At 69.1% G+C, this 56,705-nt stretch carries 52 protein-coding genes and 1 pseudogene (1 of these 53 running past the window's edge); 27 read left to right on the forward strand and 26 right to left on the reverse strand.

Annotated elements, in window-relative coordinates; genetic code table 11:
- The coding region (locus ACZ66S_RS36145) for an FAD-dependent oxidoreductase (protein WP_469905803.1) at positions 1–432 on the reverse strand (432 nt) is incomplete at its 3' end.
- 611 nt (positions 433–1,043) lie between these two features.
- Here ACZ66S_RS36145 and ACZ66S_RS36150 point away from each other — a divergent pair.
- A complete protein-coding gene (locus ACZ66S_RS36150; RefSeq protein ID WP_469905804.1) occupies positions 1,044–1,655 on the forward strand; it encodes a sigma-70 family RNA polymerase sigma factor in 612 nt (203 codons plus the stop codon).
- A 55-nt stretch (positions 1,656–1,710) separates the two neighbouring features.
- Complete coding sequence (locus ACZ66S_RS36155; protein WP_469905805.1) at positions 1,711–1,995, forward strand: GNAT family N-acetyltransferase; 285 nt, start codon at positions 1,711–1,713, stop codon at positions 1,993–1,995.
- 50 nt (positions 1,996–2,045) lie between these two features.
- Here the strand turns inward: ACZ66S_RS36155 and ACZ66S_RS36160 are convergent, their stop codons facing one another.
- From ACZ66S_RS36160 to ACZ66S_RS36185, 6 genes are all read right to left on the reverse strand, one after another.
- A complete protein-coding gene (locus ACZ66S_RS36160) occupies positions 2,046–2,525 on the reverse strand; it encodes a peroxiredoxin family protein (protein WP_469905806.1) in 480 nt (159 codons plus the stop codon).
- 231 nt (positions 2,526–2,756) lie between these two features.
- Entirely contained in the window at positions 2,757–3,062 is a 306-nt protein-coding gene (locus tag ACZ66S_RS36165) for a DUF427 domain-containing protein (RefSeq protein WP_469905807.1), read from the reverse strand.
- A gap of 209 nt (positions 3,063–3,271) precedes the next feature.
- Entirely contained in the window at positions 3,272–3,679 is a 408-nt protein-coding gene (locus ACZ66S_RS36170; protein ID WP_469905808.1) for a GNAT family N-acetyltransferase, read from the reverse strand.
- A gap of 443 nt (positions 3,680–4,122) precedes the next feature.
- Entirely contained in the window at positions 4,123–4,749 is a 627-nt protein-coding gene (locus tag ACZ66S_RS36175; RefSeq protein ID WP_469905972.1) for a TetR/AcrR family transcriptional regulator, read from the reverse strand.
- Between the two features lie 16 nt (positions 4,750–4,765).
- The gene (locus ACZ66S_RS36180) at positions 4,766–5,218 is read right to left on the reverse strand and encodes an LmrA/YxaF family transcription factor (protein WP_469905809.1); all 453 of its coding nucleotides are present in this window, start codon (positions 5,216–5,218) and stop codon (positions 4,766–4,768) included.
- Positions 5,219–5,269: 51 nt separating this feature from the next.
- The gene (locus ACZ66S_RS36185) at positions 5,270–5,362 is read right to left on the reverse strand and encodes a GHMP family kinase ATP-binding protein (RefSeq protein ID WP_469905810.1); all 93 of its coding nucleotides are present in this window, start codon (positions 5,360–5,362) and stop codon (positions 5,270–5,272) included.
- Between ACZ66S_RS36185 and ACZ66S_RS36190 the strand changes: the two are divergent.
- Positions 5,361–6,036: pseudogene (locus ACZ66S_RS36190) on the forward strand (MDR/zinc-dependent alcohol dehydrogenase-like family protein). The gene ACZ66S_RS36185 and the pseudogene ACZ66S_RS36190 overlap by 2 nt on opposite strands.
- A gap of 251 nt (positions 6,037–6,287) precedes the next feature.
- A complete protein-coding gene (locus tag ACZ66S_RS36195; RefSeq protein WP_469905811.1) occupies positions 6,288–6,683 on the forward strand; it encodes a hypothetical protein in 396 nt (131 codons plus the stop codon).
- A gap of 101 nt (positions 6,684–6,784) precedes the next feature.
- Here ACZ66S_RS36195 and ACZ66S_RS36200 read toward each other — a convergent pair whose 3' ends face one another.
- The 4 genes from ACZ66S_RS36200 to ctaD all read right to left on the reverse strand — a co-directional run bounded on the left by ACZ66S_RS36200 (position 6,785) and on the right by ctaD (position 10,345).
- Positions 6,785–7,081 (reverse strand): DUF6510 family protein, encoded by a 297-nt coding sequence (locus ACZ66S_RS36200; protein ID WP_469905812.1) that lies wholly within the window; start codon positions 7,079–7,081, stop codon positions 6,785–6,787.
- A 10-nt stretch (positions 7,082–7,091) separates the two neighbouring features.
- The gene (locus ACZ66S_RS36205; RefSeq protein ID WP_469905813.1) at positions 7,092–7,838 is read right to left on the reverse strand and encodes a ferredoxin reductase; all 747 of its coding nucleotides are present in this window, start codon (positions 7,836–7,838) and stop codon (positions 7,092–7,094) included.
- Positions 7,839–8,080: 242 nt separating this feature from the next.
- On the reverse strand, positions 8,081–8,533 hold the full coding sequence (locus ACZ66S_RS36210; RefSeq protein ID WP_469905814.1) for a DUF5709 domain-containing protein: 453 nt from the start codon (positions 8,531–8,533) through the stop codon (positions 8,081–8,083).
- Positions 8,534–8,713: 180 nt separating this feature from the next.
- Complete coding sequence (gene ctaD / locus ACZ66S_RS36215) at positions 8,714–10,345, reverse strand: aa3-type cytochrome oxidase subunit I (protein WP_469905973.1); 1,632 nt, start codon at positions 10,343–10,345, stop codon at positions 8,714–8,716.
- Positions 10,346–10,839: 494 nt separating this feature from the next.
- Here ctaD and ACZ66S_RS36220 point away from each other — a divergent pair, with 494 nt between their 5' ends.
- The 3 genes from ACZ66S_RS36220 to nhaA all read left to right on the forward strand — a co-directional run bounded on the left by ACZ66S_RS36220 (position 10,840) and on the right by nhaA (position 13,563).
- Complete coding sequence (locus ACZ66S_RS36220) at positions 10,840–11,052, forward strand: hypothetical protein (RefSeq protein WP_469905815.1); 213 nt, start codon at positions 10,840–10,842, stop codon at positions 11,050–11,052.
- Positions 11,049–11,516: a DNA-3-methyladenine glycosylase family protein gene (locus ACZ66S_RS36225; RefSeq protein ID WP_469905816.1), complete on the forward strand. Its 468-nt coding sequence runs from the start codon at positions 11,049–11,051 to the stop codon at positions 11,514–11,516. The genes ACZ66S_RS36220 and ACZ66S_RS36225 overlap by 4 nt, the downstream gene beginning before the upstream one ends.
- 127 nt (positions 11,517–11,643) lie before the next feature.
- Positions 11,644–13,563, forward strand: coding sequence for a Na+/H+ antiporter NhaA (nhaA, locus tag ACZ66S_RS36230; protein ID WP_469905817.1), 1,920 nt, complete (start codon positions 11,644–11,646; stop codon positions 13,561–13,563).
- Positions 13,564–13,815: 252 nt separating this feature from the next.
- Here the strand turns inward: nhaA and ACZ66S_RS36235 are convergent, their stop codons facing one another.
- The 5 genes from ACZ66S_RS36235 to ACZ66S_RS36255 form a co-directional block, all read right to left on the reverse strand.
- Positions 13,816–15,132 carry a phytase gene (locus ACZ66S_RS36235; RefSeq protein ID WP_469905818.1) on the reverse strand — a complete coding sequence of 439 codons (1,317 nt, stop codon included), beginning with the start codon at positions 15,130–15,132 and terminating at the stop codon, positions 13,816–13,818.
- Between the two features lie 503 nt (positions 15,133–15,635).
- Positions 15,636–16,043 carry a DUF3592 domain-containing protein gene (locus tag ACZ66S_RS36240; RefSeq protein WP_469905819.1) on the reverse strand — a complete coding sequence of 136 codons (408 nt, stop codon included), beginning with the start codon at positions 16,041–16,043 and terminating at the stop codon, positions 15,636–15,638.
- Between the two features lie 327 nt (positions 16,044–16,370).
- Positions 16,371–18,632 carry a protein translocase subunit SecD gene (secD, locus tag ACZ66S_RS36245; RefSeq protein ID WP_469905820.1) on the reverse strand — a complete coding sequence of 754 codons (2,262 nt, stop codon included), beginning with the start codon at positions 18,630–18,632 and terminating at the stop codon, positions 16,371–16,373.
- Positions 18,633–19,149: 517 nt separating this feature from the next.
- Entirely contained in the window at positions 19,150–19,815 is a 666-nt protein-coding gene (locus ACZ66S_RS36250; RefSeq protein ID WP_469905821.1) for a response regulator, read from the reverse strand.
- Positions 19,812–20,765: a HAMP domain-containing sensor histidine kinase gene (locus ACZ66S_RS36255; protein WP_469905822.1), complete on the reverse strand. Its 954-nt coding sequence runs from the start codon at positions 20,763–20,765 to the stop codon at positions 19,812–19,814. The genes ACZ66S_RS36250 and ACZ66S_RS36255 overlap by 4 nt, the downstream gene beginning before the upstream one ends.
- 355 nt (positions 20,766–21,120) lie before the next feature.
- On the opposite strand from ACZ66S_RS36255, the gene ACZ66S_RS36260 reads away from it, so the two are divergent.
- The 4 genes from ACZ66S_RS36260 to ACZ66S_RS36275 are packed head-to-tail and all read left to right on the forward strand — an operon-like array spanning position 21,121 to position 23,311.
- Positions 21,121–21,447, forward strand: a complete 327-nt coding sequence (locus tag ACZ66S_RS36260) for a TraR/DksA family transcriptional regulator (protein WP_469905823.1) — start codon at positions 21,121–21,123, stop codon at positions 21,445–21,447.
- Positions 21,448–21,496: 49 nt separating this feature from the next.
- Positions 21,497–21,850, forward strand: coding sequence for a TraR/DksA family transcriptional regulator (locus ACZ66S_RS36265; RefSeq protein ID WP_469905824.1), 354 nt, complete (start codon positions 21,497–21,499; stop codon positions 21,848–21,850).
- Positions 21,847–22,635 (forward strand): rod shape-determining protein, encoded by a 789-nt coding sequence (locus tag ACZ66S_RS36270; RefSeq protein WP_469905825.1) that lies wholly within the window; start codon positions 21,847–21,849, stop codon positions 22,633–22,635. The genes ACZ66S_RS36265 and ACZ66S_RS36270 overlap by 4 nt, the downstream gene beginning before the upstream one ends.
- A 55-nt stretch (positions 22,636–22,690) precedes the next feature.
- Positions 22,691–23,311, forward strand: coding sequence for an Rv1733c family protein (locus tag ACZ66S_RS36275; protein ID WP_469905826.1), 621 nt, complete (start codon positions 22,691–22,693; stop codon positions 23,309–23,311).
- Between the two features lie 142 nt (positions 23,312–23,453).
- Here the strand turns inward: ACZ66S_RS36275 and ACZ66S_RS36280 are convergent, their stop codons facing one another.
- From ACZ66S_RS36280 to ACZ66S_RS36300, 5 genes are all read right to left on the reverse strand, one after another.
- Complete coding sequence (locus ACZ66S_RS36280) at positions 23,454–24,626, reverse strand: glycoside hydrolase family 64 protein (RefSeq protein WP_469905974.1); 1,173 nt, start codon at positions 24,624–24,626, stop codon at positions 23,454–23,456.
- 541 nt (positions 24,627–25,167) lie between these two features.
- Positions 25,168–26,952, reverse strand: a complete 1,785-nt coding sequence (locus ACZ66S_RS36285) for a ThuA domain-containing protein (RefSeq protein WP_469905827.1) — start codon at positions 26,950–26,952, stop codon at positions 25,168–25,170.
- Positions 26,953–26,969: 17 nt separating this feature from the next.
- The gene (locus tag ACZ66S_RS36290) at positions 26,970–29,831 is read right to left on the reverse strand and encodes a PQQ-dependent sugar dehydrogenase (protein WP_469905828.1); all 2,862 of its coding nucleotides are present in this window, start codon (positions 29,829–29,831) and stop codon (positions 26,970–26,972) included.
- 634 nt (positions 29,832–30,465) lie between these two features.
- Positions 30,466–30,894, reverse strand: coding sequence for a MarR family winged helix-turn-helix transcriptional regulator (locus ACZ66S_RS36295; protein WP_469905829.1), 429 nt, complete (start codon positions 30,892–30,894; stop codon positions 30,466–30,468).
- Entirely contained in the window at positions 30,894–31,310 is a 417-nt protein-coding gene (locus ACZ66S_RS36300; RefSeq protein ID WP_469905830.1) for an SRPBCC family protein, read from the reverse strand. The genes ACZ66S_RS36295 and ACZ66S_RS36300 overlap by 1 nt, the downstream gene beginning before the upstream one ends.
- Before the next feature lie 277 nt (positions 31,311–31,587).
- Here ACZ66S_RS36300 and ACZ66S_RS36305 point away from each other — a divergent pair, with 277 nt between their 5' ends.
- Entirely contained in the window at positions 31,588–31,944 is a 357-nt protein-coding gene (locus ACZ66S_RS36305; RefSeq protein WP_469905831.1) for a hypothetical protein, read from the forward strand.
- Positions 31,945–32,066: 122 nt separating this feature from the next.
- On the opposite strand, the gene ACZ66S_RS36310 is transcribed toward ACZ66S_RS36305, so the two are convergent.
- A complete protein-coding gene (locus ACZ66S_RS36310) occupies positions 32,067–32,948 on the reverse strand; it encodes an SDR family oxidoreductase (RefSeq protein WP_469905832.1) in 882 nt (293 codons plus the stop codon).
- Between the two features lie 89 nt (positions 32,949–33,037).
- Here ACZ66S_RS36310 and ACZ66S_RS36315 point away from each other — a divergent pair, with 89 nt between their 5' ends.
- Positions 33,038–33,616, forward strand: a complete 579-nt coding sequence (locus ACZ66S_RS36315; RefSeq protein WP_469905833.1) for a TetR/AcrR family transcriptional regulator — start codon at positions 33,038–33,040, stop codon at positions 33,614–33,616.
- Between the two features lie 237 nt (positions 33,617–33,853).
- Here the strand turns inward: ACZ66S_RS36315 and ACZ66S_RS36320 are convergent, their stop codons facing one another.
- Positions 33,854–34,762, reverse strand: a complete 909-nt coding sequence (locus tag ACZ66S_RS36320; RefSeq protein ID WP_469905834.1) for a helix-turn-helix transcriptional regulator — start codon at positions 34,760–34,762, stop codon at positions 33,854–33,856.
- Between the two features lie 229 nt (positions 34,763–34,991).
- Between ACZ66S_RS36320 and ACZ66S_RS36325 the strand changes: the two genes are divergently transcribed.
- Positions 34,992–35,771, forward strand: coding sequence for an MBL fold metallo-hydrolase (locus ACZ66S_RS36325; protein WP_469905835.1), 780 nt, complete (start codon positions 34,992–34,994; stop codon positions 35,769–35,771).
- A gap of 661 nt (positions 35,772–36,432) precedes the next feature.
- Here the strand turns inward: ACZ66S_RS36325 and ACZ66S_RS36330 are convergent.
- Both ACZ66S_RS36330 and ACZ66S_RS36335 read right to left on the reverse strand, forming a co-directional pair.
- Positions 36,433–37,584, reverse strand: coding sequence for a LacI family DNA-binding transcriptional regulator (locus ACZ66S_RS36330; RefSeq protein ID WP_469905836.1), 1,152 nt, complete (start codon positions 37,582–37,584; stop codon positions 36,433–36,435).
- Positions 37,585–37,614: 30 nt separating this feature from the next.
- A complete protein-coding gene (locus ACZ66S_RS36335; protein WP_469905837.1) occupies positions 37,615–38,430 on the reverse strand; it encodes a sugar phosphate isomerase/epimerase family protein in 816 nt (271 codons plus the stop codon).
- Between the two features lie 290 nt (positions 38,431–38,720).
- On the opposite strand from ACZ66S_RS36335, the gene ACZ66S_RS36340 reads away from it, so the two are divergent.
- The 11 genes from ACZ66S_RS36340 to ACZ66S_RS36390 all read left to right on the forward strand — a co-directional run bounded on the left by ACZ66S_RS36340 (position 38,721) and on the right by ACZ66S_RS36390 (position 53,196).
- Entirely contained in the window at positions 38,721–40,184 is a 1,464-nt protein-coding gene (locus tag ACZ66S_RS36340) for an ABC transporter substrate-binding protein (protein ID WP_469905838.1), read from the forward strand.
- Between the two features lie 197 nt (positions 40,185–40,381).
- The gene (locus ACZ66S_RS36345; protein ID WP_469905839.1) at positions 40,382–41,260 is read left to right on the forward strand and encodes a carbohydrate ABC transporter permease; all 879 of its coding nucleotides are present in this window, start codon (positions 40,382–40,384) and stop codon (positions 41,258–41,260) included.
- Entirely contained in the window at positions 41,260–42,159 is a 900-nt protein-coding gene (locus ACZ66S_RS36350; RefSeq protein ID WP_469905840.1) for a carbohydrate ABC transporter permease, read from the forward strand. Before ACZ66S_RS36345 ends, ACZ66S_RS36350 begins: the two co-directional genes overlap by 1 nt.
- Positions 42,160–42,163: 4 nt before the next feature.
- Positions 42,164–43,363, forward strand: coding sequence for a hypothetical protein (locus ACZ66S_RS36355; protein WP_469905841.1), 1,200 nt, complete (start codon positions 42,164–42,166; stop codon positions 43,361–43,363).
- Positions 43,360–44,355: a hydroxyacid dehydrogenase gene (locus ACZ66S_RS36360; RefSeq protein ID WP_469905842.1), complete on the forward strand. Its 996-nt coding sequence runs from the start codon at positions 43,360–43,362 to the stop codon at positions 44,353–44,355. The genes ACZ66S_RS36355 and ACZ66S_RS36360 overlap by 4 nt, the downstream gene beginning before the upstream one ends.
- Positions 44,352–45,329 carry a D-2-hydroxyacid dehydrogenase gene (locus ACZ66S_RS36365; protein ID WP_469905843.1) on the forward strand — a complete coding sequence of 326 codons (978 nt, stop codon included), beginning with the start codon at positions 44,352–44,354 and terminating at the stop codon, positions 45,327–45,329. The genes ACZ66S_RS36360 and ACZ66S_RS36365 overlap by 4 nt, the downstream gene beginning before the upstream one ends.
- A complete protein-coding gene (locus ACZ66S_RS36370; protein WP_469905844.1) occupies positions 45,320–46,507 on the forward strand; it encodes a mandelate racemase/muconate lactonizing enzyme family protein in 1,188 nt (395 codons plus the stop codon). The genes ACZ66S_RS36365 and ACZ66S_RS36370 overlap by 10 nt, the downstream gene beginning before the upstream one ends.
- 28 nt (positions 46,508–46,535) lie before the next feature.
- A complete protein-coding gene (locus tag ACZ66S_RS36375; protein WP_469905845.1) occupies positions 46,536–47,342 on the forward strand; it encodes a polysaccharide lyase family 7 protein in 807 nt (268 codons plus the stop codon).
- A gap of 321 nt (positions 47,343–47,663) precedes the next feature.
- Complete coding sequence (locus ACZ66S_RS36380) at positions 47,664–49,622, forward strand: DUF2264 domain-containing protein (protein ID WP_469905846.1); 1,959 nt, start codon at positions 47,664–47,666, stop codon at positions 49,620–49,622.
- A 701-nt stretch (positions 49,623–50,323) separates the two neighbouring features.
- Positions 50,324–50,686 (forward strand): hypothetical protein, encoded by a 363-nt coding sequence (locus ACZ66S_RS36385; RefSeq protein ID WP_469905847.1) that lies wholly within the window; start codon positions 50,324–50,326, stop codon positions 50,684–50,686.
- Between the two features lie 257 nt (positions 50,687–50,943).
- The gene (locus ACZ66S_RS36390) at positions 50,944–53,196 is read left to right on the forward strand and encodes an FUSC family protein (RefSeq protein ID WP_469905848.1); all 2,253 of its coding nucleotides are present in this window, start codon (positions 50,944–50,946) and stop codon (positions 53,194–53,196) included.
- A 38-nt stretch (positions 53,197–53,234) separates the two neighbouring features.
- Here the strand turns inward: ACZ66S_RS36390 and ACZ66S_RS36395 are convergent, their stop codons facing one another.
- Entirely contained in the window at positions 53,235–54,794 is a 1,560-nt protein-coding gene (locus ACZ66S_RS36395; protein WP_469905849.1) for an MFS transporter, read from the reverse strand.
- A 349-nt stretch (positions 54,795–55,143) separates the two neighbouring features.
- Here ACZ66S_RS36395 and ACZ66S_RS36400 point away from each other — a divergent pair, with 349 nt between their 5' ends.
- Both ACZ66S_RS36400 and xynC read left to right on the forward strand, forming a co-directional pair.
- On the forward strand, positions 55,144–55,911 hold the full coding sequence (locus tag ACZ66S_RS36400) for a class I SAM-dependent methyltransferase (protein WP_469905975.1): 768 nt from the start codon (positions 55,144–55,146) through the stop codon (positions 55,909–55,911).
- Between the two features lie 528 nt (positions 55,912–56,439).
- On the forward strand, positions 56,440–56,705 hold the 5' portion of the coding sequence (xynC, locus tag ACZ66S_RS36405) for a glucuronoarabinoxylan endo-1,4-beta-xylanase XynC (RefSeq protein ID WP_469905850.1). The gene runs 1,045 nt beyond the window's last position; 266 of the gene's 1,311 nt are visible here — the first part of the coding sequence; its start codon is at positions 56,440–56,442; the stop codon falls past the right edge of the window.

A 56,705-nucleotide genomic window follows, 5' to 3' on the forward strand; every position in this document is an offset into this window, starting at 1 on the left:
CACGGAGCCGGTCGCGAGCAGGATGTGGCGGCCCTGGATGCGCTGGCCGTTGACATCGACGGAGGTCGGCGACGACAGCCGGCCCTCACCCTCGACATAGGTGATGTCGCGTGCCTTCACCAGGCCGGTCAGACCTCGGCAGAGTCCGGCGACCGTGTCGTCCTTGTAGCGCTGTACGGACGCCATGTCGATGCTTTCGAAGGAGGCCCTGACTCCGAACAACGCCGCGTCGCGGGCCTGGTCGGCGATCTCGCCCGCGTGCAGCAGGGCCTTGGTGGGGATGCACCCGTTGTGCAGGCAGGTGCCCCCCAGCTTGTACTTCTCGACCATTGCCGTGCGCAGGCCGAGTTGGGCACCGCGCAATGCGGCTGCGTACCCCGCGCTGCCGGCACCGAGCACTACGAGATCGAAGCTTTCGGAGGCTTCCGCCATGGGGGCCCCTGCCTTTCACGTTGTCTGTTTGCATGGAGAAGCCCCGCCTACGAGGTTTCACGCCTTGGTGCGACGTCGCGTGCGGCGCAGTCGAATGTGTCGCCGACAGGCAGCGATTCCGCCACGGAGGCGCCGTGACGGCCATGCACGCCGGCAGGGTCATCGCCCTCCTCGGCACAGGACGTCAGCGTCGGGAAAACCTCGTCCGCGCAGCCTTCTCGACGACGCGCAGCCGCGGTGTCTCCCGGAAAGACGCCGTCCGCGACGCACGGCCGGCAGTCGCCGTCGTGCCGTGCCGCTTGTGAGAAGCCCGCAGAGTCGTGGCTCCGTCCCGTCTCGGCCCGAGCGATGCGCGCGCCCCGCACCATCTGGCTTCAAGCAAGACCCATCAGGATCGATTCTGCGTCTACTCGGCGTCGCGGATCGCCACCAGCCCGCGCTGGTGCCACTGCTTGCGCACCACCCTCGGTGACGTCGAACTCCCGGCCAGTAAGAACCGAGCCGAATGGGGCCGCCAACCCAGTAATGCCGCAACAGGCGGCGATCGGCGTCCAACGTGCCCATACGCATCCACGGCTGACGTATCAGCCAGACGCAGAGAGGAGGGGCCAGTGGCGACGCCTCCCCCTCAACGGCTCTCACCTGGGGGTCAGAACGAAAGCTGTACGGAACGCCGCGCTCGGTTCGAGCAGGAGGCACTGGCACACCGGCGATCCCTGCTTGCTGCGGCCCGGAGGATGGCGCGAAACCCGGCCGATGCAGAGGACCTCGTACAGGACGCTTACACGCGGGCGTATGCGTCGTTCGATCAATACCGCCCTGGAACGAATTTCGCCGCGTGGATCCGGAGGATCCTCGTGAACCAGTACATCAACACCTACCGAAAGGAACAGCGCCGCCCGCGCCAGTACCTCGTAGCGGATACCGAGGAACAGCGACTGCCCCACCATGACGTACACGGCCACACGACGTTCGGCTCGGCGGAATCCGCCGCCTTGGCTCACATGCCCAGCCCCGACCTCAAGGCAGCCCTCAGCAGGGTCCCACCGGTCCGCCGGACTGCCGTGTACCTGGCGGACGTCGAGGGGTTCAGTTACCGGGAGATCGCGGACTTCATGGGAACCCCCGTGGGCACGGTCATGTCCCGCATCCACCGGGGCCGGAAGCAACTGCGCAGCCTGCTGCGGCCTCAAAACAAGAGTGGAGGGTCCCAGGCATCGTGACGGTCGCGCGTCCTGGGGACGGGGGAACAGGTGGGTTCGTGTCAAGGGAGATGGCATGGCCGAGGTGTTGTTCGAGGACGGCGCAAAGCGTGTCCGGGTCGTCGACGAACCGGAGAGTCAGCAGTACGCGCTCTACGTGGACGGAGCGCAGGTGGGAGCGCTGTTTCACTGTGTCGTCGAGCAGCGGCGGGTCCTGGGTCACACCGAGGTCGACCAGACCTGTCGTGGCCGGGGGTTGTCCCGGATCCTCATTCAGGTGGCCCTTGACGACTTGCGAGAGAGACAGCAGAAGGCTACGGTCCGTTGTCCTGCATCAAGTGCGAGGCAGTCGGCCTCCTGACCGCGTCCCGCCGCCGTGACTGAACCGGCTGACGCTACGAGCCCGCGCGATCAGCCCATGTGCTCTGTGAGGTAGGAGACCAGGCCGAGGACGTCCTCCGGCACGAGTCGGCCGATCGCCCCGGTGGAGTAAACGGCAGTGATGACGGTGCCATTGGGAGCCAGGACGAAGCCCGTGGACTGCAGGTGCACCGGGTCGTCGTTGAGGAAGGCACCGGTTGCCTTGGCGATTGCGTGGGCGTCCGCGCTGTGGGCCACGGGAAAGGTGAGCCTGTGCTTCTCCACAAGCTCCTTCGTCGTGGCCTCGTCGTCGACGGAGAGCGCGACGACCTTGACCCCCACCTGCGTGAATCGGTCGTTCACACGTTGGAAGGCCCTGAGTTGCGCGGTGCAGTAGGGGCACCACGAACCGCGGTAGAAGAGGACGACACCGAAGCTACCGGCGAGTTCCTCACGGATGTCGAGAGTGCCACCTCCGACAGTACTGACCTTCAGGGCGGGAAATTCCGCACCGGAGTTCAACAGGCCCATGGATTCTCCTTGGGGATCAGGCGTGTCGACGTGACGAAGGTGATGACGTCCACGGTGAGGCAGAGCATGACCTTTGGCTCGAAGCCGCCGGGGCCAGTCAGTCCGGCCTGCTGGGGCGTCGACGATGTACGAGACGAGACAGCCGCCGGCCACCTCTGTACCGACGCTCACCAGGAGGCGACCGACCAGCGGAGTGCCGGCGGAGCACGTGACGACGGCCGGCGAGATGCATCAGTTCTCGATTCTGACCTCGCGCGCGTCGAAGGCGACGTAGCCGCTGAAGTCGCGACCGACACGGGTCACCGCCGACTCCCTGATGTTCGGATAGGACCAGGCCCCGTCCCTGAGCACCGTCTCGCCGGCCACGACGTCGTGATACTGGGCCTTCCCCTTCCAGGGACAGGTGTAGGGGGTCGGACTGTCGCGGAGTGCGTCAGCCGTGACGGAGTCCGGTGGGAAGTAGGTGTTTCCCTCAATACGAACTACCGCTTCGCTCGCAGCCTCCGCCACGACAGTCTCGCCGACCAGTGCCTTCATGACTCTTTCCCCTCGTGATGCCCCATACCGGGGTCACAACCGCCTTCGCAGCCGACCACGTTGGCCCGGAGCCACCAGTGCACAGGTGCTCCGGGTCACGCGGCGCCGGTTTGGGCATCGGCGTGCGTGCAGAGGGTTGGTGTCGAGTGAGGCTCCGCGTCTTACCTGTGGGTTGACACCGCCGGGCAGTCCGCCGGGGCAGAGCAACCTCAGGAGCTGGAGTGGGAGTGATCACGGGTCGGAGCCGTCTGCCCACTGGCCCCGGCCAGCGCCGACTCGGCGGCCGCGCGATCGGAGTAGCCCGGGTGTCGGGGGTCGACCAGATCGGCGTAGGTGGTGGTTCGCGAGAGGTAGTCGACCACGAACGGACAGATCGCGGTGACGGTGCCCTCGCGGGAGCGGATCTCGTCGAAGACTCGCCCCACCATTGTGCCCCCGACTCCTTGGTGGTGATGACTCGACGCCACTTCAGTGTGCCGAAGGGCGTACCGGTTGGGCTTCAGGTGGGTGTAGTAGAGCCAACCGACCAGGTCATGGTCACGGTAGAGCTCAAAGCGGCCTCGATCGATGTTGTCGATCAGTCGCTCGGTCACCGACACCTGCGCCTCGCTGCTCATCGAGCCGCTCCTCTCCTTGCCTTCACTCCTGCTGAGACCCCGTCGCTTCGGACTCTGTGGTCCAATCACAAGGCGTGTCAGCCGATACAACAACCGAAGCGTATCGTAGAATGGACTATATCGTCCTCTCAAAGAGGCCGGGATCAGAGCTGCACCGGGCCACCGACTGGAGACGCGCGCTTACGGACCACGGGCGGACGTTTCTCGCTCACGGGCTGCGTCAGGCCGCGATCGGCCGTGCACACCGAGGTCCCGAAGTCTTGGCGCGAGGAAAAGCAGGCACGATCAGAATGACGCGACCACGAGCACACGACCTCCGTGCCCTGAACAACTGCGCGGCCCCGAGCCCGGGCGGGCCCTTAATGAACTGAAGTCGTGCCTGCCGTGCACTCTGATGCAGACGAAGCGTCAGGGGCCCTTGTCCGTGACTTGATTGAGGGATCTCAACCAGCGGACAGACTCTCGATGTGCGCAAGCGCCATGTCGATCGAAGTTGCCATCGGTGTGACGTCGCGCGCCGTCTGAGCCAGCAAGTAGCCACCCTGGAGGGCCGCCATGAGTCCCGTCGCGAGCTGGTCGGTCGACGCCGTGGGCGGGAGTACGCCGCGGTCCTGCATCCGTCGCAGCACGCCGGCCAGGAGCCCCTGCCATTCCGTGAACAACCGCGACAGAGCTCGTCGTGCGAGCGCGTCATGATCGGAGACCTCGGTGGCCAGCGAGCCGAGCGCACAGCCGTAGGCGCCATGTTCAAGGGCGCTGTTCTGCACCAACGCGTCACGCCATCGTCGTAGACCCCGGATCGTCGAAACGTGGCCGAGAGACGTGCGCTCGCGTTCGATGACCCACTCCCCCACGTGGTCGACGACAGCCCGTACGAGCGCATCCTTGCCCTCGAAGTGGTGATACAACTGCGACTTGCTCACCCCGCTCGCCGCCCGCACGTCGTCAAGCGTGGTGGTGCCGACTCCCTTGACGTACATCAGGTCGGCCGCTGCGGCGACGATCCTTGCTCGTGTCTTCGCGCCGCGCGCCGTCAGGCGTCTGCCGTTGTGAGAATCAGCGGTCGTCATCACGAGTTCATGTTACTTATCGGTCCTCTCGCTCCCCGTCCAGGAAGTCGTCCTTCGTCGCCGTCAAAGGCACGAGCGCGAGGTCGAGTGCCGCGTCGAGCGGTCGAGGATCTCGTGCGATCCGGCTCAAGGTGCTGCCCCCCTGAAGCGCTGCAAGGATCAGCACCGCGATCTTCTGGGCGTCCACATCGGCATGTCGCGTCCGGTGCGACGTGCAGTGCCTGCCCCCTGGGGCACCGGACTTCAGCAACCGGTCAACCGCCTCCGCGATGAGCTCACGCCACTGTTCGAGGAAGTCGGCTCGCGCGCGTATGTCACCTGTTTCGCGCAGCGCCAACACGTACGGCGACGACGGGGTCGTGAGTTCTCCGACCACCCGGCGGCGCCAGTCCGCCAACTTCACCCTGTCGGTGACCCCGGCCAGACAAGCACTCTCGCGCGCCAGGACTTCCGCGATGTGCGTCCTCATCGTTTCCTCCCAACCAGTCGACACCACCGGCCCACCCTGCCAGTGACTGGACTATTTCGTCCATTTCTTGATGACGGCAAGTGCTGCCGGGATGACGCTGGCCGAGCTGCCAAGGCCGACCCCCGCGGGCAACGACGTCCTCATCGAGGTTTTCGCGTCGGGGTTCACCGCGGACGAGCTCACGTGGCCTTCCTCGTGGACCGACCGCCTCGGCCGTGACCGGACACTGTCGGTCCCCGAGACACGAGCCGGTCGGAGTAGTAGCCGCGCTCGGCTACGGCACGACCGGGCTTTCGGTGGGGCAGCGGATGTTCGGCCTCAAGGACTGCCCATCTCAGGCATGACCTCTTGGCAGGGGCTGTTCCAGCACGGCCGCCTGCAAGTAGGGCAGAGCGTCCTCGTACACAGCGCGGCCGGCGGACTCGGTTCGATGGTGCCCCAGCTAGCGCGGGACGCCGGTGCCCATGTCATCCGTACGGGACGTGCTGCCCATCGTCAGGCGGCGCTCGACTACGGCGCACAGGAGTTCGGCGACCTCGAAAAGGACAGGTTGGAAGACAAGACATCGGCGGAGTCGATCTGGTCTTCGACGTCTTCGGTGGAGACATAGGGCCGCCCAAGGTCCGGCCAGCCAACGGCCTTGCGATCGACTTCGTCGTCGAATCCGATCGCGCGCAACTGGGTTAGATCGTCCGGGGCGTGCGCGACGGGCGGCTGCGGACGAACATCGGCGCCTATCAGCCCTCGACGAGGCCGTCGCCGCGTTCAATCCGGCCGAGCGGGTCAAGGGCAAGACCATCATCCGCGTTCGTCCGTAAGGTCACACAACGTTGATCGACCTGCCCTCTCAGGCACCGGTATCAAGCGCGTGGGCAGGGCTGTCATGCCCCCCGGTTGGTGGCAGTCCGTACCACACGGCGGACCCCTGCAAGCACACAGGGCTCCTGGGCCTCACCACACCCGCACGTGACCTTCCATGCCTCCAGACCTCCAGACCCACAGCCGCTATGGGCTCCGGAGGCGTGCGCCGCTGATCATCAACGACACGGGACAGTTGAGGGAGGCCGATATGACCAGCGGACCAGGAACCCGGTCGCGTGCCGTGGAGCGCGCGGCGGGCGTCGCAACCCACCTCATCGGCCGGGACGACAGCCGCGTCAGTATCCACGCCCGTAACCGCGCGTCCGCCGGCTTTCGCGGCGTGTTCCGGCACGTCGCGGGCACGCTCACCCGGGACAACGAGGAACCTGAGCGGACGGCGTTCGCGGTGTGGGCGACGGCGGCGAGTCCCGACGCCGGTTCGGAGGAACGGGACGCGCGCATGTTCCGCCTCGTCGGACACCTGTCGCGTACTGAAGCGATCGGAGTGGAGCCCACAGCGGGCGGATTGTTCGCGGGTGATGACATCGCACTGTTCTTCGGCTTCTGCGCAGTGAAGCAGGAACGCATCGGATGGCGGCCCTGAGCGCTGTGTGCGGACCCCGCGCCGAGTGATCGGGCTCGCACACGTACCCGCGGCGCGCGCTCTCCGGGCGGTACAGGCCCGGAGAGCGCGGCGCCTGTGGGTCAGCCTCCCGTGGGGATCGACAGCACGGTGACGCCGTGCATGTCGAGCCAGCTCGTTCCCGCTGTGCTCACCAGGCGGATCATCACCTGTCCGCAGTTCTGGCACCGGGCGACCAGTCCCGGGGCCCGGGCGTACACCAGGAGTCCGGCGACGGGCCCGGTACGACCGCAGTGGGCGCACCGGCTGATCGCCGCGGTCAGATCCACGGCGAAGATCTCAGCAAGGGGCCCGGCGAGAGCGTTGCCGTCCACGTGGGTCTCGTCGACGTCGGCGGACGCCTCGTTCTGCGATGTCATCTCTGCCTCCTCAGCCGCCGAAGCGCTCAGTTCGCACGCGTTCGGGAGCATGCCCGAGCAGCACCAGGTAGGCGCCTGCCTTCTCGACGAAGCCCGTGGGTCCGCACACGTAGACGAGTGGCTCGAAGTCCGGCGGCCAGCCGTGGCGCGCCAGGTCCTCCGGGGTGATGCGGCCCGCGGGGCGCGCTGCCCCCTGCGGGGCCTCGCGTGTGTAGATGCGTGTCACGTCCAGCCCGGGGCAGCCGTGCTGCATCTCGGGGCCGTAGAGCTGCTCCTGTGGTGAGCGGAGCGAGTAGATCAGCCGGAACGGGACCCGGCTGCCGACGGCACGCCGGGCGCGGATCATGCACATCAGGGGCACCAGTCCGGACCCACCGGCCACCAGCAGGACCGGCTCGTGCTGCTCCGGCCGCCATACGAACCAACCGCCGACCGGGCCCCTGAGCTCCAGCCGGTCGCCGGGAACCAGCTCATCGACCAGGTACGGCGAGACCTCGCCGTCGGCAATGCGCTGCACTGTCAGCTCCACTCGGGTGCCGTCCTGGGCCGACGCGATGGAGTAGCTGCGCTGCGTGCTGTAGCCGTCCTCCGCAGTCAGGCGGACGTCCACGTGCTGACCGGCGAGATGGCCGGGCCATCCCGGCACGTCCAAGGTGAGGGTGACGGCGGTCGGCGACTCGACATGCCGTCCTGTCACCTCGGCCGCTCTCCATCGCAGTCGGTCGCCCAGTCTCCCCACTACCGCTGCTCTCGCCATGGTTCTCCGTAGGTGTGATGGCCGGCGTTCTCCCAGAACCCCGGGGTGTCGTCGTCGCGCAGTTCGATGCCGCGGACCCACGTGGCGGACTTCCGCAGATGCAACGGACGTCGGGGACCCGGTGCGAGGGCGCCGTGAGCGCGGTGCGTGTGAAGGAGGCTTGTCCGTGCTGCCGGCCGGTGACGGCAGTCGCTCGCCACATGGCCCGACATCGACTCCGGCCGTCCGTCTCGGGGCAGGTGTCATTCGGGGTCGCGATCGGGGACGACGTGGATGGCTGCCTCTTCCGCCGAGGCTGCGCCGCCGTCGATGCCGACGTCTCGCGCCGTGTAGTCGTCGTCGAAGCCGACGTCGCCGTCCGTGTCCCAGCCGACCAGACGGCCCGCGCGCTCGTCGCCGACCTGGTCGTCGAGGAGTTCCCCGTCGGTGTCGAACGCGTCGCCCAGTCCGTCGCCTTCGTCCTGCGCGCTCAGTTCGGGCACCTCACGCCTCAGTCGGTGCGTCAGGTCCTCGTGGGAGGCCGCCTCTCTGGCGGTCAGGCCCCACTCGGACACCCCGATGGACCTTTCGGGAGGCGAGTAACCCTCGTCGAGGATGTCCTCGCCGAGCTCGTCCTCGTCGTACTCCTCTTCGGGGCTCAACGGGTTGAAGTCTGCTGGATCACTCGACGCCGAAGCGTCATGTGCTGCCGTCATCAGGGCCTCCCGGGCCGTGTCGTCTTCTCCCGCGCCGTCCCGCTGCGATGGCCGGGTCCTGTCATCGAAGCGTCCCGAAGTGGACGCGGTATCTACGCGACGTCGCCGAGCCGGCATCCAGGTGCTGCCGACCGCGCCCCGCGCTGGTCCGCAGACCGATGGGGCGCCGGTCCAGCGACGTCAGCGCCCGCTCCGCTCCGGGGCCCGGACATCGGGATGGCGCAGATCGAATGCTGGGGACTCCGAGCGGATCGTGGGCAGGGACAGGAAGTTGTGCCGCGGGGGCGGGCAGGAGGTGGTCCATTCCAGCGAACGGCCGTATCCCCAGGGGTCGTTGTCCGTCACGTGCGGCGCGTAGTGCGAGGTCTTCCAGACGTTGTAGAGGAACGGAAGCATGGAGGCACCGAGCAGGAAGGACCCGATCGTCGAGACGGTGTTCAGGGCGGTGAACCCGTCCGCCGCCAGGTAATCGGCGTAGCGCCGCGGCATGCCCTCGGCGCCCAGCCAGTGCTGGACGAGGAAGGTGCAGTGGAACCCGACGAAGAGGGTCCAGAAGTGGATCTTCCCGATTCGCTCGTCGAGCATCCTGCCCGTGAACTTGGGCCACCAGAAGTAGAAGCCCGCGAACATGGCGAACACCACGGTGCCGAAGACGGTGTAGTGGAAGTGCGCCACGACGAAGTACGAGTCGGAGACGTGGAAGTCCAGGGGCGGGGAGGCGAGCAGCACCCCCGTCAGGCCGCCGAAGAGGAACGTGACGAGGAAGCCCGTGGCCCACAGCATCGGCGTCTCGAAGGACAGGGATCCCTTCCACATCGTTCCGATCCAGTTGAAGAACTTCACGCCCGTGGGGACGGCGATCAGGAACGACATGAACGCGAAGAAGGGCAGCAGGACCCCGCCGGTGACGAACATGTGATGTGCCCAGACGGTCACCGAAAGGCCTGCGATGGCGATCGTGGCCCCGATCAGGCCCATGTAGCCGAAGACCGGCTTCCTGCTGAACACGGGCAGGATCTCGGTGACGATGCCGAAGAACGGCAGGGCGATGATGTACACCTCGGGGTGGCCGAAGAACCAGAAGAGGTGCTGCCACAGCAGTGGCCCTCCGTTGGCCGCGTCGAAGACGTGCGCGCCCAACTTCCGGTCCGCCTCCAGAGCGAACAGGGCCGCTGCCAGCGTCGGGAAGGCGATGAGGACCAGAACGGCGGTGAGCAGGACGTTCCACGTGAAGATCGGCATGCGGAACATGGTCATGCCGGGCGCGCGCATGCAGATGATGGTCGTGATGAAGTTGACCGAGCCGAGGATGGTCCCGAAGCCCGACAGGGTCAGGCCCATGATCCACAGATCGCCGCCCACGCCGGGCGACCGCAGGGCGCTCGACAACGGCGCGTAGCCGGTCCACCCCCAGTGGGCGGAGCCGTCGGGGGTGAGGAATCCCGACAGGACGATCAGGGAGCCCAGGAGGTAGAGCCAGTACGCGAACATGTTCAGCCGCGGGAACGCCACGTCCGGAGCGCCGATCTGCAACGGCATGATCCAGTTCGCGAACCCCGCGAACAGGGGGGTGGCGAAGATCAGGAGCATGATGGTGCCGTGCGCGGTGAAGGCCTGGTTGAACTGTTCGTTGGACAGGAACTGCATGCCTGGGCGCGCGAGTTCCGCGCGCATGACGAGGGCGAAGGCTCCGCCGACGAGGAAGAACACGAACGAGGTCGTCAGATAGAGAGTCCCGATCTTCTTGTGGTCGGTAGTGGTCAGCCACTCCACCACCGCTCTGCCCGCGCCTACGCTCTGTCGGCGCTCCATGGCCGTGTCGGCCACCTGTACTTCCGCCACCGTCGCCTCCGTGCGTTCGATCGAGCGGCGCGACGACGTGCTCGCCGTGCCGTGAGCGCGAATCAAGCAGCGCGGCATACATGTGCCGTCTACGGCGGGTGAAGGGGCTGGCGGGGCAGCTCCTGGCGGTGGTGGCGGATGTAGTTGCTGCTCTTCGCTCCAGGGGGCCGGATGAACAGATCTTGGGGGTGGCTGCGGGTTGTGGCATCAGCCGAGGCACCGTCGACCCACACGTCCTCGGCCGGGGTGCGACGCTCGACCGGATGGGCGGCTCTTCCCGCTCGGCGGCCGCGCCGGCGGCGGGTCGCGGCAGGCGGTGCCGCACGGCGGAATGTGCGCCGCGTAAATGTGGTGTAGATGGGCGCGAGGTGCCGGGGCGACGTCCGTCCGGTAGGCAGGAGGAGCGCCGACGGCGCCCGGGACGGGCCCACCGTCCTTCGACCACGACAGCGCATGGAGCAGCCATGTCCCTCGCAACCGCCTACGGACACCTGGCCGCGGCGGATCCCGTGCTGCGACGGCTGGTGGGGAGCGTCGGCCGACCTGAACCGTTCACCTGGCAGGAGTGCGGCCACCCGGCGTCGTCCGACCTCGCCGCGATGGCCCTCCACATCGTCGGCCGGCGGATCTCCGTCGCGGCGGCCCTGACGATCTTCGGGCGGGTTCGGCGTCGATGAGCGGCGGGGTCACCCCGGGCGGGCTGCTCGCCCTGTCCGAGGTCCGGCTACGGGCCTGCGGGCTGTCCCGGGCCAAGGCGTCCCACCTGCACGACCTTGCCCGGCGGCAGGCGCAGGGCGCCGTCGATCTGGAGAACATGGCCGACGTCGACGACGCCACCGCCCTCGCGGACCTGACCGCCGTGCGGGGCGCCGGCATCCGGTCCGCCCAGATGCTCCTCGTCCACCAGCTCAAACGCCCGGACGTCCTGCCCGCAGGGGACATCGGCATCCGCCGGGCGATCGAGCGCGCCTGGCAGCTCGACGCCGTACCCGGGATCGAGGAGACCCGGCGCCGCGCCCTTCCCTGGTCCCCTCGCCACACCTACGCCGCGGCCCTGTTGTGGGCCTCGCTCTCGACGCTCCTCGCCTTCGCGGAGAGGCAGGGCGACCGTGCACGCCGAACACTCGGGACGACACAATGAACCGGGTCGCCCGCACCGGGGCCGGCGCCCCCGGGACACGGCAGGCCGAGCGTCCGGCGCAACGCACCGGACCGCCCCCTCCCGGACCCCGCTTTCTCCGCGTCCCTCCACTCCCCCAGTCGGTGCCATGAACCTTTCGTCCGATCCTCCCGCCTTCTCCGGCCAGTCACTGTGCGCAGACGCCGCCCGCTCCCCGCTGCGCGCCTTCCTGCACACCGAGGTCGCCAGTGCCGTCGTACTCCTGGCGGCCGCTGTCGCCGCCCTGGTGTGGGCGAACACCGCGCCGGCACACTACGAGTCGTTCTGGAGCGCACACCTCGCCCTGCAGGCCGGCCCGTACCGTGCCTCGCTTTCGTTGCACGAGTTCGTCAACGACGGCCTCATGACGGTGTTCTTCTTCGTGGTCGGCCTTGAGGCCCGGCGCGAGTTCGACATGGGCGAACTGCGGGAGCGCAAGCGCCTCGCACTCCCCCTCGCCGCCGGGGTGAGCGGGATGCTCGTCCCGATCGCGATCTACCTCGCCTTCAACGCCGGGCAGCCGTCGGCGCACGGCTGGGGAGCAGCGATGTCGACGGACACCGCCTTCGCCCTCGGCATGCTCGCCACGTTCGGCGCCCGCCTGCCGGCCGGACTGCGGGTCTTCATCCTGACCACCGCCGTCGTCGACGACCTCCTGGCCCTGGTCGTCATCGCGACCGCCTACAGCAGCGACATCAGGGTCGTGTCGTTGCTTGCGGCCGTGGGCCTGTTCGCAGTGGTACTGCTCGCGCGCGGTCTGGGAGTACATCGGGGGCCGGTGTACGCGATCCTCGCGCTCGCCGCGTGGGCCGCGCTGGCCCGATCCGGAGTGGATCCGGTCATCATCGGTCTCGCGATGGGCCTGCTCACCTACGCGGGCCCGGCCTCGCGCGGGGAACTGGAGCGCACCAGCGGGCTCTTCCGCCGCTTCCGCGAGCAACCCACGCCCGAGGCCGCGCGCGTGGTGCGGGAGGGCCTCGCCTCGGCCCTCTCCCCGAACGAACGCATGCAGCGGCTCTTCCACCCCTGGTCGAGCTACGTGATCGTCCCCTTGTTCGCGCTGGCGAACGCGGGGATCGTCATCGATTCCGGTCTGCTCGGCCGGGCAGTCACGTCCCCTGTCACCCTCGGCATCTTCGTCGCGTACGTGGTGGGCAAGCCCATCGGGATCCTGGGCGCGTCAGTCGCGGCGACCGGCCTGAGCCGCGGACGCGTCAGGCCTCCGGCGGGATGGGGCGCGGTCGCCTCCGGCGGCGCGCTGGCCGGTGTCGGCTTCACGGTCTCGCTGCTCATCGCCTCACGTGCCTTTGCCGGCGCCGACCTCGACGAGGCAAAGGCGGGGGTGCTGGGCGCCGTGGTCGTCTCGTTCGCCCTGAGCTGGGTCATCACCGGGATGGTCAACCTGCTGCCGCACCCGGCCCGGCTTCGCGCGCGCATCGGCAGGGCGGAGACCATCGTGGACCTGGCCGTGCCGGTCGACCCCGCTCGCGACCACGTGCGGGGGCCCCAGTCGGCGGCGGTGACCATCGTCGAGTACGGCGACTACGAGTGCCGCTACTGCGGCCTGGCCGAACCGGTGGTCCGAGACCTCCTCCGCGGCCGTGACGACGTGCGCTACGTATGGCGGCACCTCCCCCTCGCCGACATCCACCCGCACGCTCAGATCGCCGCAGAGGCGGCCGAGGCCGCCGCGCACCAGGGGGCCTACTGGGAGATGCACGACTTCCTCCTCACCCACCAGAGCAGCCTCACCCTCGCCGACCTGTCCGCCCACGCCGAGACCATCGGGCTGGACATGGACCGTTTCCGCGCCGACGTGAGGCGCAGGGTCGGCGCCGACCGCGTCGCGGAGGACGTGGAGAGCGCCGACCTCAGCGGGGTCGCGGGGACCCCTACGTTCTTCATCAACGGCCGCCGCCACCACGGCGCCTACGACATCGCGAACCTGACGGCGGCTGTGCGCACGGCGCGGGAGCGGGCCGCCGTTGCACGAGACCCCCGGCAGGGGCGTCTGCGGAGCGCGCGGTAGGGGCCGAAAGGCCAGACGGCCGGTCATGTCGGCATCCAGGTAGTGCAGCGAGGAGGCCGCGACCGGGCACCGGGGCCAAGGGCCGGCCAGCGGCTCGGCCATGCAGTCGTGTGGTCCGCGTACGGGGCGGCGACGCGGCTCACCCCCCTACGTCACGCACTCTGATCGTCCTCGTGGACGGAGCAGAGGCTGGTGCAGGTGGTGAGTGGCGGGCCTCATGGCCAGACACCGCAAAGGCCCGCCGGTCGCGGGTCAGTCGTCCAGGGCGTTCATGACCTTGCCGAGGTCGACGAACTTGAAGTTAGTTGAGTCGCGGTCGCCGTCGCCGGGAGCGTCGTGGCCGTCCTGGACGACGAGGAGGCCGTTCGGGTACCGGGAGCCGAGCGGGGCGTTCAGGACCGCTGCGCCGTCGCACTCCTCGGAGCCGTCGAGGGTGTCGCTCGCAGCCGTGACGCGGAAGCCTCCCTCGTACTCGTTGGCGTCCTTCAGCTCGCGGTCGTAGGCGGCGAAGGTGTTGTCGCCCTGGCTGGAGGCGAGAAGGTAGCCGTCGCCGTCGGACTCGGTGAGCAGCGTCAGGCCCTCGACGTCCGCGGAGATCTTCGAGCCACCGTAGCCGGGGTCGGCGCCCGGCGTGCACTCCTCGGTCTCCTCGTCGTAGACACCGGGCACACCGTACTCGCGGACCTTGTCGATCAGTTTCGGTGTGCCGGTGAGGTCGGCGCGCACGCGCCAGATGCCGATGTCCTCCTGGCCGGCGTAGAGCATGCCGTTGGCCGGGTCGACGACCATGCCCTCGACCTGCGGCAGCTCACCGGGCTCGCCGCACGCGGACCACGAGGTGCCGTCGGGCAGTCGGAAGACGGAGGGAAGGTCCAGGGTGCGGATCTTGCGGTACGTGACCTTGCCGTCCGCGGCCGGCAGCAGCTCCAGGAGGGCGATGCTGGTGCGCTCGCGGCGGCTGACCAGGGCGTAGGACTTGCCGGTCGCCGAGTCCGTCCAGGTCGCCAAACCGTAGGCGGTCCGCTGGTCGTTGATCTCGGCCTGGTCCTTCGAGAACACCGACGGCGAGGCGGGGTCGGTGACGTCGGTCAGCGGACCGCCCGTGCGATCGCGGTCGATGCGGTAGAAACGCAGCCGGTCGTGGCCACGGTCGCTGGTGACGGCCAGGTCGGCCTTCCCCGAGGAGAGCCGCACGCCGTGGAGGAGGTCCACGTTGTTGAACCGGCCCGGGGCATCGTCCTCACCGACGGCCGCAGGCGCGGCTATCGACTGCACCAGTCGCGCGTCCAGGTCGTAGACACGCAGACCGCCCTCCTTGGCGGTCGCGACGACGAGGCTGCGGCCGGGAGCCGCGGCGTTGCGCCAGATGGCGGGGTCGTCCGCGTCCGCGTTGCCGCCTTCGTCATCGTCGTGCAGCACCGGCGTCTCCGTGCGAGGCACCACGGACGGCAGCGGATCGCCGGAGACACTGTGGCGGCCTTCGGCCTGGGCCGGCACGGCCAGCGCCGCCGCTGCGAGGACGGTGATCACGGCCAGCACGGTCGACCGGGCGCTCGGGGAGCGGGTCACGCGGATCTCCTCTGAGAGAGGGTGAATGGTCCTGCGAGAGCGTGGGTGCTGTGCGTGTCGGCACGGCAGCCGCCGACCGACCGGTAACCCCAACCTCGCATGTACACAAGGTGAATGACGCGCCGGACAGCGGATCGTACGTCGGGTCGGTCGCCTCGTCCGCTGGGCATGATCGGGGTCGCGGCCCGGACCCGGACAACGGCCAGCGTGCCTCCCGTGCCCACAGAGAGCAATCGACAGCGAACGCTCCAGACCGGAGATGCGGGAGAGGGGTTCGGGAGTTGGGCAAGCGTCGAGCCTCGACCCGTCAAGTCCTCTTCCCTGGCGACCTGGTGGCGGACAAGGTGAGCGTCCCGGCCAGTGCTGCCGATTAGCCGCGTTCGCGCTGTTTCCCTAGGAAGTGTCGTCAAAGTGTCAGGTCAACACGACCAAAGGAGCCATGTCGGCCCGGTCGAGAACCTGTTCCTGAGCCAGTGTCGGCGGCTAGGGGATGCCGAAGATCGTCAGGCGAAGAGGTCCATGAACAGCACCACAGCGAGGAACGCCATTCCGACCCCGCCCAGCAGACATACGAACAGGCCAGGTTCGCCGTAGCCTTGCAGACGGGCACGTCTGGGCTTGCATGGGTCGTACCGGACGCGTATCTGCGTTGGGTAGTCGATCGGATACAGCCGACCGACCTTGGATTCGACCCTGACCTCATCGCTGTCCGGAGGGGTGTAGGCGACCTCGGGATAGAAACGGGGGTCGCCGTCGCCGTCCGTGTCCGCCCTGACATGGACGATCTCCGCCTCAATCCACCGGCCTCGGGTAAGGAGGCGGAAGTTGGTCCACGCCTTCACGAAGGACCAACCCGAGAACCCCACCGACACAGGGATGAAGGACGCTGTGACGAACTGGTCCAAGTTCACGCAGGCAGGCTACAGCGCCCCTCGGTGCGACAGGCCGCCTCCGATCGGCGTCAGGCGCAGATGCGGGCAATTGGCACAGCCCGGTAGAGCGACCTCGCCGCAGTCCAGAGCCCGGAGCAGACCGGCACCGGGCAAGGGTGACTTGTGTGCGCCCGACGGGCCGATCACCAGCAACATCGTCGATGGCGTGGCACACCAAGGGAGTGGCCGACACGAATTTTCGGCTGACTGCAACGTCCACTTCACTGCGCGCGTCGCGGTGGGCCGAATCCGAGTCCCGCTCCTCGCCCTTCAACTCGAGCCGCCACCGACTCCCGCGCCAACCAGCTACCTCCGGCGCCTGTCCAGTTCGACGGCCAGAGGTGTGGCCGTGAACATCGAGGAGTACGTGCCCACCGCGCAGCCGATGAGGAGGGCGAGGGCGAAGTCGGTCAGGGTGTCACCGCCGAGGGCGGCCAGTGCGGTGAGGATGAACGCGGCGCCCATACCGGTGTTCACCGTGCGGGGTAGGGTCTGGAGGAGAGCCTGGTTGGAGATGTCGGCGAAGGGCTTCCCCTTCGTGCGGCCGGTCAGTTCCCTGATCCGGTCGAAGACGACGACGGAGTCGTTGACGGAGTACCCGATGACGGTCAGCAGCGCGGCCAGGAAGACGCCGTCGACGGGCTTGCCGAGCCAGGCGAAGATGCCCACGAGGATCACGACGTCGTGGGCGAGGGCGGCGACCGCGGAGGTGCCCAGCAACCAGCGGAACCGTGCCGCGAGATAGACGAGTTGGGCACCGAGGGCGACGGCGAGCGCGATGAGGGCGCCGTGGCGCAGTTCCTTGCCGAGGCTGGGCCCGATCGATTCGTCGCGGACCTTCTGCGCTCCGTGTGCCACGTCGGCGACCGTGGCGGTGACGGCCGCCGCTTCGGTGTTGGTCAACTGGGTGGTCCGTACGGTGAGTTGATGTTCCCCGGAGGTCTGGACGACGGCTCGGGGGAAACCGGCGTCAGCGAGCGCGCTACGGGCCCGGTCGGCGTCGACGGGGGTCGTCGTGCTGTAGGCGATGAGGCGGCCGCCGGTGAACTCGACGCCGAGGTCGAGCCCGCGCACGACGATGCCGGAGGCGGCCAGGACCAGGGCGGCGGCCGAGACGGCGAGCCATCTGCGCGGGTGGCGCATCAGGTTCGGGCCGGTACGACTGAGGCGCTCGCGTACGACCCCGGTGTGGGCGATGCCGGTCAGTCGGGGGCGGTGGCGCAGAGCAGGTCGGGCGACGGCAAGGTCGGCGAGAGCCCGGGTGATGACCAGAGCACTCAGCATGGAGGCGAGCACGCCGATGCCCAGCGTCACGCCGAATCCCCGCACCGGGCCGGAGGCGAGGAAGAACAGCAGTCCGGCGGCGATCAACGTGGTGATGTTGGAGTCGGCGACGGCACTGAAAGCCCCGCGGAACCCGGCGGCAAGGGCCGATCGCGGAGTGGGCCGGTCCCGCAGGGCGTACTCCTCCCGGGCCCGTTCGAAGACGAGCACGTTGGCGTCGACCGCCATCCCGATGGCCAGCACGAATCCGGCGAGACCGGGCAGCGTGAGCGTGGCACCGAGGGCTGCGAGAGCCGCGTAGGAGACAAGGCCGTAGCAGAGCAGTGCCACGACGGCGAGGGCGCCCAGGATGCGGTAGACGGCGATGATGAACAGCCCGGTCACCGTGGTGCCGAGGGCGGCGGCCCAGGCGCTGGCCGTGATGGCTTCGGCGCCCAGGGTGGGGCCGACGGTGCGTTGCTCGACGGTCTCGACCGGCACCGGCAGTGCCCCGCCGTTGATGAGCAGCGACAGTTCCTTGGCCTCGCTGTCGCCGAAGCTCCCGGTGATCCGGGTGGAGCCGCCGCCGATCCCGGACCCGCAGGACACGGACGGGTCGACCTGGGGTGAGGAGATGACCTTGCCGTCGAGGACAATGGCGACGCGGCGGGACGGGTCGCCGGCCGGGTGGCATGCCGCCTCCCCTGTCAGACGGGACCAGCCCCTCTCGCCCGTCTTCTCGAAGTCGACGGTGACATGCCAGCCGCCGCCCTGCTGGTCGAAGAGGGCGGCCGCCTTCTCGACGTCCTTGCCGGTCAGCGCGGCCGCCCCCAGGCGCAGGTGCTGACCGGACTCGTCGGGAAGCACCTGCTCTCGGGGACGTTTGGGCAGCGGGGTGGGCAGGTCGTCGTCGCCGGACGTGGTGCCGAGGACCGGGTGGAAGGTGAGCTGGGCGGTGCGGCCGAGTACGTCGGCCGCCTTGCGGGGGTCCTGCACGCCGGGCAGTTCGACGACGATCCGGTCGCTGCCGGACCGCGCGATGGTGGGTTCGGCGACACCGAGCGCGTCGATACGGCCGCGCAGCACCTCCACCGTGCGATCCGTTGCCTCGCTGGCGCCGTCATCATCGGCGCCGTCTGAAGCAGGACGGGTATCGGTATCGGCGGTGGGGCGGGTTTCCAGGACGATCTGGGTACCGCCCCGCAGATCGAGTCCGAGGTGGACGGGCACGGTGAGCGCGACGTACAGGGACAGGGCGACGGCAGCGAGGGCGACCAGCCCTCTGATGCGCGCGGATCGGGTCACAACGGGCCTCCGGCAGGCACACCCCGGCCGCCACGGTGGCTGCGGCCGGGAGAGAAAAGGAGAAGGGACAGGTTCAGGTGCCGGAAGGCGCAGGTGGTGCCCTGATCCCGTGAGGGTGTGCCGGATGGTCCGATACGGGCGGCCCGTCCGCCGCAAGCGGGGGCTGCTCGGGGCCGAGGCCGCCTCGCGTTCCGGTCGGGGAATCCTGGACGAAGCCAACTGGGGCGTGTCGTTCAGCGGTGGCATCCCCATGGCTGCGCACCGCGACGGCGGCCGCCACGGTCGGGGCAGCGCTGTCGTCGTGAGGCTCCCCGTGCTGCGACACCGCCGCGAGCACACGGCCACCGGCTGCGTGGGAGTGCTCGCCACTGAAGGCGGGGGAACCGAGCAGGGTGAGGACGACAGTGAGCAGGACGGCCCACACCGCTGCCGTCCCGGACCGCCGTACGCGTACACGGGCGTCCACGGAATCGGCCATCTCCCCTCTCCCCTCCCCCGTCAGTGACGGCCGGCTCGCTCAGGCCTCGATGAGGCCGGCACGGATCGCGTAGCGCGTGAGTTCCAGCCGGTCCCGAAGGCCGAGCTTGTGCAGGAGGTTCTCCCGGTGGCGGTGGACGGTCTTGATGCTGATGAAGAGCATCTCGGCGATCTCCTTGGAGGAGTGCCCCTCGGCCACGAGTTTGAGGACCTCCTCCTCGCGCGCGGTGAGCACCTGCTCGGGCGGCTCCTCGCCGTGGCGGACGCGGTCGAGATAGTTGCGGATCAGCGCCGTGACCGCGCCCGGGTACAGGAACGGCTCGTCCCGCATGGCGGCCCTGCACGCCGCCACCAGGTCGCGGTCGGCCACGGACTTCAGCACGTATCCGCCGGCGCCGGCCTTCAACGCCTGGAAGAAGTACTGCTCGTTGTCGTGCATCGTCAGCATCAGCACCCGTACTCCCGGCTTCAGCGCGAGAAGCTCCCGGGTGGCCTGCAGGCCGGTCATCCGGGGCATGGCGATGTCCATCACCGCCAGGTCGACCTCGTGGGTACGGACCAGTTCGACGGCTTCCGCGCCGTCCCCGGCCTCGGCGACGACCTCGAGATCCGGCTCCCGGTCGAGGATGAGCCGCACCCCGCGTCGTACCAGCGCATGATCGTCGGCGAGGAGGATGCGGATCACGGAGGTGTGGGGCGTGGTCATGGCTGCTTCCTGGGGAGGGGCACGGTCAGCCGGAGTGTCGTACCGGCCTGGGGCTTCGAGGTGACATCCAGGGTGGCCCCGATCAGCAGGGCCCGCTCGCGCATTCCGCGCATCCCGGCCCCTTCCGGGGCGGCTCCGGTGCCGCGGCCGTCGTCGGCCACGGACAGCACCACCGCCTCGTCGGTGTGGTGCAGACCCACCTCGACCTGGCGCGCCTCGGCGTGACGGGCCGCGTTGGTCAGCGCTTCCTGGGCTACGCGGTACAGCACCAGCTCCGTCTGCTGCTCCAACATGGGCAGGCCGGCCTCGAAGCGGCGCACCACACGCAGCCCTACATGGGTGGCGAACTCGCTGGTCAGCGAGGTCAGAGCGCTGACCAGGCCGAGATCCTCAAGTACGCCCGGTCGCAGCCGTCGTACGAGACGCCGTACTTCGTCCAGGCTCCCCCGGGTGATCTCCTGCGTCTGGCGCAGTTCACCGCGCAGGGGCTCTTGTGCCTCGTCGGCGACCCGTTCCAGGACCAGCAGGATCGCGGTCATGCTCTGGCCCACCTCGTCGTGCAGTTCCTGCGCGATGCGACGGCGCTCGGCCTCCTGCGCGAACAGGGCGCGGGCGCTGCTCGATGCCCTTTCGTGCTCGAGGCGTTCGAGCATGGCGTTGAAGGTGCGGATCAGTTCGGCGGTCTCGCCCCTGCCGCCTTCCGGCAGGCGTTGCCCGGGGCGCAGCAGGTCGACGGTGGTCATCAGGCGCGTGAGCCGGTCCAGCGGGGCCAGGCCGATACGCAGCAGGGCGGCGTTGGCGACGAGCATGACCACCAGGCCGGCCACGAGAATGACCGCCTCGGTCAGCACCACCGGCACGGAGACGGTCACCGGAGCCCACAGCAGCAGCGCGGTGGCGCTTCCCAGCACGACCGCGTTGAGCGCGAAGATCCGCCAGAACAGGGACATCCGGACGACGCCTTTCCTCGTGAGACACGGCTCTGCCTCTACTGTCGGTCACTTCGTGTCCCGAGCATGAGCTGCGTCGACCGGTCCTGACCGGCCTGCTGTCCAGGTTGCCCGCCGGAGGCCGCGCCCGTCGATGGGCTCCAATGCCCATTTCCCTCGGCCGGCCTGCCCACGCGGCGGTGGGTCCCGGGCCGCGCCACAGATGGGTATCGCGCCCGATGGGCTTTGCCCGGCGATGCCGTCACGGTGGAGGCACGACCCGAGACCGACCGACCACCATCACTCCCCCGGGCTCCCGCCCCGACCACTGCCGCCTGCCCGGCAGACCCGACCTCCTCGTGAAAGAAGGACCGTCATGGCGCTCGACACGTCCCAGACCGAAGTCCCCCGTGAGCGGCTGACCCCGCACGAGGCCCTCCAGCGCCTTCAGCACGAACGGGCCTCCCGCCTCACCCAGCTCCGGGCCATCGGCGAAGCCGGACCCGAAGCGGAGGAACAGGTGATGTCGGCCCAGAAGGACACCGTCCGGCGCGTCCTCACAGAGGTCGAGGCCGCCGTCGCCCGTGTCCAGGACGGCACCTACGGCGTCTGCCTCACCTGCTCCAAGCCGATCCCGGTCGAGCGCCTGGAGATCCTGCCCTACACACCGCTCTGCGTGCCCTGCCAGCGCAGTGCCGGCTGACCGGCGTACGTCCGCTCTCCCTCGTCCGTCCTGTCCAGGGGGTGACTCGGTGAACCACCAGACCATCGACGACCGCAACACCGCGCTGACGATCGAGGACTTCGCCGCGCTGCGCGAGAACCTGCACGAACAACGGCTCTTCCGCCGCGAACAGCTCCAGCAGCTCTCGGCCGACGCCGCACCCGAACGGCTGGGCGCCGCCCACATCGAGGTACGCGTCAGACTCGCCGCCTCCGCCCGCATGGTCCTGACCGACGTCGAAGCCGCTCTCGACCGCATGGACCAGGGCCGCTACGGCGCCTGTCACCTGTGCCGCGGGCCCATCGCCCGCGAGCGCCTGATGATCGTGCCGCAGGCCCGCTACTGTGCCCGCTGCCAGCAGGTCAGGGAGGCCTACCGGTGAACACGGCTGTGGACCTGCACCGCTCGTGGCCCTCGTGCCGGCAGTGCACCGGCATCGCGATCGACCTGGGCAGCGCCCGCACCCGCGCCCGGATCTCCGCACGCCGCACGATCCTCGACGTGCCCACCGTGACCTCGGCGGGCCCCGGCGCCATCCATCCCGTCCAACGCGGGACGATCGTCGACGTCCCCGCGACGGCCCGGCTGCTCGACCGGCTGCTCCGCCACCGACTCCCCCGCTTCGGCCGCCCGTTGCTCATCCTGACCACGCCCGTCCTGGGCGGTGTCGCCTACCGGGCTCAAGCCCGCACCGCGGTCGAGGTCCTGCGCCCGCGCACCGTCCTCACCGTCCCCACCGCGCGTGCCGTGGCGGTGACGGCCGAAGCCGACCTGACCCGCCCGCTCCTCGTCGTGGACCTCGGCGCCCACCTCACCGAGGTCACCCTCCTCGCCGACGGCGCGGTGACCGACGCCCGCTGCACCGCCCTGGGGACCGGCGACCTGGACAGCCTCACCCCACCCGCTCGGATCACCGATGCGGTCGTCGCCATGGTCACCGGCATGCTGGACCAGGACCACACCTCGCAGACGCTCGACGCGCTCCGGCGGGGGCCGCTCCTCGCGGGCGGTGGCGCGCTGCGACCGGACATCACCTACGACCTCGCGGGCCGCCTGCACGCGCCGGTCCAGCCCGTGCCGGCCCCGCACACGGCTGCGGTACGAGGCGCGGCGAAACTCCTGCACACGGTTCGCCACCACCCTTCCACCACAGCTCACCAGCGCTGAACCGCCGGGCGCGCGTGCCCGGGGCTCTCACGCCTCTTGCGGAAGGAGAGACATCGTGACCCGCGGTACTCCCCCGGCTCGCCCTCCCGAAGGCCCGCCTCGCGTCCTGCTGTGGCGCTGGCGGCACAACCCCCTGCGCCGCCGCACCGACCTCGCGCAGGCATGGATCAACCTCGGCCTGTTCCTGACCGTACTCGTCGCCCTCCCCGCCGCCGCGTTCTGGGCCGGTGACACCGCCCACCGCCATCACACGTCAACCTCCCAGCAGCAGAAGGCCAGTTGGCATCACACTTCCGCCGTCCTGGTCCATGATGCCCCTCGCCATCCGGAGCCGGGGTCCCACGAGGCGAAGAGGACCCTGTACCCGGCCACCGTCCGCTTCACCGACCCACGAGGACAGACTCGCACCACGAAGACCGACGTCGAGCCCGCTCTGACCGCAGGCAGCACCGTCCGCGTATGGGTGAACGCCGAGGGCGAGATCACCGGGCCGCCCTTGACCGCAGCACAGATCCGCGACCGGGTCATCGGCTGGGCCCTCCTCGCCGCCATGGCCGTCCCTCTCCTCGGCGCCGCCGCGTGCAGCTACGTCCACCGGAGGCTGGAACGGCACAACCTCGCACGCTGGGAGGCGGCGTGGGAGGAGGCGGCTTTGCGCTGGACCACTTCGCGCTAGTGGATATCCGTGTCGGGCGCGCGCCGGAGTGCGGGACAGAGCAACTTCGTCGTCGACGACAGCGCGATGACGACCACCCGCACGGACTGGTGCCCCACTCCGCACTGCGCGGGGTGAGGCACCAAGTCATGTGTCGGGTCTGTCAGTTGAAGGGGTCCAGCGTCAGGTACGCCTGCTGCGGGTTGCCGTCGTGGACGAGGGACTCGTGGTTGCCGACGTCGTCGAACGCGAACGCGTAGGCCTTGCCGTCCGCCATCTGCGCGTGGATCTTCTTCGCGTACTGGTTGGTCACCGAGTCCTGGTAGAAGTTCGCGGTTCCGGTGTCCGGCTGGTTGGGGTTGACCAGGAGGGTGGAGCGGTTGAAGCCCGCGCACAGGGTGCGTGAAATGGGGCCGCGCACCTGGTCGTTGGGCGCGTCGAGGTTCTTGTAGCAGCCGAAGATGCTGGCTGCGTCCGGCTTCTGGAAGCTGGTGACGACGGCGCCCGAACTGTTCGTGAAGTTCATGACGTTGCCCGACACCCGGCCGAAGTACTTGGTGTTCGGCTGGTCGGTGAAGGGGGTGACCGTCAGGTTCGTCGTCGCGTACTTCTGCCATACGCGGTTGATGTAGTCGTCCATCACGGACGCGGGCAGGGCTCCCGTCTCCAGTCCGTAGGTGGGCGATAGGGCGCGCAGGACGGTGCCGTCGGACCGGGTCTGGATCAGGTTCGCCCAGCCACCTGCCTGGCTGCGGAGCGAGTTGTAGAACCCGTTGTAGCCGCCCGACTTGAGGTGGCCGGTGCTGAGCGTGCTCCCGTCGGTGCGCTGCACGCCGACCGCGTAGGGCGCGGAGAACATGTCCACTTGGGTGCTGTTGATCCACAGGCCGGAGTCGTTGAGCGTGTACTCGGACCAGTTGAAAAGGATGTTGCGGTTCGGGTCGGACGGGTTCTGGACCGCGGGCTGCACCAGTCCGCCCGTGGTCAGCTTGAAGACGAGCTTCTGGCCGTAGGAGAAGTAGATCCGGCCGGAGAACTTCGGGATGCGGATGGTCTTCGTCTGCCCGTTAGCCGGGCCCGCGATGGACGCGTCGGGCGCCGGCGTCGGAGGATTGCCGCCGGCCGGCCATGCGTGGAAGGTGCCGTTGGCGTCCGCCCAGCCCTGTTGTCCGGTGCTGAGCAGCGTGCCCAGGGTGTAGACGTAGACCGCGTCTCCGCGGCCGGAGTTGTTGGTGAGCTTCAGGGGGATCGTGGCGGGCACCGCCGCGTCCGCGGAAGACGGTGTGAGGACCGTGAGGGCGGCGCCGAGCAGCGCGGCCGCCACCGCTGGCGCCATGATCCGGCGAGTGAGCTTCTTGAGCACGCTCCACCTCCGTGTGGGGGGCACTGGGGGAGATTGGTCCGTACCGGTTTTGAGAGCGCTCTCAAAGTGTCACCGCGGTTGCGTGCATGTCAACGGGTTGAGCCTTCAAATACGGGCTGGCGCACACGGATTGCGCTCTGTGAGCGGCATCGAGGGGAGGTGAGGATCGGCCAGGAGGCGCCGTCCAGGAGGTGGAGCTCCCTCGGCAGCCGCGAGCCCAACCAGGGCCGGCCTGCACGCCGTATCGAAGGATCGCGAAGCTGAGCGGAAGCCGCCCCGGCATCTCAACCAGTAGCTGACGCAGGCCCTCAACTTCGAGGCCGGCGAGGAGCACTGGCACGGTGCCGTCCCGGACGAGGAGCCCGGTGAACACCAACGCGGTCCCCGCCGCCGGTGACCCCCTGGCACGGCCTCGCTCTCGGCCAGGTCGTCGGCTGCGGTGAGGGCCGCGGAGCACTCTCCGCGGCCCTCACCCTCATCTCACGCTCAGGACTCCCGACGGCTGCTCAGGGTGTCAGGGAAGGGTCCATTTCTGGTTGGGGCCGGTGTGGCAGGTCCACAGGTGGACCGGGGTGCCGTCGTTCCAGGTACCGCCGGACGCGTCGAGGCACTTGGCGGACTGAGGATTGCGGACCGTACCGTCGGCCTGCGGGGCCCACTTCTGCGCGCCGCTGCCGTTGCAGGTCCACAACTGGACCTTCGTCCCGTCAGCCGAGCCACCACCGGAAACGTCCAGGCACTTGCCCAACGCCTGCACCGAACCGTCCGCAGCAACCGTCCAGGTCTGCGCACTCGTCCCGTTGCACGTCCACAACTGGACCTTCGTCCCGTCGGCGGTGTTGGCGTTGTCGACGTCCAGGCACTTGCCGTTGACGCCCTTGACCGCGCCCGAGCGGGGGCCCGGCGGTGTGACACCCGACGGCTTGATCCGGATGTTGCGGAACGTGACGTCGTCGCCGTCGCCGTGGTTCTGGATGCCGATGTACCCCTGCTGGAGGCTGCGGACGGGGTCGGTGTTGGTGAAGTCGTTGACCTTGTCGCCGTTGAGGAAGATCTCCAATCGTTCGCCGGTGACCTTGAGTTCGTACGTGTTCCACTCCCCCGGCGGGTTCAGCGCGGCGTCGCGTGCCGCGATGTCGGCGGACTTGAAGCCGTACACGGCGCCCGTGGTGCGGTCGGCCGCGTCCGTGGCGTCGATCTGGATCTCGTAGCCGTTGTCCACCGCCGACCAGGGGTCGTCTGAGGCGGGGAAGCCGATGAAGACACCGGAGTTGTCGTCGCCGGCCATCCTCCAGTCGAGCTTGAGGGAGTAGTCGCCGGTGAACTCCTTCGCGGAGTACCAGAGCATGCCCAGTCCGCCGTAGGAGCTGAGGCTGCCGTCGGCGAGGGTGAAGCCGCCCGGGCCCGCCTGCTTCCAGCCGGTCGTGGAGGAGCCGTCGAACAGGGAGGTGTAGCCGGTCTCGGGGCGGCAGTCCGCCTCGGTCATGCCGGCGGCCCAGCGGATGCCGCCGAGGAGGTGACGGCGGAAGGCGACGTCGCTGAACGACTCGTCGGTGTGGCCGCCGCCGGTGTAGAAGGCCCGGCCGCCCTGGTAGTCCTTGCACCAGGCGATGGGGTGGTCCCCGGACATGTTCCCGCCCGTGTAGCTGGACTCGTCCAGCGAGGCGAGCACATGGGCGGTGGTGCGGGGGTTGGTGCGGTAGTTGTACCACTCGTCGGTGCGCTGCCAGGTGGCGCCGAGGTGGGCGGTGGCGTCGTGGGCCCGGTCCTCCACCTTGACGGTGGCGGGCTGGATCGCCGGGTGGGAGTGGAACAGGGCGCCGGCCAGGCCCTCGTAGAAGGGCCAGTCGTATTCGGTGTCGGCGGCCGCGTGGATGCCGACATAGCCCCCGCCGCCCTTGATGTACTGCTCGAAGGCGGTCTGTTGGGTGTCGCCGAGCACGTCACCGGTGGTGGAGAGGAAGACGACCGCCTTGTACTGGCCGAGGTTGCCGGTGGTGAAGACCTGGGGATCCTCGGACGCGTCCACCGTGAAGTTGTTCTGCGTGCCGAGGGCCCGCAGTGCCGCGATGCCGTCGTCGATCGAGGAATGCCGGAATCCCGCGGTCCGGGAGAACACGAGCACCTTGTACGCCGGATCGGCGGCCGCCTGTGCCGCGGGGCGGGCGGCGGCCGGTGCGGCCTGCCGTGCCGGGCCGGCCGGCTGGTCGGCTGAGGTGGGCAGGGCGGTGGCCTGCGGGGCCAGACAGAGCACGAGGCCGGTGAACAGGCCCAGCACGGCTGTGAGTTGCTTACGCATGTGACGTCGCCTCCTTTCTACGGAAGGGTCCATTTCTGGTTGGCGCCGGTGTGGCAGGTCCACAGGTGGACCGGGGTGCCGTCGTTCCACGTGCCGCCGGACGCGTCGAGGCACTTGGCGGACTGGGGGTTGCGGACCGTGCCGTCGGCCTGCGGGGCCCACTTCTGCGCGCCGCTGCCGTTGCAGGTCCACAACTGGACCTTCGTCCCGTCCGCCGAGCCACCACCGGAAACGTCCAGACACTTGCCCAACGCCTGCACCGAACCGTCCGCAGCAACCGTCCAGGTCTGCGCACTCGTGCTGTTGCAGGTCCACAGTTGGATCTGGGTGCCGTCGGCGGTGTTGGCGTTGTCGACGTCCAGGCACTTGCTGTTCACGCCCTTGACCGCGCCGGAGCGGGTCCCGCCACCGGTGGTGGTGGTGAAGGAGAACTCGTCGACGTCGAAGAGCGATCCGGCGCCGCCCTTGAAGACGAGGTACAACTGCGTCGTGCCGGCGGGCTGGTTGGTGAGTCCCGTGGTCACGTCCTGGAAGGTCTCCCAGTCGCCGGTCACCGGCACCGTCGCCGTACCGAGCAGGGTGCCGGTCGGGGACCCGGCGCGTACCTCGATCGTGCCGCCGGCGCCTGCGGAGGAGACCCGGGCGGTGAACCTGGTGGCGTTGTCGAGGGCGTACGGGGTGAAGGAGATCCAGTCGCCGTTCTCGATGTTCCCGACGGTCTTGCCGCCGTGGGCCGGACCGTGACTGATGACCCCTACTCCGGCTGAAGCGCCGTAGTGCTCGGCCTGCCGGTGGGAGGGCTGGACGATGTGCTGGTCGTGCGTGGTCAGCGCGGGCTGGCCGTTCGCGCCCTTGTCGGTGTACTCGGCGTCGAGGACACCGAAGATGTTGGCGTTGGGGTCGTGTTCGCCGTCGGCCAGGGTCTGCAGCGTGCCCGTGCAGCCGGTCGCCGAGGTCTGCGGGTGGCCGTGGCTGTCATGTCCGACGATGAAGGAGATCTTGACCCGGGAGCAGTCGATGGTGCCGTCCTCGGGGTCGGTCACCGTCACCTTGAAGGGGATCGCGGCACCGAAGTCGTAGATACGGCCGTTCGCGGGCAGGTCGATCTTCACGCTGGGGGCGGTGTTGCCGACGGTGACTTGTACGGATGCCGTCGCGCTCTTGCCGGTCGGGTCGGTCACCTTCAGCGTCGCCGTGTACTGCCCGTTGGCGGTGTACGTGTGCGAGGGGTTGGCGGCGGTGGAGGTCGCGCCGTCACCGAAGGTCCAAGCGTAGGTGAGCGCGCCACCGTCCGGGTCCGAACTGCCGGCCGAGGAGAAGGAGACCGCGAGCGGCGCCTTTCCTGACGTGATGTCCGCCTTGGCCTGGGCGATCGGGGCGAGGCCGTCGGTGACGTGTTCGATGCGGTACAGGGCGGAGTTCTCGTCGCCGTTGAAATAGCCGGTGCCGTAGTCGAGGACGTACAGGGCGCCGTCCGGGCCGAAGGCCATGTCCATCACCTGGGTGCCGCTCCAGGGGACGGCGTTGATGGACTGCACGGTGCCGTCGCCGCCGGCCTCGATCCGCTTGATCCAGCGGCGGCCGAACTCGCCGGCGAAGAAGTCGCCGTCGTACTCCTGCGGGAACTTGACCTTGGAGGTGGAGGCGGCGTCGTAGCGGTAGACGGGGCCACCCATCGGGGATTCGGAGCCGCCGCCGAACTCCGGTACGGACGTGCCGTTGTAGGGGATCCAGGCGGGGCGCGCCGCGGGCAGGTCCGTCAGGCCGGTGTTGCGCGGTGAGGTGTTCTTGGGCGCGGAGCAGGAGAACTTGGCGCCCGAGGTGTTGGTGGCGAAGTCGTAGTCGGTGTAGGCGTCGTTGTTGCCGGTGCAGTACGGCCAGCCGTAGTTGCCGGCCTGGGTGATCCGGTTGAACTCGACCTGGCCCTCGGGTCCCCGCCCGGGCGCCGCGGTGCCCGCGTCGGGTCCGTAGTCGCCGAGGTAGACGATGCCCGTGGCCTTGTCCACGCTCATGCGGAAGGGGTTGCGGAAGCCCATCGCGTAGATCTCGGGGCGGGTCTTGGCGGTGCCGGGCGCGAAGAGGTTGCCGCTCGGGACGGAGTACGTCCCGTCCGCGTTAACCTTGATGCGCAGCACCTTGCCGCGCAGGTCGTTGGTGTTGCCCGCCGAACGCTGGGCGTCGTAGGCGGGGTTGCGGGTGGCGCGCTCGTCGATCGGGGTGTAGCCGTCCGAGGCGAAGGGGTTGGAGTCGTCGCCGGTGGAGAGGTAGAGGTTGCCCGCCGCGTCGAAGTCGATGTCGCCGCCGACGTGGCAGCAGATGCCGCGCGAGGCCGGAACGTCGAGGATCTTTTTCTCGCTGGCAAGGTCCAGGGTGTTGTCGGTCTTCAGGACGAACCGGGACAGCCGGTTGACGCCGTCGAAGGGGGTGAAGTCGGAGGCCGACCCGTCGGAGGGTGCGTCGCCGCCCGGCGTGCTCAACTTGGGCGCGAAGTACAGGTAGATGAAGCGGTTGGAGGTGAAGGCCGGGTCCACCGCTACGCCTTGCAGGCCCTCCTCGTCATGGCTGTAGACGTCGAGCTTGCCCGCAATGGCCGTCGTTCCGGCTCCGTCCGTGAGGCGCAGCGTGCCGTCACGCGAGGTGTGCAGCACCGAACGGTTCGGCAGCACGGCGAGCGTCATGGGCTCGCCCATCTCGGCCACGCCCTTCGCCAGCGTGACCTGCTGGTACTCGATGGCCGCCGCGGCGCGGCCACCCGCATCCGGCGCGGCGGCAGCCGCTGTTCCAGGCAGAAGGCAGCCGACGGCGCACACCAACGCCAGTGCTGACGCCAGCGAGCGGAGGGGCCTGGGTCTTGCGGGTCTGACGAATTTCTTGCGCACAAACGTCTCCCGAGGTGTGGGGATGAGTGCAGGACTTGAGCAGCCCTGTTCGGGGAGTGCAGGCGCGCGCCGTCGCGCCGTCGAACCGGTCTGCGTGCCTACATGCCTGCATGCACATGACCGGTCCAGTGCAAGGAAGTTAGCGTCCCTGGTTCCGGGGCGTAACCCCTTTGGCGTGAGATCGCTCCACTTTTTCCATGATCAGGACAAAGTCGAGTCCGCCGAGCGGCAGCGGAAAGGCTGCGAGAGATCACTTGGCAGCATGAAAGACCGGGCGGGACTCCACGCCCACGGTTCACCGATCCGAGTCCGCTCCTCGGACTGGCGGGGCAGCGCGTGCTGGTCGACATCGAAGTCACGCTCGACCAGGCAGGGTTGAGCTCCCGCGGGTCACCCGGCCGACCAGATGGGGACCCCGGCGGGACAGAGCCCGGCAAGGTGGACGGCGCCGGTGTCGTCATAGCGTGCGACCTCCCCCGAGAGCGCTCGCGGGCACGCGACGGAACCGGCACGGCGAGGCGGACGGCCGCGCGGAGCCGCCGTGTCTCGGGTTCGGAGTGGGCGCCAGGAGGGTGTCACGCCTCCACCGTCGGCCGACAGGTCGGGCCGACGGTGGAGGCGGTGAAGGCGGGCTTCAGGATTCGGGGTTGGCCAGGCGGCTGAGCAGGGTGACGGCGTCGTCGTGTGCCACCGGCTGGAAGAAGCGGGCGTCGACCTCCTCGACGGCGGTGATCGCGCGGGGGGCGAGTTCGGCGCCGGCGCTGGTGACACGCAGCCGTTTGGACCGGGTGTCCGCGGGATCGACCTCGCGCTCGATCAGACCCTTGCCCTCCAGGGCGCGCAGGACCTGCGAGGTCATCTTGACGTCCGTCCCCGCCTGGCGGGCCACGGCCAGTTGGTTCGGGTGCTCGCCGCGGGTGTTCAGCCACCAGGTGCAGGCAAGCAGGACGAACTGCACGTGAGTGAGACCAAGGGGACCGAGAGCGGTGGCGATGTCGCGCTGCCAGCGCAGCGTGGCGTGCCAAAGCAGGAATCCGGGGCTGTCGCCGGGACTGAGGGCCATCAGCCCTGCGCCAGCTTGACCAGGGCGGCCATGGTCTGCGGCCAGTCCGCGGTGATCGCCGGACCGATCTGCGGGCCGAGCTCGTCGGCACCGGTTCCGGAGATCTCCATCCGGTACGTCACGCGCGTGCGACCCTGCGCGCCCTGGTCGAGCCGGTGGGCCGTGCGCAGGACCAGACCGTCGAACCGGGCCTCGTCCACGAACAGTTCGTTGACACTGACCTCGGCGACGAGCAGGTGCACGGGACTCTGGCCGGCCGGGGTCATCACGATCTCGGCGCCCGCCGCGAACGGACCGCTGACCTGAATGCTCTCGATGTCGGCGTTCCAGGTACCCCAGTTCTCGACGTCGACCCACAGGGCCCAGACCTGCTCGGGCGTGGCGCTGGTCTCGATGCTGTGCTCGTACGTCCACATGATGGCCCCCTGCTGGAGAAGTTCCCGACGATTATCTACGTACAGATTATCTTCGCGCAGACTATCTGTCTACGTTCACTCGGAGGGGATGCCGGCATGGAGGGCATAGGGGGTGACGTCCTCGCTCCGGCAGGAGGCCACTGTGGGGTGCGGGTCGAATCGGTCGCACTGGCAGATCAGCGCACCAGCACCAGCCCCAGGGCGACTTGAAGTGGCTGCACGAAGGCCACACCGAAAGCAGAGGTCCTGTCCCCGAGACCCGCCATAAGGTGAGCGCGTGCGCAACGACCAACACGACGACCCCCCAGTGAGGAGAGGCCACGCCGCCATGTCGATACGCGAGAACTTCGCCGGACTCTTCAGGACCACGACCAGGACTCCCGACGGCGACCCGTTCGCGATGGAGCACCCGTGCCAGTGCTCTCCGGCGTGGCCTGACTTGGAGACGACGGCGAACGGGCACACGCTCCCGGCTCAGCCGTCCAGCCACTACAGCGTTCTCACGAACCCCGAGGTCAGTCCGTTCGTCGCGCGCTGCACCGGGTGCCACGCTCGCTATCCCCACGCCTGGGTGATCCCGCAGGGCGCGCCCATGCCCTTCGACTGGGCTCGCGAGACTCCGCCGAGCGCGTGAGCGCCGAGCAAGGTCCGTACGGAGGACAACTCGGGCGGCGAGCGCGGTCGGCACCAGGCCATGCCTTGGGCACCGCCTCATCAGGCCCTGTTCCAGAGCGCGTTGCGAGCAGTGGGCGTGCGTCAGGGCTGTATGCGCTCCAGGTCCGCAAGGAGGCTGGGGTGCGTCGGCTGCCATCCGAGAGCGGTGCGGGTGTGGGCGCTGGACGCCGGCTGGTCCATGGCGAAGATCGGGCCGAACGGACCGAAGGTCTCCTGCGGAACCTCCTTGACCGGCAGACTCAGTCGCCGGCCGATGACTGTGGCGATGTCCAGCACCGCATCCCCCTCGTCGCTGACGGCGTGCCAGGCCGTGCCCGCCGGTGCCGACTCGAGGGCCAGACGGAACAGTACCGCTGCGTCGAGTGCGTGCACGGCCGGCCAGCGCTGGGTGCCGTCGCCCGGATAGCCGGACACCCCGCTACGGCGTGCCGCGTCGACCAGTAGACCGGCGAATCCACCCTGTCCCTCGTTGTGCACCGTACGAGGCATACGGACGGCCACACTCCGCACACCGCGCGAGGCGAGCTCCAGCAGTGCCGTGACCGAACGGCCGCGGCCGGCCACCGGCCCCTCGGTCGGCAGCGGATCGGCCTCGGTGGAGGCGCGTCCCGGCACCCAGGGCGTACCCGAGACGGTGACGATCGGGCGGTCACTGCCGATGAGCTCCTCCCCCAGCGCGGCGAGAGCGGCGCTCTCCTCGGCGATGGCCCGGGTGAGCGCGTCCGGACTGCTGAAGTCGTGTCCGAACGCCAGGCTGATCACACCGTCGCACTGCGCAGCGCCGGACCGCAGAACGTCGAGGTCCGCCAGCTCTCCCCGCAGCACCTTGGCGCCGGCGCTCTCCAGAGCCTGCGCCGAGCTGTCCGAACGAGCCAATGCGAGGACGGTGTGGCCGTTGCCGAGCAGTTCGGCGACGACGGCGGAACCGATGGTGCCGGTGCCGCCGGTGATGAAGACATGCATGCGTGCTCCCTGAAGAGTGATGGGACTCTTGTCCCGTCACCGACGATACATGGTGACGGGACAGGAGTCCCATCACCTATCCTGGTCTCATGGCTAGATGGCAACCGGGTGCGACCCAGCGACTCGTCGTCGCGGCCGTCGACCTGTTCACCGAGCAGGGGTACGACGCCACCACCGTGACGCAGATCGCCGAACGCGCCGGCGTCACCAAGAGCACCTTCTTCCGGCACTTCTCCGACAAGCGCGAGCTCCTGGTGGCCGGCCAGGAGACGCTCAGCAGGCTGCTCGCCGACGGCATCACCGAAGCACCCGCAAGCGCCACCCCGCTTCAGGCGGTGGCAGCCGGCCTGGAGCGCGCATCGAGCGCCATGGGTCCGACGAACCGTGAACTCGGCCCGCGCATCAAGGCAGCCGTGGCCGCCAGCACCGAGCTCCAGGAGCGGGACGCGCTCAAGAGCGTCGGTCTCGCGGCCGCCATGACAGACTCCCTCATCGCCCGCGGCGTACCCGAGCCCACGGCGCATCTGGCGGGCGAACTGGGAGTCCTCGCGTTCAAACGGGGCTACGCCCAGTGGTCCGAAGGCGATCGCGACGACGCGGACGGGCTCGCGCCACATGCACTGGCAGCCCTGGAAGACCTGCGCGCGGCGACGGCTTCTCTGGGCTGATCGATACCGCTCGGCGGGCAGTCCTGCGGCACGCCGTCACCTTCCGCCCGACGGCCAACGAAAGATCGCTGTTCCGTCTTGTGTGTCCCTCAGCACGACGCGGTCGCCCAGATCCTGCTCTGTTGCATGCTGTCCGGACGGAGGTAGCGGGCATGTTGCCCAGCGGACTCGGAGGTCGGTGGACATCACGTTCCGTCTGCCTTCACCGCCGGCTCGATCGACGGACAGTTTGATCCGTCAATTCTGGTCGGGGCCGGCTGTCCGCCCCTCCGGGCGCGGAACAGGTTCAGCAACCCAACTGGCCAGCAGCCCGAGAGCTTGCTGGTCTGAGCTGTCCGAGGCTGGAGTGAGCAGGTGAAGGTGTACATCGGGATCATCGGCGGGCGTGAAAATCTGGCCGCTGAGCGTGAAGTCGCCGACGAGCGGATGGCGGAATCGGGTGGCACTGCGAACACAGGCGGTGACCTCGTGCCGGGCCCACCAGCGGCGAAAGTCTTCGCTGTACAGGGACAGTTCACCCACGAGGGCGGGCAGTGCGGGGTCGGTTCGGTGACGACCGGTGTAGAGATGGAGAGAGGCCACCGTGCTGCGGGCCGCTTTCTCCCAGTCAGGTAGCTGGGCGCGCGCTTCGGGGTCGAGGAAGAGGTAGCGAGCCATGTTGCGTTCGCGCACGGGCCGGGCCTCGAAGTCGGTGAACAGCATGCGGGCCAGGCGGTTGACGGCAAGCACATCGGTGCGGCGGCCCAGAATCATGGCCGGGATGTCGTTCAGACGGTCCAGCATGAGACGCAAGGAGGAATCCAGGCGCTGTGGCGCACGGGAAGCGTCCTCCGAGGCCGATCGGGGGTTCCGCGCGAGGACATACAGGTGGGCGCGCTCGGCTGGGTCGAGTCGGAGAGCACCGGCGACGGCAGCCAGGACACTTTCGGAGACGTTCTGGGTGCGGCCGCGTTCCAGGCGCACGTAGTAGTCGACACTGACTCCCGCCAGTCGTGCGACCTCTTCACGGCGCAGACCGGGCACGCGGCGGATGCCCGGGGCGGGCGGCAACCCCGCGTCCTCAGGAGAAAGTCGGGCCCGGCGCGTCCGCAGGAAGTCCTGCAGCTCGTTGTTCCCGTGGCGGCCGCCTGCCCCTGCGCTGCTCATGTCTTTCAGACTACGGCGACGGCACCATCGGGCGCGTTCCTCGAGGGGTTCTGGCGGTACCCCTCTGGCGACAGTGTCCGCTGTGATCTACGTGCTTTCGTGGAAGAGCGCTGGGTGACCTCCCGCGCCAACTGCACGCCGTATCGAGGAGCACATCATGGCAACGTCACTTCGGGTCGGCGACATCACCGTCACCGCGCTCAACGACGGGGTGAGCCACCTTCCCCCCATGTTCTATCCGGGCCTGTCCTCCGCGGACCAGCGAGACTTGCTTGAAGGAGACGGCACATACCACATCCCCGCGGGATGCTTCCTGATCCAGGGCGCTGATTTCACGGTCCTGGTCGATGCCGGTACCGGTCCGCAGAGCATGCCTTTCCCCGCTGAGCTGGCGGCCGCCGCCGGCTTGGATCCCGCTCCGGCGTTCCTCGCGGTCGGCGGAGCGCTGCCTGACGAACTGGCGGCGGTAGGCACAGCGCCGGAGGACATCACCACCGTCTTCCTCACCCATCTGCACGCCGACCACGTCGGGTGGGTGGCTCCTGGCGGCAAGCCGTTCTTCTCGAACGCCGAGGTGCTCTACGGCGCCGCCGACTGGGATGCCCTGATCGCTCCGGCCCCGGTTGGTGATCCGGCCCGTTCCGTCATGGAGGCCGCCGCAGCCGCCGGCATCCTGCGGCCGGTAGGCACTCCCTCGGTGGAGGTCGTTCCTGGGGTCATCGCCCATCACGCTCCTGGACACACTCCAGGTCACTACATGGTGCAGATCGCGGACGGCGGTCAGGAGGCGTACCTGCTCGGCGACGCCGTCCACCACCCTCTCCAGCTCAGTGACTCCGGCATTTCCTTCTTCGCCGACGTCGACGCCACACGCGCTCTGGAAACCCGTGAGGAACTCTTCGCCCGTTTCGCCGGACGGGACATCGCCCTCGGCATGGACCATTTCCCGGGACTGCACTTCCAGCGCATCAATGAGGCTGAGGATGGGCGGGCCTGGACCGCGGTGTGAGGCAGGTGTCGAGCACTGCCCTCGAACGTCCCCGTCACCAGTCCGGCCTGGGCGGTGTCGGTCATGCCCCCGGCGCGAAGTGGTGCGGTGCGGATACCGGCAGGATCACCTCAGCCTCTCCCCGTTCCGGCCATCCAGCACCTTTTGGAGATCGGTCAACCTTCCCGCCACTCGGACACCCGAGGCCATCATCTACGCAAGACCTCAATCCGGACCGCGCCCCGCTCCCGTAAATCTGCAATCAGGGGTGTCCCGCCCTCTGCAGTCACGCGGGACAGGTCGCCGTCCGGGCCGAAAACTCGCGGCCGGTATCCGGACCGCCGGCGGGAGCCTGTCGCCGCGCCGCAGCCGGGACACATGAGACCGTTCCCGCCGCGCCGGTTGTCGGATCCATGGAGCAACGGGCGGGCTGCACAGCACCCAGGGACAGGAGGACGCGGACCCCCTCGCGCCCTTTCCCCGTCCCTGCCCAGCCGCAGAACCGCATGCCATCGGAGACGATCCACGGCTGAGGCGTGGTGCTGCCCCACGCACCACGGTGGACGACACCCGGACCGACACAGGACGACCTCATGCAGACGCCCAGGCGGACGCGCTTGCACGGACGGGGAATATGTTCGCGTTCGCCCGGACGTCGGGTTTCGGGACGTCCGGCGCCAGGTCAGCCGGTTAGGTGCGGCTGCGGCGCGGGCGGGGCGCTGGTGTGCCGCACACGAAGCTCCATGGAGATGTAGTGCGGTTCGGTGTCGTCGCCCCCGGTCATCAGGACTTCCAGGCTCCGGGCTGCCCGGGTACCGAGTTCGTCCCGGGCCATGGACGCGGTGGTGAGCCTGCGTGAACCGGGCAGATCATCGAGGGAGATGTCGTCACAGCCGATCACCGACATGTCCTCGGGGATGCGCAGCCCTGACTCCTCCAGCGCGGCCATGACGCCGGTCGCCACCAGGTCGTTGTAGGCGACGGCGGCGGTCACGCCAGCGGCCCGCAGCGCGTCCGCAGACTCGTAGCCCTGTCGTGCTGTGTGGCCGCAGGGGATAACCGTGACCTCCATGCCGAACGCGGCGGCTGCATCGAAGGCGCGAATCCGTTCCGCGTTGGCCCAGGACGCCTCGGGGCCGCTGAGATAGGCAACGCGTCGGTGGCCGAGCTGGGCGAGATGACCGCAGACCAGGTTCATTCCGCCATAGAAGTCGGCGGAGACGGAGGGTACGCCAAGGCCGGGCACGATTCGGTTGACGAGCACGAGCGGACGGCCGCTAAGGGCCAGGTCGACGATGGCGGCCCGGGCCATGCGGGGCGAGCAGAGCAGTACGCCGTCACAGCAGCGCATCAGATCCTCGGCCAGTTCGGGCTCGCTGGCCGGGTCCTCGTCCGATTCCATCACCATCACCCGCCGCCCGTGCGAACGGGCCACGGCCGAGACGGACTTGAGTACGTCGGGGAAGTACGGGTTGGCCAGGTCAGGGACGAGGACTCCGATGGCACCCGCCTCACCACGGGCCAGCCCCTGTGCAGCAGCGTTGGGACGGTAGCCGAGCTCGGCGACCGCGTTCTGCACCCGGCTCGCGAGTTCTGGGTCGACGCGGGCCGTGCCGTTGAGGACCCGGGAGACGGTGGAGGTGGATACCCCTGCCGCCGCACCGACGTCGGTGATCGTGACTCGTCGCCTGCGCTCTCCCTTGCGCGCAGCGGGGACCTGCCCAACACCCTGGACGCCGGACCTGTCACCTGCGGCCGGTTCTGCGGCCGCTTTCGTGTCCTCCGTCATGTCCGGCACCTTCGAAGTAGCCAATCCCAGCTCCCAGTCACCCATGGTCTCTCACCAGCGTAGATCGTGCGGCGGTCAGCGCGTCAAGGGCGTGGCCCCCGCCTCCGCCAGCAGCGCGCGTAGATGCCCGACATCCCGGCGGACGGCCGCGGAGGAGTCGTTGGTGGCGTAGTGGACGTGCAACGAGAGCGGGCCGGTGTACCCGGCTCCGGTGAGCCCGGCGAGGAGCGCGGGCCAGGGCACCACGCCACCGTGAGCGAACGGCTGCCACCGGCACGTCCAGTCCTCGGGCGAACCGCCCTGTTCCCAGACGGCGTTCTTCACACCGACACAGCCGATCCGGTCGACTCCCCCGATGGTGTCGAGCGTGAGCCGCCAGTCCTCGCTGCCTTCTTTGGCCTGGTTGCCGGGATCGGGGTGGATCAGCACGTCGTCGCGGTCGGGCAGCAGCCGCATCGCATGTGCGGCCGAGGGGTGAAGGGTGCCGTGGTGAAGTGCGAGCACGGGCCGCACACCGTGGCGGGCAGCCAGATCAGCCAATCCGGCGAGGTCACGACGGGCCCGGTCCAGGGCGGAGGCGTAGTGGGATCCAGCCTCGTAACGGTAGAAGCCAACCCGCACACTGGTCAGGCCCTGCTCGGCGCAGTACCCGAGGAGGCGGTCGGCCACCGGGCCCGCGCAGGTCAGGTCCGTGCTCAAGAAACCGATTTCACAGCCGTTCTCACGCAGAACCCGTGCCGTGTCGACGATTCGCTCCGGGGTGTCCGGTGTGACGGTCTGACCATCCCTCACGAGCAGGTCGGCACCATCCGCCCCGACGCGGACCAGGCGTTCAGCCAGTATGGCTGGTGCCAAGGGGCCGAATGGTTTGGTGAGGACGAGGACTCGCACGTCGTGCTCCGTTTCTGATCGACCAGCGAACACTGCGGACCGGACTGCCGCTCCCTGTGAAAGCGCTCCCTCAAATTACATCGCGCTGAGTCACAGGTCGATGGATTTGCTTATAGTCCCTGTTCACGGGGCTTACCGTACGCATGGGGCTCTCAAGATCCACTACTTCACCCCGTGAAAACGCTTGCTTACGTCGCCTTCTGACCTTAACGTCAACCGCGCCTCGGTCCGGACCAGCACGGCAGCCAGGGCGGGCAGAGCCGCCACCCCCGAGAGAGCAGGAGCCGAGCATGTACACAGGAATCGCACCCAGAACATCCCGGGTCGGCAGGATGGCGCTCGCGTCCCTGCTGGTGGGGCCGCTCCTCGCGGCGTGCGGTGGAGGCTCCGGCGACTCCGGCACCACCCTCAAGGTCTGGGACTACTCCGCGGAACAGACGGACTTCCACAAGCAGGTCGCGGCCGAGTTCCACCGGCAGCACCCGGACATCACCCTCGAATGGCAGTCGATCGCGCAGGAGGAGTACAAGCGGACGCTGCCACTGGCCTTCCAGAGCGGTCAGGGCCCCGACGTCTTCTACTGGAGCGACAACGGCCCGCTGGCCATGTCCCAGCTCCTCGACCAGAAGTGGATCCAGCCCCTCAACGGAGGAGCTACTCTCCCCGCGGCCTTCACCAAGCGCTGGCCGCAAGGCTCCTTCACGGAAGGCGTCAACCAACTCGACGGCAAGACCTACGCGTTCCCCTTCTCGGAAGGCAACTACTGGGGGCCGGGTTACCTGTACCTCAACAACAAGGTGTTCAAGGACGCGGGACTGCAGACCGCGCGACCGCCGAAGACCTGGTCCGACCTGAAGAGCGCCTGCGCGGCCATCAAGAGGAAGACGAAGGCCTACTGCATCGCCGCGCCCAGCAAGGACGTGGACCTGCAGCGCACGTTCTACGCACTCGCCGCCGGTGAGTACACCGTCAACGACTGGTTCTTCGACTACAAGCGAGGCATGTTCTCGCTCAACACACCCCAGGCGCAGAAGGTGTTCTCCTTCATCCAGGAGCTCAAGGAGGACGGCTACCTGGCTCCCGGGAACAACGACAAGAACTTCACCCGGCAGCAGTTCGCCGCAGGCCAGGCCGGCATCACCATGGACGGCACCTGGCTCCCCTCAGTACTCAGGACCCTGGGCCTGGACGCCTCCGGGTACACAGTCACAGCCCACCCCGTGCCCGACAGCGGCCCCAAGGGTGCTCTGTGGAGCCAGCCCGACGGCAACAAGTACTGGGTGAGCGCCAAGTCAAAGCAGGCCAAGGCTGCGTATACGTTCCTCGACTGGATGACCGAGCCCGATGGCTACTTCACCAAGGAGTACCTGAAGGGCGGATTCGGCACCCTGGCCTTCGCGGACAACGCCCGTTACATCAAGGACCCGGCCATCCGGCAGATCATGAAGATCGCGGACGCCCGTTCCTACCGGGTCAAGCTGCCGCTCCCGGTCGCCAAGTGTCCCGACCTCGTGAAGTCCAAGGCCTACGTCAAGGCCATCGGCGAGCGGCCCACCTGGGAGTACGAGGCGATGTCCGGCGCTCTGAACTCGGGCGACGCACTGAAGCCCGAGGCCGATCGAATCGTCGCCAAGCGCCAACAGACGCTCGAGAGCGAGCTCAAAAAGGAAGCGAACAAGGGCCTGAAGGTCTCCATCGACTGCTTCACCTTTCCGGACTGGTCGTACACCGCCGACTACGAACCGGCCGAGTAGCCGCACGCCCAGCAAACCGGAACAGGCAAGCACACAAAGGACGTCTCATGGCTCTAGCGCCCCCCGGCCCACGCCCATCCGACGCGACGCCGCCCCCTACATCCGAGGCCCGCCCCGCCAAAGCGGAGCACAGCTCCGGGTCCGCGAGTCCGCCCGAGGACAACCGCGAACGCGCCAGCGGGCGCGACCGGTTGTGGGTGGCCCTCTTCCTCTTGCCCTTCCTCGTCCTCTACCTGGGCTTCACCCTCTGGCCGCTGCTGGCGACCGTCTACTACTCCTTCTTCGACTGGTCCGGCAACGGGCCGCTGGACAACTTCGTCGGCGGTGACAACTACACCCGGCTCCTCGGCGACCCGCTCTTCTGGCAGGCCGTCGTCAACACCCTGGTGTTCGCAGTCGGGACAACCCTGATCAAGCTCCCGCTCTCGCTCCTGGCAGCGCTGGTGATGACCCAAAAGTGGCTGCGGGCGAAGAAGGCGCTGCGGACCGTCTTCTTCGCGCCACTGATCATCCCCGTCGCCATGGCCGGCCTGATCTTCACCTACCTGCTCAACCCGTCCAACGGCGCACTCAACTCCGCACTGCAGGGCCTCGGCCTCACTGACGGCACCACCGACGTCTTCTCCAGCCGCTGGTCCGCGATGCTCACATTGATCCTGATCTCCGTCTGGCAGGTGTTCGGCCAGTACATGATCTACTGGATGGCGGCGCTGCAGAACGTCCCCGATGAGCTGTACGAGGCCGCGGACCTGGACGGCGCCTCCGAGTGGCACAAGCTCACCCGGATCACCCTGCCGCTGATCCGCCCCGTGGCCGTCGTCATCGTGATGCTGGCCCTGGTCAACGCCATGCACGTGTTCGGCCTGATTGTCACCCTCACCGGCGGCGGCCCCGGCACCGACACCTACGTGGTCTCGTACTTCATCTACAGGCAGGCCTTCGGCTCGATCCCCTTCGCCTACGGATACGCGTCGGCCGCTGCGCTGCTCTTCTCCGTGATGGCCTTCCTCCTCGTCACTGGCCAGGGACTGTTCGTGCGCCGGGCGCAGAAACTACGTAAGGAGTACGGGGTCTGATGTCCCAGGCAGAACTCTCCCGTCCCGGAAAGTCCCCCGTGGACGAGCGGCGGTCCCCCCGCACCAGACGGATCTCACGAGGCGCGCGCGGCAATCTCGTCGCCCTGCCCCTGCTGATCGTGATCGGCCTCCTGTGGGTCTATCCGTTCCTCTGGGTCGTCACCGGGGCCTTCAAAACGCAGGCGGGCCTCTTCACCGGCGGCGCGAGCCTCATGCCGGACCAATGGAACTTCGACAACTTCCAGCGGGCGTGGGTGGACGCCGGATTCTCCAAGTACTTCTTCAACACCGTTCTGTACGCCGTCGTATCGACCCTCGTCGAACTGTTCAAGTCAGCCCTGTGCGGCTACATCCTCGCCCGTTACGACTTTCCCGGCCGCAAGGCCCTGCACCGGCTGATCGTGGCTACCCTCTTCGTGCCGGTGGCGTCCATCATCATTCCGCAGTTCGTGCTCGTGGACAGCCTCGGCCTGCTGAACACCCGGGCGGGCGTCATCCTGGCCATGTCCGGTGCGGCGGGCGCCCTTTACGTACTGCTCTTCGTCGGATTCTTCTCAGGAGTGCCGAAGGACCTGTTCGACGCGGCAAAACTCGACGGTGCCGGATTCCTGCGGACTTTTCTCCTGGTCCTGCCGCTCGCCAAACCCGTCATCGCGGTCGTCGTCATCTTCCAGTTCATCAGCAACTGGAACGAGTTCAACATCCCGCTGGTGTTCACCCTGGGCCAGCCGGACCTGCAGAACCTGGCGGTCGGAATGCTGTCCTTCAAGGGCGAACACTCCGTGGACTGGACCGGATTCGCCGCCGGCATGACGTTGTCCGTCATTCCGATGCTGATCGTCTTCATCGTCTTCCAGAGCTACTTCGTGCGCGGTCTGGCCGGCGCCACCAAGGAGTGATCCCGTGACGATTGAGCCATCCGGCTCCGCCGATCTCAACGGCGCCTTCGCCTACACCTGGGACCTGGTGGGCGACCCGGAGGCCGCCGAGCGCATCGCCGCCCTCGGAGTGGGCGCGGTCGTCCTCCAGGCCGCCTACCACTCCGTCCGCGCCATGACCCCGTTCCACCCGGTGCACCGCACCGTGCACGCCACCCACGCAGCGGCGTATTTCGCTTTCGATGACAGCCGGTGGAGCGGCCGTCGGCTGCGGCCGCTCGCGCCCGGCTGGGCCGTCGACACCCGGGACCGCTTCGGCACGGCTGCCGCCGCCCTACGCGCCCAGGGGCTGCGGGTCGAGGCCTGGCTCGTCCTCACCCACAGCTCCGCGGCCGGGACCGGCGCCCCCGACTTGTCGGTGCACAACGCCTACGGCGAGCGCTACACGTACGCCCTGTGCCCTGCACAGCCCGAGGTCGCCGACTACGCCGTCGAGCTGGTCCGCGCCTTCGTCGAACGCCACGAGGCGGCGACGGCACCGTCCCTGATGCTGGAGGCTTGCGGCTGGCTGGGCTTCGAGCACGGCAGCCACCACGAGAAGACCGCCGGCGCCGACCTCGGCCGCGGCTGTCGCGACCTTCTGTCGGTGTGTCTGTGCCCGGCCTGCCGCAAGGGTATCGAGGCTGCCGGCGCCGATCCTGGCGCGCTTGCGAGCGCTGTGCGACGCAGCGTCGACGCAGAGCTGAGGGACGGCATCCGCGCCCCGGACACCCTCGCCGCGACTCTCGGCGACGGGGCCACCAAGGCACTGCTGCGCCATCGGCAGTCGGTGATCGAGGATCTGACCCGCCGGATCGCCGAGGTGGCGTCCGACCGCGAACTCCTCCTCATGGCAGACGGAAACCCCCAGATCACCGGCCCCGACACGGGAGTTGACCTGGGCCGGTTCGACGGCCGGGCCACCGCCGTTGTCGTCAAGTGCTGGGACGACATCGACCGGTCGGTGGCGCGTGTCAAGAAAGCCATCCGCGACAGCCCGCGGCCCGTCATCGCCAACGTGTCGGTGGTGGACGAAGAGCCCGCCCACCTCGCCGCACGGGTGGCACGCCTCAGAGACGCCGGAGTGCGGTCCGTTCGCTACTACCACGCGGGCCTCGCCTCACCAGCCCGTCTGCGCGCCCTGCGTGGCGCGGAAACCGCCCGAACAACAGAGGGAGCAGCGTGACCCACCAGCAGCTCAACGGTCTGTACGTCATGGATCCGGAGCGGTTCGACGACGTGTACGGCCCGGCCGAACGCGCCAAGATCGAACGGTACGTCAACGTCACCAGGCCGCCCTGCTCGGCCGACGACCTGCCCTCCGACGCACTGGAGGACGTCGACGTCCTCCTCACGAGTTGGGGCGCCCCGCGTCTCACCGCCGACCTCCTGGACCGCGCGCCCCGTCTCCGCCTCGTGCTGTATGCCGCCGGGTCGGTCCGCCCCCTCGTCACCGAGGCGTCCTGGCAGCGCGGGGTACGCGTCGCCTCCGCCGGCCCGGTCATCGCCGAAAAGGTCGCCGACTTCGCCTGCTCCCAGATCCTGTTCGCCCTCAAGCACGGCTGGCGCTACGTCCTCACCTCCCGCCGCACCGCCGCAGCCGCCGTCCGCCGGAGCGAACCGGGCAGTGCCGGCACCGTCGGACTCGTCTCCCTCGGCGCCACCGGACGGGCCACCGCACGCCAACTGCTCCGGCACGGGGTACGCGTCCTCGGTCACGACCCGTACGTGCCCGACGCCGAGGCCCGCTCCTGGGGTGTCGAACCCGCCACACTGGAACAGGTTTTCGCCGAGAGCGATGTCGTCAGCCTGCACGCCCCGCTGCTCGACAGCACCCGCCGCATGGTCGACGAGACTCTGCTGCGCTCCATGCGCTTTGACGCCACCTTGGTCAACACCGCACGCGGTGGGCTCGTCGACGAGGACGCGCTGGTGGTTGTGCTCAGGGAGCGCCCCGACCTGTTCGCGGTACTCGATGTCACCGATCCCGAACCGGCTGTGCCCGGCTCCCCGCTGTTCACACTGGACAACGTGGTGGTCACTCCCCACCTCGCGGGGAGTCTCGGTCTCGAACGGCGCCTGCTCGGCCGGGCGATGGCCGAGGACCTGGCCCAGTACGTCGCCGGAGCGCCTCTACGCCACGAGGTCAGCGCCACGTCCCTGGAGCACGCCGCATGACCGCCGCGCCGCTCACCCTCGTGATGGTGCCGCCGCTGCCGGACGAGACCCGCACCTGGCCCGGCCGGCTGGCCGGCACCGTCCCCGAGATCATGGTGCTGTGCCCCGAAAGCCCCGCGGACGTGGCCGAGGCTCTCACCACCGCCGAAGCCGCATACGGCACCCTCACCCCCGAACTCCTCGGCCGCGCAAAGCGGTTGAGGTGGCTCCAGGCCCCCCAGGCCGGCCCGCCGCCCGGCTTCTACCACCCGGACCTGGTCCGGCACCCGGTCCAGGTCACCAATATGCGGGACACCTACACCGACCATGTCGCCGCACACACCATGGCCCTGGTGCTGGCCCTCGCCCGCCAACTCCCGCACTACGTAAGGAATCAGGCACACGCGCAGTGGGAGCCCGACTGGTCCGACGGGGCGGTCGTACCGCTCGGCGAGGCACGGGCACTGGTGGTCGGCGCGGGTGCCGTGGGAGCCGAGACCGGACGGCTGCTCGCAGCGTTCGGCACCCGGGTGGAAGGCATCGACCCCCGCGTGACCATCGCCCCACCCGGCTTTGAGCGAGTACTGACGCCCGACCACCTCGACCGGGCGCTCCCCCAGGCCGACATCGTGGTCCTCACCGTGCCCCACACGCCGCACACGGAGGGACTGATGGACACACGCAGGCTCGCCCTGATGAAGGACGGGGCCTGTCTCGTCAACGTGGGCCGCGGCCCCACCGTCCGTCTCGACGACCTGGTCGCGACGCTGGAGACCGGTCGGCTGCGGGGTGTGGCGCTGGATGTGATGGAACGGGAACCGCTCCCCCCGGACCACCCTCTGTGGCGCCACCCCAGGGTCATGATCACCCCACACGTGGGAGGCGCCGGCCCGCACGCCGCCGAGCGCCGGTTCGAGGTGCTCGTCGAGAACGCACGACGGTTCGTCGCCGGACAGCCGCTCATCAACGTCGTGGACAAGACACAATGGTTCTGACAGACACCGCCGCGGGCTCCCCCGCCGACGCCGCGCAGTCCAGCGTCACCGTCGACCGGATCGAGACCTTCACCGTCGCCCTTCCCACCTTGCGGGACTTCGCGGTCGCAGGCGGCACGGTCACTACCCAGGGACAGCCGGCCGTCCGGGTGCTCGTCAAGCTCACCGCCTCAGACGGCAGCACCGGATGGGGTGAAGCCACCCCGATCCCCTCCTGGACGTACGAAACCACCGAGTCCATCGAATCGACGCTCACCTACTACCTCGCGCCCGCCGCAAGGGGACTCCCGCTCTGGGACCTCGACGGGCTGGTACGAGTCCTCGACAACACCCTGCGCCGGGGCTGGTCCAATGGCATGCCGTTGGCCCGCGCAGCCCTGGACGTCGCCTGGCACGACGCCCTCGCCCGCTCACGCGGCGTGAGCCTCGGCGAACTGTGGGGCAGACGCCGCCACGACGCCATCGACCTCTGCTGGATCGCCACCGGTGCCACCCCCGACGACCTCGCCGAATCTGTCGCAGAGGGCCACGAGCACGGATATCGGCACTTCAAGATCAAGACCGGTCTCGAGCCAGGACAGGACGAAGCCCTCGAAGCCGCGCGCGTTCGGGCCGTACGGGAGGCGGCTCCCGACGCACGGCTGATCGTGGACGCCAACCAGGCCGGCACCCAGGACTCCGCCCTGCGTCTGGCCCGGCTACTGGAGCCGTACGACGTCGTTGCGCTCGAACAGCCCCTGCCCGCCAACGACATCGAGGGACTGCGCCGCCTGCGCGACCTCAGCCCTGTTCCGATCGCCGTGGACGAGAGCCTGCGCCACCCCACGGATCTCGCTTCCTTTGTCCGCAGGGGGGCCATCGGGACCGCCGTGGCCAAGGTACAGCGATGCGGCGGACTCACCCTCTCCCTGCGCCAGTGCCAGCTCGCCGAGGACTGCGGCGTCGCCCTCATGGGGTCGGGGCTGACCGAGTCCGACATCGGACTCGCCGCCTCGCTCCACCTGTTCGCGGCCTACGACCTCGTCGCCCCCGCCGACCTCAACGGCCGGCAGTTCCTGAGCAGCCCCTACGCCACCGGCCCCGCAATCCGGGTGCGCGACGGGGTGGCCGAGGTGCCGACCGGCCCCGGCCTCGGAATCGGCATCGACGAAGGGAGGGTTCGAGAGCTCGTCCGCTGAGCCGCACACATCCAAGTAGGAGCCGCACATGAACCAGCACGTCCCCTCCCGCCGGAACTCCCGACGCGCCCTTGCTTTCGTCGCCGCGCCCGCGCTCGCCGCAGGGCTGCTGGCGTCGGTGCAGAGCGCGTCGGCCGCACCCGTCACCAAGAAGCCCGCAGCCTGCCCCGCACCGGCCGCCGCCATCGGACTGAGCACCGCCTGGAAGCTGCAACTCCCCCTGCCCACCAGCACCGGCTCCCCACAGGAGGTCAAGCAGCCCGCCCTGGCGACCTACAGCAACGCCCCCTGGTTCACCACCAACTCCAGTTGCACCGCGATCCTGATGCGGGCCGCCGTCAACGGTGCCACCACCACCAACACCGGCTACCCGCGCTCCGAACTGCGCGAGATGACCGCGGACGGCTCGGCGAACGCAAGCTGGCCCTCCACGTCGGGCACCCACACCATGGTGTTCAACGAGGCCATCACCCATCTCCCCGCCGTGAAGCCGCATGTGATGGCCAGCCAGATCCACGACTCCGTCAGCGACGTCACGTCGTTCCGTCTGGAGGGCTCCAGCCTGTACATCACCTCGTACAACGACACCCACTACAAGCTGGTGACGTCCACGTACGCGCTGGGCACGCGCTTCCAGGGCAAGTTCGTGGTCCACGACGGACAGGTCGACGTCTACTACAACGGCAGCCAGCAGGCCACCGTCGCCGCCGAGTTCAGCAGCGGCTACTTCAAAACGGGCGACTACACCCAGGCGAACTGCAACAACTCCTCGCCGTGCAGCGCCTCCAACTACGGTGAGGTCGCCCTGTACGGCGTGCAGGTGACGCACAACTGAGACACGTCTGACCGTCTCAAGCACCGCGCAACCGGTGCGGCGGAATCGCAAGCCGCAACACACTGCACAGGGAGTCCACGCGGCTCGGTCAAACAGCAGACGGCGGACCGGACCTGATCAGCCGGTCCGCCGTTGAGCTGAGGGTGCCGACGTCAGTCGACGCACACGGGACCACGAGGCCGTGCCTGGGCCGGACGCCGTCACGGAAGCCGAACGCCCACCAGCGCGAACACCGCCACCCAGCCAGGTCACCTCCGTCCCCTCTCGCGGCTGGCCTGGCCCAGCTCTTCCGATCCCACCGGCGAAGGAGCCACCCCGCACATGCCCCGCACCCCTGCCGGAGACCGCGCGCACTGGGAGACCACCGCCGACCGACTGCTGCTCTCGGTACGGCCATTCGCCACCGAAGACCACGCCTTGATCAACCTGCCCGGTACCGCCAGCGCCAGCGGCCCTCTCAGCGACGGGCTCGAAGGCTTCGCCCGTACCTTCCTCCTTGCGGGCTTCCGGCTGGCCGGCTCCCAGGGCTCCGACCCGCACGACCTCGCCGGCTGGTACGCGCGCGGCCTGGACGCCGGCACCGACTCCACCAACCCCGGACGCTGGCCGACGTTTCCCGAGTGCAGGCAAGCCAAGGTCGAAGCCGCCTCGATCGCGCTCGCGCTGCATGAGACCCGGCCCTGGATCTGGGACCGGCTGGACGACCGGGTCAGACACAACACGCTCGACTGGCTGGCACAGATGGTGGGCAACGAGCTGGAGGGCAACAACTGGATCTGGTTCCAAGGTGTCACTCAGGCGTTCGCCCGCACCGCCGGAGGCAGGTGGAGCGCTGATGACCTGGACCGGATCATCGCTCTCACCGACGACTGGTATGCCGGAGAGGGCTGGTACTCCGACGGGCTCACCGGCGGTGAGCACCGCAACTACGACCACTACAACGGTTGGGCGATGCACCTGTACCCGTTGTGGTTCTGCCGCATCCTCGGTGACGCGGCACCCCCCGGTCTCCTGGACCGATACCGTGCCCGGCTGAGCCTGTTCCTTTCCGCCCAGCGACTGTTGATCGGCGCCAACGGCTCGCCCCTCATCCAAGGCCGGTCGCTCACGTACCGGCACGCCGCGCTCGCGTCCCTGTGGACCGGTGCCCTCTTCGATGCGACCCCACTGGCCCCGGGTGAGACACGAGCCGTCGCGAACCGGATGCTCGACCATTTCATCCGGCATGGTGCGGTCGACGAGCGCGGCCTGCTCACCCTGGGATGGCACAGGCCCTTCCGCGGAATCCTCCAGGCGTACTCCGGTCCGGCGTCCCCGTACTGGGCGGCCAAGGGGTTCATCGGGCTGACGCTGCCGCCCGGACATCCCGTGTGGACGGAGCCGGAGACGCCGCTCGCCGTCGAGGAGAAGGACTTCGGGCACGCGCTGACCGCTCCCGGTTGGCTGGTCTCCGGCACTCGAGCCGACGGCGTGGTGCGGGTGGTCCATCACGGAGGAGACCACAGCGATCCGTCCCGACTGAGTGCCGACGACCCGTGCTACGCGCGGTTCGCGTACTCCACGCACACGGCGCCGGAAACCCCCTGCGATCCCACGGCGGATATGGGTGCCTGTGCGCAGGTCGATCCACTCGACAATGCCGTGGTGCTGCTCGACGTGGATGGCCGCTCCTCCCACCGCCGCCCCTCGCACACGCTCTTCCTCGACGGCGCGACAGGCGTGTCCCGGTCGCGCGCGCACTGGCCGACCGATGCGAGCTGGGACCCCTTCGGCAAGCGGGAGACGGAGCACGTGCTGGGGCCATGGATCACTGTCGGCTCCTCGCTGCGGGGGGCGACGGAGATCCGTGCCGTACGGATCGACCCTGCCACGGCCGGGTCGAACGCTTCCGGGCACGTCCTGCGGATCGGCGGCTGGGCTCTCGCGGTGACCGACGACACCGCGGGTGAGGTGACCGGCGCCACGGCCCGCGTAGCGGGAGCGGACGGACTGGTCTCCCGTATCGACGGTCTGCACGGACTGCCACGCGCCCTTCTGGCCCGAGGAAGCGGCAGCAACGCGCTCGGCGAACGGTCCGTCACCCCGTACGTGGAATCTGACGGGGCGGTCGCCCACGGCACCGTTTACGTCGCGGGGATCCACCTCGGCGGCACAGACCCGGAGGACATGCCTCAGCTCGCGGCCCGCTCCGAGGACGGTGCGCTGCTGGTCGACGTGGTCTGGACGGACAACGTAATCGACACCATCCGCCTGCCGGCTCCGGAGCCGGTACATGACTGAGGAATGAAGATTTCGCGGCCGAATCGCAACCGGGTGACGCAGTCCTCCGTCCGGGTCCGGCATCGTCATCCGCCGGACCTGCACTTGGCGGCCGTCGGTCTCGTCCAGCCGTCGCTGCCGCACCACGGCGACCATCGTCACCCCCGTCGTTGCGGAGATGCAGGTCGGACAGGTCGTCCGTCCAGACGCGGGGATGCCTCGGACCGGGCGGCCCGACCGACGTGTTTCAGTCTTCGGACAGCGCTCGGAATGGGCATCGTGCTCCCGGCATCGTGTGCGGTACGGCCACAACGGGAGCATTTTTCGACACTCGTCACCTGGGCGCCCCGGACTGATTCGGGTGCACCCCCCTGATCGGCGACGGCACGTGCACATCGACGACCTGGCCGACTTGCACGTCCGCGTGCTGCTGACCGGGCGCGTCGGCTCGTACTGGAGCGCAGCCGATGGGCAGAACCCGATCGTGCGCGCCCTCGGCAAAGCCGCGTCCCGGCCGCGGGAGCGCTGGGTGCCGTGGTGCCGGAGCCTGCGGACAACATCGTCCAGCAGCTTGCGATCTTCGCGGAGGGGCTGTTGGGCAGCCAGTCGGCCACCAGCGCCAAGGCACGTAGGGGACTGGGCTGGAACCCGACCAGGCCTTGCCTGGTCGCCAGGCAGTTTCCTGCGGATCGCGACGCGGCCGACGTGGCTGATCTGACGGCATGTCCATCCCCTTGCGGTCCAGCGCCGCGGCGTTCGAGCAGGTTCTGGGCCGGCATGGCGTCGTGGCCGGCATCTGCACCATGGAGGCAGCATGGGCCGCCCTCGAGGAGTCCGTGCAGATGCCCGTCGAGGGGATTGAGAGTCCTGAGCACGACGGGGACAACTTCATCGTCGAGTGGGGCGTCTGGGACTGGACCGGGAATCGGCCTGCACTGTCTCCTGGCCAACTGCTGGCCGTCAACGAGCACGGCGACCGGCATGATCCGTACTGGCAGCCTCAGTACTGGAAGGTGGAGATGCAGGCGTGCTTCGCCGAGAACTCCACCTGGGCGGACCTGCATATCAGCAGCGGCGCTCGCTGAGACGCGCCGTTTCACCGTTGAGGACCCACTCCTCAGCCTCATAAGGCACTCCGCTCCGATCGACATCGCAGTCGCGCTCGACCCCGCAGGCTAGAGCGCCTTCGGGAGTCCTGGCCGACCAGAACAAGTTCCCGGGGGACCTCCGAGGAGGTGGATGGTGGCGGCTGGAACACCTCGGGGTCCCATAGCCCAAGCCATCGCCCACCATCCAAGCGGCCCGGCACGCGCGCCGGAACCGTTGAGGTGATCCTGGAAGGGTGAGAGGTGTCCCAGTCGGGCTGATCCCGGCGGCCTACGCCGCTTCCGGCCGCCGGGCCGTGCGCGTGGCCCTGGCCGCTGCGATCGGCTTCTACCTCTTCCGCTACGGGCTCGGCAGTCCCGTCGCGGCCACCTACGCGCTGTTCGGCGCGGTGGCCCTGGGCGGACTCTCACGGACCCCGGGGACCGGACGCCAGCGTGCGGCGATCATGCTGCGGGTGCTTCCGGTGTGCTGGGTCCTGGTGGTCGTCGGCACCTATCTCTCGGTACGCACCTGGAGCGCCGTCGCCGGGATGCTGGCCGTCGGCTTCGCACTGGCCTTCTCCGCCGTGGGCGGACCGCGCCCGGCGGGCGTGGCACCGGGACTGCAGCTCCTGTACATCCTGCCGTCGTTCCCGCCGTACGATCCCGGATCGCTCGACGAGCGGCTGCTCGGTACGACGACCGGACTGGTGCTGCTGATCGCCACCGAGGCGCTGATCTTTCCCGAGCCCGCCCCGACGCCGTACCGGGAGCGGACGGCTCGCGCCGCACGGACGGCCGCCCAGTGCGCCCGAACCCTGGCCGAGCCGCCGTACGTCCTCAAGGCCGCGGACCGCGGAACGGCGGAAGAGGCCGGCCGGGGGCTGCGGTCGCTGATGGTGCCCGAGGCGGAGCGTCCGGCCGGTCCCGGTGTACGGATGCGGGCCCTCGCCCACACCAGCCTCGCCGTCCGCACGCTCCTCACTCGCCTGGCCTGGCTGACCGCCCCCTCCCATGGGCAGGAACGGGAGGTAGTGGCCGTGCTGCGTGCGGTGGCTGACCTCGCGACGGTGACAGCGCGGTGTCTGCGCGAACGGACTTCAGTGCTGGGGCCGTACAAGGAGCTGTCCTCGGCGCGTGCCGCACTGTCGGCCGTGTCCGCGGGCCCGCCCGGCTCGCCGCCCCCGCCCCCGTCCGGATTTCCGCCGGCGGTGCTGCGCAGGCATGCTGCGGTGCTGGAGATCGCGGATGCCGCGCTGGCCATGGGGGCGGCGGCCGACCGGGCCGTACGCGGACGGCACGCCGAAACCGAGGTGGCGCCGCAGCGCTTCTGGTACGCCATCGTCCCGGCCCCAGTGCTGTGGTGGCACCGGCTGCGCGGCCACGCGGGGCGCCGGTCGGTGCTCTTCCAGAACGCGATGCGGATCGCGCTCGCCCTTACCGCGGCGCGGCTCGTCGCGGGCATCGACACCCTGCCGCACGGCTTCTGGGCCATGCTCGCCACGCTCAGCCTCACCAGGACCACCCTGCAAGCGACCCGGCACACCATCCGGCTCGCGCTCACGGGCACGCTGGCCGGGGCACTGCTGACCGCCGGGACACTGACCCTGGTGGGCACCCACACCAGTGTCTACGCCGTACTGCTGCCCCTGTGGATGCTGTTCGCCTTCACCGTCGGGCCGGTGCGGGGCGTCGGGTGGGCCCAAGGGCTGTTCACGGTGCTGGTGGCCCTGGTGTTCGCCCAGCTCGCACCCTCCACCTGGCAGTTGGCGGAGGTGCGCGTGCTCGACGTGCTGATCGGCAGCACGATCGGCGCCGTGTTCGGGCTGCTCGCCTGGCCGCGCGGCGCGCAGGACGAGATGCGCCGCGCGGCTGCCGAACTCCTGCGTACGGCCGCGGAGGTCGTGGTGGCCACGACCTCGTCGGTGGCGGGCGGCGCCGCCGCGATCGTGCCGGCAGCCGCGCCCGGGCAGCGATCCCTGCACCACGCGGTCGTCCTCGCCGAGTCGGCGTACGCACAGTTCCAGAGCGAGCCCGCACCGCTGAGGGGCGGCGGGCGGGGGTACTCGGCGTCGGTGGACTGGCAGGCGACGCTCATAGCCGGCCATCACACCCTGTGGGGCTCCGAACGGCTCCTGGCTCCGCCCGTCACCGTGCTGCCGGCCGCGGCAGCCCGAGCGGTGGACGCGCTCGGCGAACGTATGGCCGGGCGGATGCTGCTGGTCTCCGCAGCGCTGGATCCCGGCGGGGACACCCCACCCACGGCCGTACCGCGGATCGGCCCGGTGTACCCCGAGTTCGACGCCGAGCCGGTGGGCGCGCCCCGGCGGTACTACGCCGTGGCCGAGTGGCTGGAGTCGCTGGCCGCCGATCTGACGCGGGTCTCCCGCGGGGCTGAACCGGAGGGGGACGCCGGCTCGCACACCGATGCGCGTTCACGACCGGAGGGGGACGCCCGCTCGCACACCGATGCCCATCCACGCGCCGACAGCTCCCGCAAGCCCGCCTGAGCGCCAGTCGGCCATCGGGCGGCCGGCTCAGCCGACGGTCAATCCGTCTTCGCCGCGGTGTGCCTGTGCTGCGCCTCGGCGGACGAGGTCCCAGAGGCCGCGGTGGCCTCGGTGGCCTCGGTGGCGGCTGCGGTCCCGCCCGGGTGCCACAGCGCGACCAGGAACGCGATCCCCAGGGCGACGGCCATGCCGTAGAAGACCCACTGGTTCGCCTCGGCGAAGTCCATGCGCACCGCGCTGAAGATGTCCCGCATCTGGTCGGCCGACGCTCCGGTGCCCGAGGGCGGGCTGGCGTCGCCGCTGCCCGTGATGGAGCTGCTGACGCGGTGGGCGGTGTCCCGGGCCTGTTCGGCCGACAGGCCCCGCGACTCCAGGGTGCTCGCCACGTTCGAGCGCATGACGTGGGTGAGCATGGTGCCGAAGACGGCCATGCCCACGCTGGCCGCGTAGTTCCGTACGGTCTGGGTGATGCCCGTGACCTCGCCGTAGGACGGTCCGATGGCGCGGTTGACGGCGTCCGTGGAGGCCGGAGCCAGGATGAAGCCGATGCCCGCGCCGGCCAGCGCCGCGTACGGCCACTGGTCGTGCATGGACAGGTCGGTCAGCTTGCCCGCCCACAGGGCGAACCCGACGCAGCCCAGGACAGCGCCCGCCTTCAGTGCCGGGCGCGCGCCCCGCTGGTCGAGGATCCGGCCGCCCCACTGCGAGGCGATGGCGAATCCCGCGAACACGTACAGCAGGAACAGTGCCGCCTGGTTGGGTGAGGCGCTGAGCGAGACCTGGGCGTACACGGACGCGAAGAAGAACAGCGGAACGAACGCGAGCATGGCGAAGAACAGCACCACCGCGTCCACGGTGAAGCCCCTGTCCCGGAAGACGCGCAGGTCGATCAGGGGGTGGCGGACGCCCCGCTCGTAGCGGACGAAGAAGGCGAGGATCGCCAGGCCGCCCGCGACGCAGAGCCAGGTGGCCGCGCTGTCCCAGCCCCAGGAGTAGGCCTGCTGGAAGCCCAGGACGCTCAGTCCCATGCCGGCCGCCATGAGAGCGGCGCCCACGATGTCCAGGGTGCCGGTCCGCCTGCGGTCGGCGATGCGGGCCATCGCGGTCAGTACGAGCGCCACCACGGCCACGGGGACGTTGACCCAGAACACCGCGCGCCACGTCCATGACGCCGTGAGCCAGCCACCCAGCAGCGGACCGACCGCGGTCAGGGCGCCGGACAGCCCGAAGAACAGCGCGAGGGCCCGGCCGCGCCGCTCGGCCGGGAACACCGCCACGACCACCGCGAGCGCGGCGGGGAAGAGCAGTGCCGCCCCGGCCCCCTGGACCGCCCTGAAGCCGATGAGCCAACCCTGCGCGGCGTCCCCCTTGGGGACACAGCCGCACATCACCGACGACACGACGAACACGAACGTGCCGATGACCACGATCCGACGCGGACCGTACAGGTCCGCGAGGCGACCGCCGACGGCGAAGAAGGCGGCCAGTGCCAGCAGATATGCGTTGATCACCCACTGCATACCGGAGGCTGAAAGGCCCAGTTCCCGGACAATGTCCGGCGCAGCGATCGACACGATGGTCTGATCGATGAATGTCATCGCAACCGCGAACATCATGGCCGCGAGAGCCAGTGTCTGCTGATGCACCGTGCGAGGCGCCGACGTGGTGCCAGCACCCCCGTAGCGTGTGTCACTCACGCTCCCAGTCTGCCCCCACCCGGGCCGGCCCGCAGCGGCAGAGCCGGCTACGACGGGTGCCTCCACTGCGGCAGGACAGGCCGGGAATCAACCGCAAACGTTTTTCGACGCACACACGAAAACGCCTGCTTCCCACGCCCCCGGTCCACCGACGCATCCACGATGACCCGAGTCATCCCCTTTGATCTCCCCCAGGGGTATTGTCCGTCGGGTGAACGCAGACGACGCGAACCGGCGCTGGACACAGTCCATGCCCGAGGCCTACGAACGTCACCTCGCCCCGGTCTTCTTCCGGCCGTTCGCCGCCGACCTGGCCTCCCGAGCGGCCGCCCTGCGACCGCGCACCGTTCTGGAACTCGCGGCCGGAACCGGGGCCCTGACCTCAGCGCTGCTCACCGCGACGCCCTCGACTTCAGTGGTGGCGACCGACCTCAACGAAGCCATGGTTGCGACCGGTTCCGCGCTGGAGCCGCGAGCGCGGTGGCGGCAGGCGGACGCCCAGGCACTGCCGTTCGAGGACGGCAGCTTCGACCTCGTCGTGTGCCAGTTCGGCGTGATGTTCTTCCCCGACAGGACCGCCGCCTACGCAGAGGTCCGCCGAGTTCTGGCTCCCCAGGGACAGTTCCTGTTCAACAGTTGGGGCCCGGTGGCCTCGCACGGGTTCGGCGCCGCGTTCCAGAACGCACTGGAAGAGGCCATTCCCGACGGGACACCCACGTTCCTGACAGACGTACCGCACGGATACACCGATCCGTTGCGAGTCACCGCGGACCTCGAAAGCGCCGGACTGACGGTTACCGACACGGAGGAGGTCACCCTGGAGGGCGTCGCGGAGTCGGCCGCCTCGGTGGCCACCGGGTTCCTGACCGGCACACCCGTCAGCGCAGCCCTTCAGGCCCGCGGTGACGTGAAATCCCTGCAGGCCGCCATCGCGCAGCACATGACAGAGCAGCTCGGCAGCGGTCCTGTGACGGCACCGATGACGGCAACCGTCTACTCGGCTCGCCGCCGGGCCTGACCCTCACAACCTCAACAGGTCACCGCTGGCCTCCACTTCGCCTCCCGGATCAGACAGGCCCGCTCCCGGCCACGCGCCTGTGGCGGGCGCACCATGAACGCGCCTGAACCCCAGCCCGAGAAGCGGAAGCCGCCGACCACCGCGCGAACCGCTCGACGCAGCCGTGGCGCCGTCGGGAACGGGCCAAGGACTCCCTGAGCCTTGACGCCGGAGAGCGGTGATCCTACGGTCCCCACACTGCCTCACGATCGGTCACCTCATCGAATCATTCGACGAGGAGGGGAGCACTCCCACGGCTCAACCGCATCAGAATCGATCCCTGCCTGTACAGCAGGTCTGCATCTCAACCAGGCCCATCGCGAAACTTTCGAATCTGGCACGGGCACTTGGGCCGGCGGCAGGTGACCGTGTCGGTGGGGGCATCGCCTTGCATGGCCGAACCGGCCGACCCGGCAAGCGGAATGACGTCAAGGCAGCGAAGCGCAGACGAGGAAACCCACATCAGCGTCGCGTCCAGACGGAGGAGCAATGTCGTTGCACCGTAGCGATTCCGGCACCACAGGCCCGGCGTACCCCAGTCGCCGGGCCGTCTTGGCGACCATGGGCACCCTGCCCGTCCTCGCGGCCGCCGCACCGGCAGTGGGAGCGTCCCGAACCGCGTCCCTGGCAGCAGCCGCCGTGACCGTCGACCCGTCGGCGACCCGGCAGTTGATCCGGGGATTCGGCGGCATGAACCACCCGCTGTGGATCGGCGACCTGACATCTGCCCAGCGGGACACGGCATTCGGCAACGG

Source organism: Streptomyces sp. NPDC107471 (assembly GCF_055582845.1).

Bases quoted from the DNA above. Each gene is read 5' to 3' on its own strand.
- ctaD (WP_469905973.1), bottom strand. From the start codon at position 10,345: ATGGAGCGCCGACAGAGCGTAGGCGCGGGCAGAGCGGTGGTGGAGTGG.
- ACZ66S_RS36340 (WP_469905838.1), top strand. From the start codon at position 38,721: ATGTACACAGGAATCGCACCCAGAACATCCCGGGTCGGCAGGATGGCG.
- ACZ66S_RS36225 (WP_469905816.1), top strand. From the start codon at position 11,049: ATGAGCGGCGGGGTCACCCCGGGCGGGCTGCTCGCCCTGTCCGAGGTC.
- nhaA (WP_469905817.1), top strand. From the start codon at position 11,644: ATGAACCTTTCGTCCGATCCTCCCGCCTTCTCCGGCCAGTCACTGTGC.
- ACZ66S_RS36185 (WP_469905810.1), bottom strand. From the start codon at position 5,362: ATGAGGACGTCGTTGCCCGCGGGGGTCGGCCTTGGCAGCTCGGCCAGC.
- ACZ66S_RS36195 (WP_469905811.1), top strand. From the start codon at position 6,288: ATGACCAGCGGACCAGGAACCCGGTCGCGTGCCGTGGAGCGCGCGGCG.
- ACZ66S_RS36315 (WP_469905833.1), top strand. From the start codon at position 33,038: ATGGCTAGATGGCAACCGGGTGCGACCCAGCGACTCGTCGTCGCGGCC.
- ACZ66S_RS36260 (WP_469905823.1), top strand. From the start codon at position 21,121: ATGGCGCTCGACACGTCCCAGACCGAAGTCCCCCGTGAGCGGCTGACC.
- ACZ66S_RS36295 (WP_469905829.1), bottom strand. From the start codon at position 30,894: ATGGCCCTCAGTCCCGGCGACAGCCCCGGATTCCTGCTTTGGCACGCC.
- ACZ66S_RS36205 (WP_469905813.1), bottom strand. From the start codon at position 7,838: ATGGCGAGAGCAGCGGTAGTGGGGAGACTGGGCGACCGACTGCGATGG.
- ACZ66S_RS36400 (WP_469905975.1), top strand. From the start codon at position 55,144: ATGCCCGAGGCCTACGAACGTCACCTCGCCCCGGTCTTCTTCCGGCCG.
- ACZ66S_RS36210 (WP_469905814.1), bottom strand. From the start codon at position 8,533: ATGACGGCAGCACATGACGCTTCGGCGTCGAGTGATCCAGCAGACTTC.
- ACZ66S_RS36155 (WP_469905805.1), top strand. From the start codon at position 1,711: ATGGCCGAGGTGTTGTTCGAGGACGGCGCAAAGCGTGTCCGGGTCGTC.
- ACZ66S_RS36325 (WP_469905835.1), top strand. From the start codon at position 34,992: ATGTTCTATCCGGGCCTGTCCTCCGCGGACCAGCGAGACTTGCTTGAA.
- ACZ66S_RS36320 (WP_469905834.1), bottom strand. From the start codon at position 34,762: ATGAGCAGCGCAGGGGCAGGCGGCCGCCACGGGAACAACGAGCTGCAG.
- ACZ66S_RS36280 (WP_469905974.1), bottom strand. From the start codon at position 24,626: ATGGCGCCAGCGGTGGCGGCCGCGCTGCTCGGCGCCGCCCTCACGGTC.
- ACZ66S_RS36350 (WP_469905840.1), top strand. From the start codon at position 41,260: ATGTCCCAGGCAGAACTCTCCCGTCCCGGAAAGTCCCCCGTGGACGAG.
- ACZ66S_RS36170 (WP_469905808.1), bottom strand. From the start codon at position 3,679: ATGAGCAGCGAGGCGCAGGTGTCGGTGACCGAGCGACTGATCGACAAC.
- ACZ66S_RS36180 (WP_469905809.1), bottom strand. From the start codon at position 5,218: ATGAGGACGCACATCGCGGAAGTCCTGGCGCGCGAGAGTGCTTGTCTG.
- ACZ66S_RS36175 (WP_469905972.1), bottom strand. From the start codon at position 4,749: ATGACGACCGCTGATTCTCACAACGGCAGACGCCTGACGGCGCGCGGC.
- ACZ66S_RS36285 (WP_469905827.1), bottom strand. From the start codon at position 26,952: ATGCGTAAGCAACTCACAGCCGTGCTGGGCCTGTTCACCGGCCTCGTG.
- ACZ66S_RS36160 (WP_469905806.1), bottom strand. From the start codon at position 2,525: ATGGGCCTGTTGAACTCCGGTGCGGAATTTCCCGCCCTGAAGGTCAGT.
- ACZ66S_RS36250 (WP_469905821.1), bottom strand. From the start codon at position 19,815: ATGACCACGCCCCACACCTCCGTGATCCGCATCCTCCTCGCCGACGAT.
- ACZ66S_RS36370 (WP_469905844.1), top strand. From the start codon at position 45,320: ATGGTTCTGACAGACACCGCCGCGGGCTCCCCCGCCGACGCCGCGCAG.
- ACZ66S_RS36365 (WP_469905843.1), top strand. From the start codon at position 44,352: ATGACCGCCGCGCCGCTCACCCTCGTGATGGTGCCGCCGCTGCCGGAC.
- ACZ66S_RS36310 (WP_469905832.1), bottom strand. From the start codon at position 32,948: ATGCATGTCTTCATCACCGGCGGCACCGGCACCATCGGTTCCGCCGTC.
- ACZ66S_RS36200 (WP_469905812.1), bottom strand. From the start codon at position 7,081: ATGACATCGCAGAACGAGGCGTCCGCCGACGTCGACGAGACCCACGTG.
- ACZ66S_RS36255 (WP_469905822.1), bottom strand. From the start codon at position 20,765: ATGTCCCTGTTCTGGCGGATCTTCGCGCTCAACGCGGTCGTGCTGGGA.
- ACZ66S_RS36375 (WP_469905845.1), top strand. From the start codon at position 46,536: ATGAACCAGCACGTCCCCTCCCGCCGGAACTCCCGACGCGCCCTTGCT.
- ACZ66S_RS36220 (WP_469905815.1), top strand. From the start codon at position 10,840: ATGTCCCTCGCAACCGCCTACGGACACCTGGCCGCGGCGGATCCCGTG.
- ACZ66S_RS36395 (WP_469905849.1), bottom strand. From the start codon at position 54,794: ATGACATTCATCGATCAGACCATCGTGTCGATCGCTGCGCCGGACATT.
- ACZ66S_RS36300 (WP_469905830.1), bottom strand. From the start codon at position 31,310: ATGTGGACGTACGAGCACAGCATCGAGACCAGCGCCACGCCCGAGCAG.
- ACZ66S_RS36385 (WP_469905847.1), top strand. From the start codon at position 50,324: ATGTCCATCCCCTTGCGGTCCAGCGCCGCGGCGTTCGAGCAGGTTCTG.
- ACZ66S_RS36330 (WP_469905836.1), bottom strand. From the start codon at position 37,584: ATGGGTGACTGGGAGCTGGGATTGGCTACTTCGAAGGTGCCGGACATG.
- ACZ66S_RS36165 (WP_469905807.1), bottom strand. From the start codon at position 3,062: ATGAAGGCACTGGTCGGCGAGACTGTCGTGGCGGAGGCTGCGAGCGAA.
- ACZ66S_RS36380 (WP_469905846.1), top strand. From the start codon at position 47,664: ATGCCCCGCACCCCTGCCGGAGACCGCGCGCACTGGGAGACCACCGCC.